This is a genomic window from Serratia sp. LS-1, assembly GCF_003719595.1.
Classification (GTDB): Bacteria; Pseudomonadota; Gammaproteobacteria; order Enterobacterales; family Enterobacteriaceae; genus Serratia; species Serratia ureilytica.
The window spans coordinates 454,288-511,958 of sequence record NZ_CP033504.1 but is presented as its reverse complement, the minus strand read 5'-3'; the positions used below and the strand labels follow the sequence as shown (position 1 = coordinate 511,958).

At 60.7% G+C, this 57,671-nt stretch carries 50 protein-coding genes, 1 tRNA gene, 1 pseudogene and 1 other annotated feature (2 of these 53 only partly in view); of the genes and pseudogenes, 26 read left to right on the top strand and 26 right to left on the bottom strand.

The features are described 5' to 3' along the window. Together EDY99_RS02480 and rfaQ are read right to left on the bottom strand one after the other, a co-directional pair. On the bottom strand, positions 1-1,192 hold the 5' portion of the coding sequence (locus tag EDY99_RS02480) for an O-antigen ligase (RefSeq protein ID WP_123061439.1). The gene continues 56 nt to the left of window position 1, outside the view; only the first 1,192 of its 1,248 coding nucleotides appear in the window; it begins with the start codon at positions 1,190-1,192; its stop codon lies off the left edge, out of view. A gap of 51 nt (positions 1,193-1,243) precedes the next feature. After that, positions 1,244-2,404: a putative lipopolysaccharide heptosyltransferase III gene (rfaQ, locus tag EDY99_RS02475; protein WP_123061438.1), complete on the bottom strand. Its 1,161-nt coding sequence runs from the start codon at positions 2,402-2,404 to the stop codon at positions 1,244-1,246. A gap of 636 nt (positions 2,405-3,040) precedes the next feature. Here rfaQ and EDY99_RS02470 point away from each other — a divergent pair. After that, positions 3,041-3,181: pseudogene (locus EDY99_RS02470) on the top strand (integrase); the annotation flags it as partial. 24 nt (positions 3,182-3,205) lie between these two features. Here the strand turns inward: EDY99_RS02470 and EDY99_RS02465 are convergent. From EDY99_RS02465 to EDY99_RS02455, 3 genes are all read right to left on the bottom strand, one after another. Then, positions 3,206-3,282: transfer RNA gene (locus tag EDY99_RS02465), tRNA-Arg, on the bottom strand. A 96-nt stretch (positions 3,283-3,378) separates the two neighbouring features. After that, positions 3,379-3,687, bottom strand: coding sequence for a hypothetical protein (locus EDY99_RS02460; protein WP_046688391.1), 309 nt, complete (start codon positions 3,685-3,687; stop codon positions 3,379-3,381). Then, positions 3,684-3,893: a hypothetical protein gene (locus tag EDY99_RS02455; RefSeq protein ID WP_042783825.1), complete on the bottom strand. Its 210-nt coding sequence runs from the start codon at positions 3,891-3,893 to the stop codon at positions 3,684-3,686. The genes EDY99_RS02460 and EDY99_RS02455 overlap by 4 nt, the downstream gene beginning before the upstream one ends. Before the next feature lie 205 nt (positions 3,894-4,098). On the opposite strand from EDY99_RS02455, the gene folD reads away from it, so the two are divergent. Both folD and ybcJ read left to right on the top strand, forming a co-directional pair. Continuing rightward, the gene (folD, locus tag EDY99_RS02450; RefSeq protein ID WP_004940177.1) at positions 4,099-4,965 is read left to right on the top strand and encodes a bifunctional methylenetetrahydrofolate dehydrogenase/methenyltetrahydrofolate cyclohydrolase FolD; all 867 of its coding nucleotides are present in this window, start codon (positions 4,099-4,101) and stop codon (positions 4,963-4,965) included. A gap of 10 nt (positions 4,966-4,975) precedes the next feature. After that, a complete protein-coding gene (ybcJ, locus tag EDY99_RS02445; RefSeq protein ID WP_033642141.1) occupies positions 4,976-5,188 on the top strand; it encodes a ribosome-associated protein YbcJ in 213 nt (70 codons plus the stop codon). A 58-nt stretch (positions 5,189-5,246) separates the two neighbouring features. On the opposite strand, the gene cysS is transcribed toward ybcJ, so the two are convergent. Continuing rightward, positions 5,247-6,632, bottom strand: a complete 1,386-nt coding sequence (gene cysS, locus EDY99_RS02440; RefSeq protein ID WP_033642140.1) for a cysteine--tRNA ligase — start codon at positions 6,630-6,632, stop codon at positions 5,247-5,249. A 309-nt stretch (positions 6,633-6,941) separates the two neighbouring features. Between cysS and ppiB the strand changes: the two genes are divergently transcribed. The 4 genes from ppiB to purK all read left to right on the top strand — a co-directional run bounded on the left by ppiB (position 6,942) and on the right by purK (position 9,907). Next, on the top strand, positions 6,942-7,436 hold the full coding sequence (gene ppiB, locus EDY99_RS02435) for a peptidylprolyl isomerase B (protein WP_016928800.1): 495 nt from the start codon (positions 6,942-6,944) through the stop codon (positions 7,434-7,436). 10 nt (positions 7,437-7,446) lie between these two features. Continuing rightward, positions 7,447-8,169: a UDP-2,3-diacylglucosamine diphosphatase gene (locus EDY99_RS02430; RefSeq protein ID WP_033642139.1), complete on the top strand. Its 723-nt coding sequence runs from the start codon at positions 7,447-7,449 to the stop codon at positions 8,167-8,169. Between the two features lie 149 nt (positions 8,170-8,318). Continuing rightward, positions 8,319-8,843 (top strand): 5-(carboxyamino)imidazole ribonucleotide mutase, encoded by a 525-nt coding sequence (purE, locus tag EDY99_RS02425; RefSeq protein ID WP_004940188.1) that lies wholly within the window; start codon positions 8,319-8,321, stop codon positions 8,841-8,843. After that, complete coding sequence (gene purK, locus EDY99_RS02420) at positions 8,840-9,907, top strand: 5-(carboxyamino)imidazole ribonucleotide synthase (RefSeq protein WP_069100256.1); 1,068 nt, start codon at positions 8,840-8,842, stop codon at positions 9,905-9,907. The genes purE and purK overlap by 4 nt, the downstream gene beginning before the upstream one ends. Positions 9,908-9,971: 64 nt before the next feature. On the opposite strand, the gene EDY99_RS02415 is transcribed toward purK, so the two are convergent. The 3 genes from EDY99_RS02415 to ybbA all read right to left on the bottom strand — a co-directional run bounded on the left by EDY99_RS02415 (position 9,972) and on the right by ybbA (position 14,851). Further along, positions 9,972-11,378 carry a sugar porter family MFS transporter gene (locus EDY99_RS02415; protein WP_123061437.1) on the bottom strand — a complete coding sequence of 469 codons (1,407 nt, stop codon included), beginning with the start codon at positions 11,376-11,378 and terminating at the stop codon, positions 9,972-9,974. Between the two features lie 357 nt (positions 11,379-11,735). Beyond that, entirely contained in the window at positions 11,736-14,168 is a 2,433-nt protein-coding gene (gene ybbP, locus EDY99_RS02410) for a putative ABC transporter permease subunit YbbP (RefSeq protein WP_123061436.1), read from the bottom strand. Next, complete coding sequence (ybbA, locus tag EDY99_RS02405; protein WP_004940192.1) at positions 14,165-14,851, bottom strand: putative ABC transporter ATP-binding protein YbbA; 687 nt, start codon at positions 14,849-14,851, stop codon at positions 14,165-14,167. Before ybbA ends, ybbP begins: the two co-directional genes overlap by 4 nt. Between ybbA and tesA the strand changes: the two genes are divergently transcribed. The 3 genes from tesA to EDY99_RS02390 all read left to right on the top strand — a co-directional run bounded on the left by tesA (position 14,822) and on the right by EDY99_RS02390 (position 17,195). Beyond that, positions 14,822-15,460 (top strand): multifunctional acyl-CoA thioesterase I/protease I/lysophospholipase L1, encoded by a 639-nt coding sequence (gene tesA, locus EDY99_RS02400; RefSeq protein WP_162472522.1) that lies wholly within the window; start codon positions 14,822-14,824, stop codon positions 15,458-15,460. The genes ybbA and tesA overlap by 30 nt on opposite strands. Positions 15,461-15,486: 26 nt before the next feature. Beyond that, positions 15,487-16,263: an SDR family oxidoreductase gene (locus EDY99_RS02395; RefSeq protein WP_004940195.1), complete on the top strand. Its 777-nt coding sequence runs from the start codon at positions 15,487-15,489 to the stop codon at positions 16,261-16,263. A gap of 77 nt (positions 16,264-16,340) precedes the next feature. Then, positions 16,341-17,195 carry a co-chaperone YbbN gene (locus tag EDY99_RS02390; protein ID WP_033642135.1) on the top strand — a complete coding sequence of 285 codons (855 nt, stop codon included), beginning with the start codon at positions 16,341-16,343 and terminating at the stop codon, positions 17,193-17,195. A 112-nt stretch (positions 17,196-17,307) separates the two neighbouring features. Here the strand turns inward: EDY99_RS02390 and cfa are convergent, their stop codons facing one another. Next, entirely contained in the window at positions 17,308-18,459 is a 1,152-nt protein-coding gene (gene cfa, locus EDY99_RS02385; protein WP_033642134.1) for a cyclopropane fatty acyl phospholipid synthase, read from the bottom strand. A 319-nt stretch (positions 18,460-18,778) separates the two neighbouring features. On the opposite strand from cfa, the gene EDY99_RS02380 reads away from it, so the two are divergent. Beyond that, positions 18,779-19,684, top strand: coding sequence for an SPFH domain-containing protein (locus EDY99_RS02380; RefSeq protein ID WP_004940203.1), 906 nt, complete (start codon positions 18,779-18,781; stop codon positions 19,682-19,684). 2 nt (positions 19,685-19,686) lie between these two features. Further along, the gene (locus EDY99_RS02375; RefSeq protein ID WP_072628249.1) at positions 19,687-20,148 is read left to right on the top strand and encodes an NfeD family protein; all 462 of its coding nucleotides are present in this window, start codon (positions 19,687-19,689) and stop codon (positions 20,146-20,148) included. Here EDY99_RS02375 and cueR read toward each other — a convergent pair. Further along, a complete protein-coding gene (cueR, locus tag EDY99_RS02370) occupies positions 20,145-20,546 on the bottom strand; it encodes a Cu(I)-responsive transcriptional regulator (RefSeq protein WP_033642132.1) in 402 nt (133 codons plus the stop codon). The genes EDY99_RS02375 and cueR overlap by 4 nt on opposite strands. A 107-nt stretch (positions 20,547-20,653) precedes the next feature. Here cueR and copA point away from each other — a divergent pair, with 107 nt between their 5' ends. The 3 genes from copA to ybaK all read left to right on the top strand — a co-directional run bounded on the left by copA (position 20,654) and on the right by ybaK (position 25,001). Then, positions 20,654-23,353, top strand: a complete 2,700-nt coding sequence (copA, locus tag EDY99_RS02365) for a copper-exporting P-type ATPase CopA (RefSeq protein WP_123061435.1) — start codon at positions 20,654-20,656, stop codon at positions 23,351-23,353. Positions 23,354-23,486: 133 nt separating this feature from the next. Then, positions 23,487-24,293, top strand: a complete 807-nt coding sequence (locus tag EDY99_RS02360; protein WP_033651122.1) for a TraB/GumN family protein — start codon at positions 23,487-23,489, stop codon at positions 24,291-24,293. A 228-nt stretch (positions 24,294-24,521) separates the two neighbouring features. Next, the gene (gene ybaK, locus EDY99_RS02355) at positions 24,522-25,001 is read left to right on the top strand and encodes a Cys-tRNA(Pro)/Cys-tRNA(Cys) deacylase YbaK (protein WP_004940240.1); all 480 of its coding nucleotides are present in this window, start codon (positions 24,522-24,524) and stop codon (positions 24,999-25,001) included. Between the two features lie 10 nt (positions 25,002-25,011). Here ybaK and dacB read toward each other — a convergent pair whose 3' ends face one another. Further along, on the bottom strand, positions 25,012-26,478 hold the full coding sequence (dacB, locus tag EDY99_RS02350; protein WP_123061434.1) for a D-alanyl-D-alanine carboxypeptidase/D-alanyl-D-alanine-endopeptidase: 1,467 nt from the start codon (positions 26,476-26,478) through the stop codon (positions 25,012-25,014). Positions 26,479-26,832: 354 nt separating this feature from the next. On the opposite strand from dacB, the gene EDY99_RS02345 reads away from it, so the two are divergent. From EDY99_RS02345 to EDY99_RS02320, 6 genes are all read left to right on the top strand, one after another. Next, positions 26,833-27,117, top strand: a complete 285-nt coding sequence (locus tag EDY99_RS02345; protein WP_071845084.1) for a 2Fe-2S iron-sulfur cluster binding domain-containing protein — start codon at positions 26,833-26,835, stop codon at positions 27,115-27,117. Between the two features lie 13 nt (positions 27,118-27,130). Continuing rightward, complete coding sequence (locus EDY99_RS02340) at positions 27,131-28,066, top strand: diiron oxygenase (RefSeq protein WP_123061433.1); 936 nt, start codon at positions 27,131-27,133, stop codon at positions 28,064-28,066. A 68-nt stretch (positions 28,067-28,134) separates the two neighbouring features. Then, positions 28,135-33,843 (top strand): non-ribosomal peptide synthetase, encoded by a 5,709-nt coding sequence (locus EDY99_RS02335; protein WP_123061432.1) that lies wholly within the window; start codon positions 28,135-28,137, stop codon positions 33,841-33,843. Continuing rightward, the gene (locus EDY99_RS02330) at positions 33,830-34,642 is read left to right on the top strand and encodes a cyclase family protein (RefSeq protein ID WP_123061431.1); all 813 of its coding nucleotides are present in this window, start codon (positions 33,830-33,832) and stop codon (positions 34,640-34,642) included. Before EDY99_RS02335 ends, EDY99_RS02330 begins: the two co-directional genes overlap by 14 nt. Beyond that, a complete protein-coding gene (locus EDY99_RS02325; RefSeq protein ID WP_123061430.1) occupies positions 34,639-35,376 on the top strand; it encodes a tryptophan 2,3-dioxygenase family protein in 738 nt (245 codons plus the stop codon). Before EDY99_RS02330 ends, EDY99_RS02325 begins: the two co-directional genes overlap by 4 nt. A 63-nt stretch (positions 35,377-35,439) precedes the next feature. After that, positions 35,440-36,207 (top strand): thioesterase II family protein, encoded by a 768-nt coding sequence (locus EDY99_RS02320; protein ID WP_162997215.1) that lies wholly within the window; start codon positions 35,440-35,442, stop codon positions 36,205-36,207. Positions 36,208-36,210: 3 nt separating this feature from the next. On the opposite strand, the gene EDY99_RS02315 is transcribed toward EDY99_RS02320, so the two are convergent. Beyond that, on the bottom strand, positions 36,211-37,374 hold the full coding sequence (locus tag EDY99_RS02315) for a multidrug effflux MFS transporter (RefSeq protein WP_123061429.1): 1,164 nt from the start codon (positions 37,372-37,374) through the stop codon (positions 36,211-36,213). 100 nt (positions 37,375-37,474) lie between these two features. On the opposite strand from EDY99_RS02315, the gene EDY99_RS02310 reads away from it, so the two are divergent. Beyond that, positions 37,475-38,242: a helix-turn-helix domain-containing protein gene (locus tag EDY99_RS02310; RefSeq protein WP_123061428.1), complete on the top strand. Its 768-nt coding sequence runs from the start codon at positions 37,475-37,477 to the stop codon at positions 38,240-38,242. 108 nt (positions 38,243-38,350) lie between these two features. Here the strand turns inward: EDY99_RS02310 and ushA are convergent, their stop codons facing one another. Further along, complete coding sequence (gene ushA / locus EDY99_RS02305) at positions 38,351-40,003, bottom strand: bifunctional UDP-sugar hydrolase/5'-nucleotidase UshA (protein WP_096241969.1); 1,653 nt, start codon at positions 40,001-40,003, stop codon at positions 38,351-38,353. A gap of 178 nt (positions 40,004-40,181) precedes the next feature. Between ushA and EDY99_RS02300 the strand changes: the two genes are divergently transcribed. Then, entirely contained in the window at positions 40,182-41,402 is a 1,221-nt protein-coding gene (locus tag EDY99_RS02300) for an MFS transporter (RefSeq protein WP_033651115.1), read from the top strand. A gap of 245 nt (positions 41,403-41,647) precedes the next feature. Next, positions 41,648-43,339, top strand: coding sequence for a YbaL family putative K(+) efflux transporter (gene ybaL, locus EDY99_RS02295; RefSeq protein WP_004940247.1), 1,692 nt, complete (start codon positions 41,648-41,650; stop codon positions 43,337-43,339). 54 nt (positions 43,340-43,393) lie between these two features. Here the strand turns inward: ybaL and EDY99_RS02290 are convergent, their stop codons facing one another. The 12 genes from EDY99_RS02290 to EDY99_RS02235 form a co-directional block, all read right to left on the bottom strand. Then, positions 43,394-44,698 carry an inosine/guanosine kinase gene (locus EDY99_RS02290; protein WP_033651114.1) on the bottom strand — a complete coding sequence of 435 codons (1,305 nt, stop codon included), beginning with the start codon at positions 44,696-44,698 and terminating at the stop codon, positions 43,394-43,396. A 90-nt stretch (positions 44,699-44,788) separates the two neighbouring features. Next, positions 44,789-45,751 (bottom strand): ferrochelatase, encoded by a 963-nt coding sequence (gene hemH / locus EDY99_RS02285; protein WP_123061427.1) that lies wholly within the window; start codon positions 45,749-45,751, stop codon positions 44,789-44,791. A 119-nt stretch (positions 45,752-45,870) separates the two neighbouring features. After that, on the bottom strand, positions 45,871-47,034 hold the full coding sequence (locus EDY99_RS02280) for a glycerate kinase (protein WP_096241967.1): 1,164 nt from the start codon (positions 47,032-47,034) through the stop codon (positions 45,871-45,873). Between the two features lie 9 nt (positions 47,035-47,043). Then, complete coding sequence (locus tag EDY99_RS02275) at positions 47,044-48,309, bottom strand: GntP family permease (protein ID WP_042783808.1); 1,266 nt, start codon at positions 48,307-48,309, stop codon at positions 47,044-47,046. Between the two features lie 119 nt (positions 48,310-48,428). Then, positions 48,429-49,562, bottom strand: coding sequence for a sugar diacid recognition domain-containing protein (locus EDY99_RS02270; RefSeq protein WP_033651111.1), 1,134 nt, complete (start codon positions 49,560-49,562; stop codon positions 48,429-48,431). Between the two features lie 165 nt (positions 49,563-49,727). Beyond that, entirely contained in the window at positions 49,728-50,372 is a 645-nt protein-coding gene (adk, locus tag EDY99_RS02265) for an adenylate kinase (protein WP_004940261.1), read from the bottom strand. 202 nt (positions 50,373-50,574) lie between these two features. Continuing rightward, positions 50,575-52,440, bottom strand: a complete 1,866-nt coding sequence (gene htpG / locus EDY99_RS02260; RefSeq protein WP_164489252.1) for a molecular chaperone HtpG — start codon at positions 52,438-52,440, stop codon at positions 50,575-50,577. A gap of 143 nt (positions 52,441-52,583) precedes the next feature. Then, a complete protein-coding gene (gene recR / locus EDY99_RS02255) occupies positions 52,584-53,189 on the bottom strand; it encodes a recombination mediator RecR (RefSeq protein WP_004940263.1) in 606 nt (201 codons plus the stop codon). Beyond that, a complete protein-coding gene (locus EDY99_RS02250) occupies positions 53,189-53,518 on the bottom strand; it encodes a YbaB/EbfC family nucleoid-associated protein (RefSeq protein ID WP_004940264.1) in 330 nt (109 codons plus the stop codon). Before EDY99_RS02250 ends, recR begins: the two co-directional genes overlap by 1 nt. A gap of 41 nt (positions 53,519-53,559) precedes the next feature. Beyond that, complete coding sequence (gene dnaX / locus EDY99_RS02245) at positions 53,560-55,518, bottom strand: DNA polymerase III subunit gamma/tau (RefSeq protein WP_033651109.1); 1,959 nt, start codon at positions 55,516-55,518, stop codon at positions 53,560-53,562. Then, positions 54,163-54,227, bottom strand: a sequence feature (DnaX frameshifting element). (Overlaps the previous gene by 65 nt.) A gap of 92 nt (positions 55,519-55,610) precedes the next feature. Next, positions 55,611-56,162, bottom strand: a complete 552-nt coding sequence (gene apt / locus EDY99_RS02240; RefSeq protein ID WP_019454166.1) for an adenine phosphoribosyltransferase — start codon at positions 56,160-56,162, stop codon at positions 55,611-55,613. Positions 56,163-56,430: 268 nt separating this feature from the next. Then, the gene (locus tag EDY99_RS02235) at positions 56,431-56,811 is read right to left on the bottom strand and encodes a DUF454 family protein (protein ID WP_016928835.1); all 381 of its coding nucleotides are present in this window, start codon (positions 56,809-56,811) and stop codon (positions 56,431-56,433) included. Between the two features lie 134 nt (positions 56,812-56,945). Between EDY99_RS02235 and priC the strand changes: the two genes are divergently transcribed. Further along, positions 56,946-57,482 (top strand): primosomal replication protein PriC, encoded by a 537-nt coding sequence (gene priC / locus EDY99_RS02230; RefSeq protein ID WP_033642112.1) that lies wholly within the window; start codon positions 56,946-56,948, stop codon positions 57,480-57,482. 108 nt (positions 57,483-57,590) lie between these two features. After that, positions 57,591-57,671: the 5' end (the start) of a pleiotropic regulatory protein RsmS gene (gene rsmS, locus EDY99_RS02225; protein WP_016928837.1), read on the top strand. 99 nt of this gene lie beyond the right edge of the window; only the first 81 of its 180 coding nucleotides appear in the window; the start codon lies at positions 57,591-57,593; its stop codon lies off the right edge, out of view.

Below are 57,671 nucleotides of genomic sequence, written 5' to 3'. Positions count from 1 at the left end.
AAAGCCCGGCCAGCAAGGCGGCGATAATGACAAACAGGTGCCCTTCGGACGAGTCCAGCAGGAATGAATTGAACAGATGGCAGGCCATGTAGCTGCTGAGCACCGCAACGAACAGATTTCGGCGCGCCGGCGGCAAGCGCCAAGCGACGCGGTAGCAACTCCACATCCAGGTGAGGAACACCATCAATCCCAGCAAACCGCTCTGCACCGTTTCCAACAGGTATTCATTGTGCGGGTTATGCACGCCATAGCCGGTGGATGGATTGCCGTACCAAAAGCTGCCGGCGCCGTTGCCCAGCAGCGGGGATTGCTTTATCAGTCGCAGGGCTCCGCGGGCGAAGGCGGTGCGTTGCCCCATGGAGTTGTCGCAGGCCGCATAAGCCGTTTGGGCCGGGGCGAAAACGCACCCCTGAATTTGCTGGACGCCCAGCGTCAGGCGCTCCATGGCGCGATTGGGGGTCATGACCAGCATCACGACAGCCAGTATGCCGCAGGCGAGCACGGCCACTTGCTGCTTGCGCCGGAGGGTAAGCAATAACCAGATACCCATGCCAACGGCCAATGCCACATACCCGGTACGCCCCTGCACCATCAGCAGAACATTAACCGTCGCCAACAACACCAGTCCCGCATACCCCCAGCGCCGTTTTCCGCTACAGGCAAAAGCACGCGACAACCAGACCAGCGCCGCCAGCGCCATAAACACGTTTTGGGTGATTTGCAGCTTAAACACCGTAGGGTTGTCGGGGTTCAGGCCGCCCAATGTGACATGGCCAAGCCCGCTCATGAAGCTGATGGCCAATATCGCGGCATTGGCCCACAAAAAGCCGCGGACAAATTGCGTCATCAGCCGCGAGTCGGCCAGAAAGAACAGCGCCAGCGGCAGGACATACAGCAATTTTTGGTATTTGCCGACCATTTTGGGGCCGTAGGCGTGAGCATGCGTCAGCAATGACAACGCCAGCAGCGCAAATATCAGGGCCGGCAACCAGACCAGGGGATGACAAACCAGTGCAGCCCACGGCCGGATATCGCGCAGCCAGAGCAGACAGACGACAACCAGCCCCAGTGAGATATTCATCAGGGGATTGGAGGTCGGGAGGGAGGCTCCCAGCAAAAAGGCGGTAAATGCAAACAACCGTTGCTGAAGGGGCGTTTGTATCGACGAGGAAACTGCTGAGTTGAATAGCATCGTGACGTACTCATTGATAAGAGAAAAAACACGGTGGAAGGCCGCGCAGGATTAACGCTGCGCAGACCCGACGAGGGATGCCAGTTGCCTGTTAACCGCCTGTATCACATCGCCGGCCGGGATGGCCGCGAGGTAACGCTCGCGGGTGTTGGTGTCAACGGCTTCCGGGGCGGGCAGCGGACGATAGTCTCCGGCCCACAGCAACGTGTGGGACGCCTGCCACGGGGACCATCGCGCGAGGTCGCTGGGTCCGAACAGCACCACCGAGGGCGTATTCAGCGCGGCGGCCATGTGCATCGGCACCGAATCGACCCCGATAAACAGCCGCGCCCGGTCAATCAGCACCGCGAGCTCCGGCAGCTCCAGACGCCCGGCCAGATTAATCACCCGCCGCGGTAACAGGCAGCGGGCCATAATGGCGCTTATCATCGCGGATTCATCTTGCGTGCGTCCGCCGGTGAGCACCACCGTTCTGCCCTGGGCGGTCAGGTGGTTAATCACGGCGCTGAATCCGTCCACCGTCCAGGTCTTGAAAGCCCAGCGTGCGGTCGGCTGTATCAGCACAAAATCGGTCAGGTGATGGCGTCGACTGAGCCGGTCAACGTCATCCACATCAGATTGCCGCCAGGCTTGCGTCACCTGCGTGATTGTCGTGGGCAAGGCCAGTGGCGCCAGAATGCTGAGATTATTCAGCACGGTGTGCTGCGCCGGGCCGGCAACGTCGACCAGTAGCGAATGGCAGGCCCGCCAGAGTCGATTGTCGCGTTTGGGGTAGCGAAACCCCAGACTGAAGGTCGGTTTGAGAAAACGGCAGTACAACGCTGCCCGCCACTGATCGGAGAGGTTGATCACCAGATCGTAATGGCCGGTCCGCAGGCTGTTCCATAACGCATATTCGCCGCGGTATTGCGCTTTCAGCCCTTGGCGCTTGAGCTCTCGAGCCACGGTAAAGGCCAGATAAACATCCTGATTGCCGGCCAGCATCGCCTCGGTGCCGTCATAGACCAGCACATCGATCAACGCATTGGGGTAGTTGACGCGCAATGTGCTGAGCACCGGCGTCATCAGCAGGACGTCGCCAAAGTGGCGCAGCTTGATGACGAGAATGCGTTGCACGCTATCCCGGTGCAAAAGCGCATTGGGCACCCGGCGATCGGGGAGTGTGGCCAGCGGGGATGCGGGGCGTTTGCCGGTGGTGCGATGGGCATTCATGGTTCGTCGCCTCAGAAAAATACAAAAGGCCGCTGCAGGGCCGAAAGAGTCCGTGAGGATAAAAATAGCGCTGCGCCACGGTTCGAAAACCCGAGAAGGCTGCAGGGAGAAAACGCCGTTCTCTCTGCCGTGCTCCCTGAACCGTCAATCTCGTTATCGCGGGAAAGCGGGCGATTAGCAGACGTTCTCGTCATGGCTGAGTACGGGGGTTTTATCCTGATAAATTGTCGAGCGCTACGTGGTATTCACCGGATGAATAAAGAGTTACCGCCGAATAATATCCTGCCCGATCTTAACGGCGACCGTGTAGCAAAGATAATTGGTTGTGCAGATCAATAAGATCTTACCGATCGTTGAAAACGATCAATCCTTTACAAATTGCAGGGTTACCGAGAAAACTCCTAACCTATTGAGGTTATTAATGTCTTTTATTGCTGCACCGTGCGGCGCGTGCTGAACTCACTCCCCGACCGGAGAGCCCGGTGCGGGAAGTGAACCATCGTTAGCGAATAAACGTGGGAGGGAGAAATAGGAGTTTTCACCGGTGGAACAGCGGCGCCGCGACCGGATACCTAATCACTCGCCAAGCGCAGAAATTGCACGACCGTCGAAAAGCTGAGCTTTGGAGAATAGACCGGCTGGGTGAGCATCGAAATGGTACAGCGATACGCTCACCTTGCACCGAACCATCTCACTGAGCATGCGAGGCAAATTGATGCGATTTTCGGAGGTTTAGTCCCAAATCTGTCCCATGATGAAATTGGAAAGACGGGGTGAAAGGCGTAACTCATTGATACTTAATGGCACGCCCTATAGGATTCGAACCTATGACCTACGGCTTAGAAGGCCGTTGCTCTATCCAACTGAGCTAAGGGCGCATTGAGATGCGGCAACCTGTGGTTGCGGGTTGCGATTATACGGTCAGAGGTTAGCGAGTCAATGCCTTTTCATGACGTTACGGCGGCGACGGTGCTTTATGGCGTTTTTTCCGCCAGCGCCCGTGCGGCGGCCCGCGCTATGCTGCGTTGCGCCAGGCCGACAGCGGTATCGCCTGGCGTGCGTTCGGCCCCTTGCCGCCCATCGCCCCGCCGCAGGCAAAGGCGCGCGGACTGAACGACCGCCGTAATGTCGCCCCAATCGGCATGCTCAACCACCTGCATGTTGCAGGTCGCCTCCCCTCTTTTCCCCAGAGCGGAGTCAGGGCGTGCGCTGTTTAAAGAAGCCTGGCTCCACGGCGCCCAAGCCAGCAATAGCGCGCACCCTATCCATGCGCTGCCGTTCATGCGCACAGCTTCCGCCACAGGGCGCTCAGGCGCGCCCGCCACGACGGCGTCGCCTGGTGCTGACAAAGCTGATGCAGCGCGGTGAGTTGCTCACTGTCCGCCGGATGCAGCGAAGAATCGAACACCGTCTCACCAACGTGCTTAGGCTGCGCCGGTTGCTGATCAGGCTGATGATGCAACGGATAAAGCCGGGTTATCGCTCTCATGATCCTGCCCTCTTTCGCCCCGTGTATGGCCCCAGCGTATGCAAATGCCGGTAAAAATGGCGTAGAGGTTCCTGAAGCCGGCATAAAAAAAGCGTAAATCGGCCTCGCCGACGGCGGCGAGGGTGATTCTGCGCCTGACAGCGCGCTCAGCTTCTGACAGAATAGCGGCATCCCCGCTTTTCTTAATTGATGGATTTCCACACTGATGTCAGCAAAGATTATTGATGGTAAAACGATTGCGCAGCAGGTTAGAAACGAAGTGGCTGAGCAAGTGAAACAACGTCTGGCGGCCGGTAAGCGCGCGCCAGGGCTGGCGGTTGTGCTGGTCGGCGAGAATCCGGCTTCGCAAATTTACGTCGCCAGCAAGCGCCGCGCCTGCGATGAAGTCGGCTTCCTCTCCCGCTCCTACGACCTGCCCGCTGCCACCAGTGAAGCCGAGCTGCTGGCGTTGATCGACCAGCTGAACGCCGATGAGGAAATCGACGGTATTCTGGTGCAGCTGCCGTTGCCGGCCGGCATCGATAACGTCAAGGTGCTGGAACGCATCCATCCGGACAAAGACGTCGACGGCTTCCACCCGTACAACGTCGGCCGCCTGTGCCAGCGCGCGCCCAAGCTGCGCCCATGCACGCCGCGCGGCATCGTCACCCTGCTGGAGCGTTATAACATCGATACCTACGGCCTGAACGCCGTGGTGGTCGGCGCGTCCAACATCGTCGGCCGCCCGATGAGCATGGAGCTGCTGCTGGCCGGCTGCACCACCACCGTCACCCACCGCTTCACCAAAAACCTGCGCCACCACGTCGAGAATGCCGATCTGCTGGTGGTGGCGGTCGGCAAACCGGGCTTCATTCCGGGCGACTGGATCAAACCGGGCGCCATCGTAGTGGACGTCGGCATCAACCGCCTGGAAAGCGGTAAAGTGGTGGGCGATGTCGATTTCGACGCCGCCAGCGAGCGCGCCGCTTACATCACCCCGGTGCCGGGTGGCGTTGGCCCGATGACCGTGGCTACACTGATCCAAAATACCTTGCAGGCCTGCGAGGAATATCACGACGTTCAACCTAAATAAGTAAGGCAGTATGGAAATTTTCAATCTGGACAATCATCCCCATGTCGAACTGTGCGATCTGCTGAAGTTCCAGGGCTGGTGTGAAAGCGGCGGCGCCGCCAAAGAAGTCATCGCCGAAGGGCAGGTGAAAGTCGACGGTAAGGTCGAAACCCGCAAGCGCTGCAAGATCGTCGCCGATCAGGTGGTGGAGTTCGGCGGCGGCAAGGTCATGGTTAAACCCTAACCCGCAGCCATAGAAAAAGGCGCTGAATTCAGCGCCTTTTTTATTTCCTTCTGCCGGATTACTTACGGCGCCAGGTGGTGCCCTGCGGGCCGTCTTCCAGCACGATGTTCATCTCGTTCAAGCGATCACGCGCGGCATCCGCCAGCGCCCAGTCCTTGGCGGCGCGCGCTTCGTTACGCTGTTTGATCAGCGCTTCGATCTCCGCCACTTCACCGTCGTCAACCTGTGCGCCTCCTTGCAGGAACTGCTCCGGCTCCTGCTGCAGCAGGCCAAGCACGTTCGCCAGCTTGCGCAGTTCCGCCGCCATGCCGCTGGCCGCCGCCATGTCTTCCCCCTTCAGGCGGTTAACCTCGCGCGCCAGATCGAACAACGCCGAGTAGGCTTCCGGGGTGTTGAAGTCGTCGTCCATCGCTTCGCGGAAGCGAGCTTCGAACGCTTCGCCGCCGGCCGGCGCGGCATTGGCGTCGGTGCCACGCAGCGCGGTATAGAGGCGCTCCAGCGCGGTGCGCGCCTGCTTGAGATTCTCTTCACTGTAGTTCAGCTGGCTGCGATAGTGGCCGGACATCAGGAAGTAACGCACCGTCTCCGCATCGTAATGGCCGAGCACGTCGCGAATGGTAAAGAAGTTATCCAGCGATTTGGACATCTTCTCTTTGTCGATCATCACCATGCCGGAGTGCATCCAATAATTGACGTACGGGCCGTCGTGGGCGCAGCTCGACTGCGCGATCTCGTTCTCGTGGTGCGGGAACATCAGATCGGAACCGCCGCCGTGGATGTCGAAGTGGGTGCCCAGCTGTTTGCAGTTCATGGCGGAGCATTCGATGTGCCAGCCCGGACGGCCCGGCCCCCACGGCGACTGCCAGCTCGGCTCGCCCGGCTTGGACATTTTCCACAGCACAAAGTCCATCGGGTTGCGCTTAACGTCGTCGATCTCTACGCGCGCGCCGGCCTGCAGCTGCTCCAGATCCTGGCGCGACAGCAGCCCGTACTGCGGATCGCTGTCGATGGAGAACATCACGTCGCCGTTGCTGGCCACATAGGCGTGATCGCGATCGATCAGGCGCTGGGTGATCTCAATGATCTCGGCGATGTGTTGGGTCGCGCGCGGTTCGCTGTCCGGGCGATCGATCAGCAACGCGTCGAAGTCGGCATGCATTTCCGCCAGCATGCGTTCGGTCAGCTGGTCGCAGGTCTCATGATTTTCCGCCGCGCGGCGGATGATTTTGTCGTCCACGTCGGTGACGTTGCGCACGTAGTTCAGCGAATAGCCGAGATAGCGCAGGTAACGCGCCACCACGTCGAAAGCGACAAAGGTACGACCGTGGCCGATGTGACACAGGTCATAGATGGTTACCCCGCACACGTACATGCCCACTTTCCCGGCATGAATGGGTTTGAATTCCTCTTTTTGACGACTCAGGGTATTAAAAATCTTTAGCATCGGGAGATTCCGTGGTGTGCGTGATAACAAAAAAGATAACCGGGCTTCAGGTTTAACGCCCGGTAGCGTATTGAAACCTGAAGCCTGATCTATTGCAAGGTTAAGGCCATGCTTTGCTGACTTCACGCGAAGAAAAAGCGCAAAATTCGCCGGCCGGCGCAAACGTTATAATATAACACAAATACAATTACCACAGACAGTGCGCGGTTGAGCCGCTGCTGACTCGCTGGGGCGGATATGTTATAAGGGCGGTCTGAATGTTCACTCGCTTTACGTGACGTCTCACTTCACCTTGTTAGGATTAAAACTATGGTTACTTTCCACACCAATCACGGCGATATCGTTATCAAGACCTTTGCTGACAAAGCGCCGGTTACCGTTGAAAACTTCCTGAACTACTGCCGCGCCGGTTTCTACGACAACACCATCTTCCACCGTGTGATCAACGGCTTCATGATCCAGGGCGGCGGTTTCGAGCCGGGCATGAACCAGAAAGCGACCAACGCAGCCATCAAGAACGAAGCCAACAACGGTTTGAAAAACACCATCGGCACCCTGGCAATGGCGCGCACCAACGATCCGCACTCCGCCACCGCACAGTTCTTCATCAACGTGGCTGACAACGACTTCCTGAACTTCCGCGGCGAAAACGTGCAGGGCTGGGGCTACTGCGTGTTTGCTGAAGTGGTTGAAGGCATGGACGTGGTCAACAAGATCAAAGGCGTGAAAACCGGCCGCAGCGGCATGCACCAGGACGTACCGGTAGAAGACGTGGTGATCAACAGCGTGACCGTCAGCGAGTAATCGCGGCTGCATGAGTACGCTGTTCATCGCAGATCTGCACTTGTGCGCACAGGAACCGGCAATCACTGCCGGTTTTCTGCGTTTTTTACGGCGCGAAGCGGTGCACGCCGACGCGCTGTACATCCTCGGCGACCTGTTTGAAGCCTGGATCGGCGACGACGATCCCGAGCCGCTGCACGCGGAGATCGCCGCGGCGCTGAAAGCGCTGCAACAGGCCGGCGTGCCCTGCTATTTCATCCACGGCAACCGCGATTTTCTGCTCGGCAAGCGCTTCGCCCGCGCCAGCGGCATGCAGCTGCTGCCGGAAGAAAAAGTGCTGGAGCTGTACGGCCGCAGGATCCTGATCCTGCACGGCGACACCCTGTGCACCGACGATCAAGCCTATCAGCAATTCCGCCGTAAAGTGCACAACCCGCTGATTCAAAAACTGTTCCTCGCGCTGCCGCTGCGCTGGCGACTGAAGATCGCCGCCAAGATGCGCGCCCGCAGCCAGCAATCCAACCAGTACAAGTCGGACGCCATCATGGACGTCAATCCGCAGGCGGTCGAGCAAACGATGCTGCGCCACGATGTGCACTGGATGATCCACGGCCATACCCATCGCCCGGCGGTGCATCGGCTGGCGTTGAGCAACGGCGAAGCCCATCGCGCGGTGCTGGGCGCCTGGCACGTCGAAGGATCGATGATCAAAGTCAGCGCCGACGCCGTCGAGCTGATCCAATTCCCGTTCTGAGTTCCGCACTGGCGCGCGGGTGAAAATTCGCGCTTTCGCCGGTGAAAACCGGCGACGCAACCGTTTTCCTCGCCGTGCGCTCATGGTATGCTCTACGCCCTCATTCGGCCCTCAGCCGACGCCAGACAAATCACAGGAGCCTTACACCCATGGGAGCCAACGCCGCTTCAGCCGCCAATGCCGGGGCTAAAATCGCAATTGTAATGGGATCGAAAAGTGACTGGGCCACCATGCAGTTCGCCGCCGAAGTCCTGACCCAGCTCGATGTCCCCTTCCATGTCGAAGTCGTTTCCGCTCACCGCACGCCGGACAAGCTGTTCAGCTTCGCCGAGCAGGCTGCCGCCAACGGCTTTGACGTGATCATCGCCGGCGCCGGCGGTGCCGCGCATCTGCCGGGCATGCTGGCGGCGAAAACGCTGGTGCCGGTGCTGGGTGTGCCGGTGCAAAGCGCCGCGCTGAGCGGCGTGGACAGCCTCTACTCCATCGTGCAGATGCCGCGCGGCATTCCGGTGGGGACGCTGGCGATCGGCAAAGCCGGCGCCGCCAACGCCGGGCTGCTGGCGATGCAGATCCTGGCGCTGCACGACGCCGCGCTGGCGCAGCGTTTGGCGGACTGGCGTCAGGCGCAGACTGAAGACGTTTTGAACCACCCCGATCCGCGGGAGGACGCATGAAGCCGGTTTGCGTACTGGGCAACGGCCAACTGGGGCGCATGCTGCGCCAGGCCGGCGAACCGCTGGGCATCGCCGTCTACCCTGTCGGCATCGATGCTGAACCCGAGGCGGTGCCGTATCAGAACAGCGTCATTACCGCCGAGATTGAACGCTGGCCGGAAACCGCGCTGACGCGCGAACTGGCGACTCACAGCGCCTTCGTCAACCGTGACATCTTCCCGCGTTTGGCGGATCGCCTGACGCAAAAGCAGCTGCTCGATCAACTCGGCCTGGCGACCGCGCCGTGGCAGCTGCTGGCGAGCGCCGCCGAATGGCCGCAGGTGTTCGCTGCGCTGGGCGAGCTGGCGATCGTCAAACGCCGGGTCGGCGGCTATGACGGCCGCGGCCAGTGGCGCTTGCGTCCGGGGCAGGAAGCCGAACTGCCGGCCGATGCCTATGGCGAGTGCATCGTCGAGCAAGGCATCAATTTCTCCGGCGAAGTGTCGCTGGTGGGCGCGCGCGGCCACGACGGCCGTTCGGTCTTCTACCCGCTGACCCACAACCTGCATGAAGACGGCATCCTGCGCGCCAGCGTGGCGCTGCCGCAGCCCAATCCGGCGCTGCAGCAACAGGCCGAGCAGATGCTGGCGGCGATCCTGAACGAGCTGAACTACGTCGGCGTGATGGCGATGGAATGCTTTATCGTCGGCGATCGACTGTTGATCAACGAACTGGCGCCGCGCGTGCACAACAGCGGCCACTGGACGCAAAACGGCGCATCCATCAGCCAGTTCGAGCTGCACCTGCGCGCCATCCTCGGCCTGCCGCTGCCGCAGCCGGTGGTGAGCACGCCGTCGGTGATGGTCAACCTGATCGGCACCGCCGTCAACGAACAGTGGCTGTCGCTGCCGCTGGTGCATCTGCACTGGTATGAGAAAGAAGTGCGCCCGGGCCGCAAGGTCGGCCACCTCAATCTGAACGACCCGAGCGCCGCCGATCTGCATCAGGCGCTGCAGGCGCTGGCGCCGCTGCTGCCGGGCGAATACCAAAGCGGGCTGGCCTGGGCACAGCAGAAGCTGGCTTAACGGTTTACACCGCCGAAAAGAAGAAGGTTCAGCCCAGGCTGAGCCTTTTTTATTGCCGCAAAGATCAACGCGAGCCGATATTACGCAACGGTTTGTCGGCCATCAGATTGCGCTCAATGTGTTCCAGTGAAATATTTTTGGTTTCCGGGATCAGCGCCAGCGTGATGAAAACAAACAGCACGTTAAGCCCCGCGTAAACCCAAAAGGTGTGAGCGCTGCCCAACGAATTCAGCATGGTCAGGAACGTCGCCCCCACGATCATATTGGCTATCCAGTTAGTGGCGGTGGAACAGGTGATGCCGAAATCGCGGCCTTTCAATGGCTGGATCTCTGAGCACAGCACCCAAATCAGCGGGCCGGCGCTCATGGCAAAGCCGACGATAAACATCAGCAGCATGACGATGGCGAAATATTGCTCCGCCGCCGAGTTCATGCCGATGTTCATCATGGTGCCCAGCGCCCCCATGCCGACGGCCATCACGATAAACCCAAGGATCAAAGTGGGCTTGCGGCCCCAGCGGTCAACCAGCCCAATAGCGATAAAGGTGGCCAGCACGTTGACCAGACCGACGATCACCGTGCCCCACATCTGCTGTTCCGTACTGGCGAAGCCCGCCAGACCGAAAATCTTCGGCGCGTAATACATGGTGACGTTCATCCCGGTAAACTGCTGCATCACCTGAAGAAGAATGCCAAGGAAAACCGCGCGGCGGAAATTTTTATTGCCTTTGAACAACGCCCAACCGCTTTGCTTCAGTTTGAGGCTTTCACGAATTTCATTCAGCTCATACTGCGCCTGGGCACTGCTGTCGCGCAGCTTCTCCAACACCTGACGCGCTTGCTCATGGCGATTACGCGAGGCCAACCACCGCGGGCTGTCAGGCAAAAAGAACACGCCGACCAACAACAGCCCGGCCGGGATGGTGATGACACCCAACATCCAGCGCCAGGCGCCGGTATAGCTGAATGCCGTATCAGACAGGTAAGCGGCCAGAATGCCGATGGTGATCATCAATTGATACATCGAGATCATGCTGCCGCGGATTTTCTCCGGCGCGATTTCAGAAAGATAAATCGGCGCGGTATAAGAAGCGATCCCCACCGCCAATCCCAGCAGAATACGTGAAACGATCAACACCTCCACGTTGGGAGCGAACGCAGAACACAGCGATCCCGCCACGAAGAGGATTGCGCCGATCATCAAACTGTATTTGCGCCCCAGCCGGAAGTTCATCCAGCCACTGCCGATGGCGCCGACGGCGGCGCCAAACATCATTGAGCTGACCACCCACTCCTGCTGAGAGCTGGTGATCTGAAAAGTATCGGTAATAAACGGCAGGGCGCCGGCGATCACGCCGATATCAAGACCGAACAGCAGGCCGGCCAAGGCGGCTAAAAAACAGACGAAAAAAGTCATGCCGACATGAGTCGGGCTTTTCTCCGCCGGTGTCACTTTGACGGTATCGCTCATACAGCCTCCAGGAGAAAACGGTCATCAGTGTGCGACATGATAGGAGGCAATGCGTCGAAGATAAGTGAGTGCGATCACATTAGTGAAAACGGTTACATTCCATTAAATCTTTTTAGGCCGTTTTTTATGGCGGATGAATTCACTTAATACATGCGTAACCCTCTAAATCAATGCGTAAAACAGGCGAAGTCAGCCAACTATCCGCTACACCGATGACCAATGGCAAACGTATCGATATGACATAAATGTAATCGATTTCACAATGAATGGGCATGAAGAGGAATTGCGCCAGTGACGCGCGAAAGAAAATCGGCAGGCCCGGCCACGCTTGGCGGCAACGGGCCTGCGATCGCCAGATCAGCCATCATAACTGCGGAACAGCGCCCGGCCGCGCAGCAAGCGCACGCCCAGCCAGCCGCCGCACAGCGACAGCAGCAGCGCGCTGGCCAGCGGCAGCGCCCACCACAGCACCGGCGTCGGCGTCCACGGGAAGTCGAACACCCGGCTTTGTAGCAGCCACAGCGCCGCCTCGGCCCCCACCGCCGCCGCGATGCCCGCCACCAGCCCCAGCAGGGCAAACTCGCACCACAGCGTGCGGCGCAGCAGCCGTTTACCGGCGCCCAGCGTGCGATAGACCACCAGCTCCTGCCGCCGCTGACGCATGCCGACCTGCACCTGCGCCAGCAGCAGCAGGCCGCCGCACAGCACCACCAGCACCACCATCACCTCCAGCGCGCGGCTGACCTGTTGCAGCACGCCGCCGACCTGTTTCAGGATCGCGCCGATGTCCAGCAGGCTGAGCGTTGGGAACTGGCGGTTGAGCTGGGTCAACATCCGGCCATCGCCGTCGTAGCGGAAGCTGGTGAGCCAGGTCTGCGGCTGGCCGTCCAGCGCGCCCGGCGGGAAGATAAAGTAAAAGTTCGGCTTCAGGCTTTCCCAATCCACCTGGCGCAGACTGGTGACCTTGGCGCTGAACGCCTGGGTATCGCCGCTGAAGGTCAGCGTGTCGCCCAGCTTGATCTTCAGCCGCCCGGCAATGCCTTCATCCATCGAGACTTCGCCGCTTTTCGGCGGCCAATTGCCCGCCACCAACGGATTGTGATCCGGCATTTCGGCCAGCCAGGTCAGGTTCAGCTCACGGTTCACCGCCTCGCCGCCCGGATCGTCCTCATGCACCCGTTCGGTCGCCACCTGCTGGTTTATCTCGGTCAGGCGCACCCGGACGATCGGGTAATAGGTTTCCGGTTTGATCTGGTGCTGCTGCAGGAAGGTTTTCACCTGCGGCACCTGCGCCTCGGTCATGTTGAGCAGGAAATAGTTCGGGCTGTCCGGCGGCAGCTGTTGCTGCCAGCGTTCGAGCAGATCGCCGCGCAGCACCAACAGCAGCGCCAACAGCATGAACGACAGCGAGAACGCCGCCAACTGGCTGATGGTCACCCACGGCTGATGCAGCAGGCGGTTGACCGCCAGCCGCAGCGCCAGACTCTTGAGCGTGATGCGGCGCAACAGCAGCAGGCTGCCCCACCCTATACCGCCCAGCAGCAGCGCCAGCACCGCCATGCCCGCCAGGATCGCCCACAGCAACGTGCTGGCTCCCATCAGCAACACCAACAACGCGACCACGATCGCGGCCGTCACCGGCAGGAAGTAGCGCAGCGGCCAGACGTTGGCCGCCACATCGCGACGCAGCACCCGCAGCGGCTGGGTGGCCAGCAACTGGCGATACGGCCGCAACCCGACCAGCAGCGAAATCAGCACCAGCGCACCGAGCGCCCACAGCCACGGCCAGACGCCGGCGGCGGGCAACGCGGCCGGCAACACCGGCTTCAGCAGGCGAATCAACAGCGCCTCGAACGCCAGCCCGATCGCCCCGCCGCACACCGCCGCCAGCGCCATCACCGCCAGCCACTGGCCGACGATCAATTTGCGCAGCGCACCGCGCCCGGCGCCAAGGGTTTTCAGCACCGCGATCAGATCGTAGCGGCTGCGGCAATAGTGGCTCATCGCCACCGCCACGGCGGCGATCGACAACAGCAGCGTCAGCAGGGCCGACAACAGCAGGAACTGTTGGGAGCGCTGCAGCGACTTGCCCAGCGCGCTGCCGGACTCCTGCAGCCCGAACCAGCGCTGATCCGGCGTCAACTGCGGCGTCAGCCGTTCTTCGTAACGCTGAATATCCGGCTCGGCGCCGGCGAACATGTAGCGGTAGGTCAGGCGGCTGCCCGGCTGCACCGCGCCGGTCTTATCGACGTCCGCCAGGTTGATCATGATGCGCGGCGCGGTCTGGAATGGATTGAAACCGGCGTCCGGCTCCTGAATGATTTCACCGGCGATGCGCAGCGTGGTGTCGCCCACCTCCAGCGAATCCCCCACTTTCACGTTCAGCAGCGCCAGCAAACGCGGCGCCACCAGCACGCTGCCCGGTTCGGGCTGGATGTTGGCCGGGCGCGTTTCCAGCTTGCCGTACAGCGGATAGGCCAAATCGGTGGCTTTCACGTCCGCCAGCTGCGGCCGATCGCCGGCATAGGTCATGGTGGTGAACGACAGCTGACGGCTCACCTTCAGCCCTTGTTGCTGCGCGTCCAGCAGCCAGCCTTCCGGCACCGAATGCGCGCTGCGCAGCACCCGATCGCCGGCGATAAAATCGCGGCTCTGCTGGCTGAGCCCTTTGTCCATGCGATCGCTGATGCTGCCCAGCGCCAGCACGCAGGCGACGGAGAGCGTCAGTGCCAGCCACACGATCAGCAGCGACGGCGAGCGCCATTCGCGCCAGAACCAGCGCCAGATCATGCTTCCTCCCACAGCTTGCCTTCGCGCAGCCGCAGCCGCCGCTGGCAGCGCGCCGCCAGGGTTTCGTCATGGGTAACCAGGATCAGGGTGGTGTCAAAATCGCGGTTGAGGGAAAACAGCAGGTCGGCGATGCGATCGCCGGTCTGACGATCGAGGTTGCCGGTCGGTTCATCGGCGAACAGCACCCGCGGTCGGCCGCTGAAGGCGCGCGCCAGCGCCACGCGCTGCTGCTCGCCGCCGGACAGCTGCGCCGGCAGGTGATCGAGCCGTTTCCCCAGCCCCAACTGCTCGAGCAGCTGCACCGCCTGCTCGCGGCTCTGTCTGTCGCTCTCGCCGCGCAACAGCGCCGGCAGTTGCACGTTCTCCAGCGCGTTCAGCGTCGGCACCAGCATGAACGACTGAAACACGAAGCCGACATTCCTGGCGCGCAGCGCGGCGCGCCCCTCTTCGTCCAGCGCGGTCAGCGACTCGCCGAGCAAGCGCACCTCGCCTTCGCTGCCGTCATCCAGCCCGGCCAAAATGCCCAGCAAGGTCGATTTCCCCGATCCGGATTCGCCGATCAGGGCGATCGTCTGCGCGGGTTTGACAAGCAGCTCGACTCCGGTAAGGATGGTGAGCTGATGCTCACCCTGACCAACGTGTTTACTAAGATGATGAACTTCAAGAACGTTTTCCGCTGGCATCTTCCCTTCCTTTTGCTGTTGGGATTATTCAGTTTACGCGCTGCCGCCGCCGATACCTTGTTGATTTTAGGCGACAGTTTAAGCGCCGGTTACCGCCTGCCGATCGAGCGGGCGTGGCCGACGCTGTTGGCCGAACAGTGGCAGAAAAAACCGGGTGCGCCGCAGCTGGTCAACGCCAGCATCAGCGGCGACACCGCCGCGCAGGGGCTGGCGCGTCTGCCCGCGCTGCTGAAACAGCATCAGCCGCGCTGGGTGCTGATCGAGCTGGGCGCCAACGACGGCCTGCGCGGCTTCCCGGCGCAGGACGTACAGCGCGATCTCGGCCAAATCATCACGTTGGTGCAGCAGGCCGGCGCGCAGCCGCTGCTGATGCAGATCCGCATCCCGCCGAACTACGGCCGCCGCTATACTGAAGCGTTCGGCGCCGTCTACCCGGCACTGGCCAAGCAGTTCAACATTCCGCTGCTGCCGTTCTATATGGAACAGGTGGTGGTGAAGCCGGAATGGATGCAGGATGACGGATTGCACCCCAATGGGGACGCCCAGCCGTTTATCGCCACCTGGATGGCGGAGCGCCTGGAGCCTCTAGTAAAGCATGAGTCTCACTAAATTAGGGTCGTACACTAGGTAAAGTTATGCAAAAAGCGGTATTGATAACCGGCTGTTCCAGCGGGATTGGCTTGATTGCGGCGCAGGATCTGCGCAACCGCGGCTACCGGGTGCTGGCCGCCTGCCGCAAGCCGCAGGACGTGGAAAACATGCGCCAGCTCGGGCTGGAAGGCATCGAGCTGGATCTGGACGACAGCGCCAGCGTCGAGCGCGCCGCCGCCGAGGTGATCGCGCTGACCGACGGCCGGCTGTACGGTCTGTTCAATAACGGCGGTTTCGGCGTTTACGGCCCGCTCAGCCGCATTTCGCGCAGCCAGCTGGAACGGCAGTTCGCCACCAACCTGTTCGGTACCCACCAACTGACCCAGCTGTTGTTGCCCGCGATGTTGCCGCACGGCGAAGGGCGCATTATTCAGACCAGCTCGGTGATGGGCCTGGTCTCCAGCGCCGGGCGCGGCGCCTACGCCGCCAGCAAGTTCGCGCTGGAAGCCTGGTCGGACGCGCTGCGCATGGAGCTGCACGGCAGCGGCATTCAGGTCAGCCTGATCGAACCGGGGCCGATCTCCACCCACTTTAGCCAGAACGTCAACCAGGCGCAGAGCGACAAACCGGTGCACAATCCCGGCATCGCCAAGCGCCTGACGCTGCCGCCGGAGGCCATTCTGCCCAAACTGCGCCACGCGCTGGAAAGCCCGCGCGCCAAACTGCGCTATCCGGTCACCCTGCTGGCGCACGCGATGAGCGTGCTGCGCCGCATTTTGCCGGGCCGCTGTCTGGATTGGCTGCTGCGCAGCAACGCTTAATTCGCCCGACGGGGTTGAAGAATGGCGGCGCGCCCCCATCTACACCCCATGGCTCCGCACGATCAGAGAGAAAAAAGATGCTAGCTCAAGCTGTTGTTGATATTAACGAAACTAACCTGCACCAGACGCTGGAACAATCGATGTCCACACCGGTGCTGTTCTACTTCTGGTCCGAGCGCAGCCAACACTGCCTGCAGCTCACGCCGGTGCTGGACAAGCTGGCGGCGGAATACGCCGGTCAGTTCATTCTGGCCAAGGTGGACTGCGACGCCGAACAGATGATCGCCTCGCAATTCGGGCTGCGTTCTATTCCGACGGTCTACCTGTTCAAAGACGGTCAGCCGGTCGACGGCTTCCAGGGCCCGCAGCCGGAAGAAGCGATCCGCGATTTGCTGCAGCGTTTCCTGCCGAAGGAAGAAGATCTGAAACTGGCACAGGCGCAGGAGCTGCTGGCCGCCGGCAACGCCGCCGAAGCGCTGCCGCTGCTGAAAGACGCCTGGCAGAGCAGCCAACAGCGCAGCGACATCGGCCTGACGCTGGCCGAAACTCAGATCGCGCTCAGCCGCAGCGAAGACGCTGAAGCGGTGCTGGCGACCATCCCGCTGCAGGATCGCGATACCCGCTATCAAGGTCTGGTGGCGCAGATTGAATTGTTGAAGCAGGCGGCGGACACGCCGGAAATCCAACAGCTGCAACAGCAGGTGCAGCAGCAGCCGGACAACGTCGAACTGGCGGTGCAGCTGGCGCTGCAACTGCATCAGGTCGGGCGTAACGAAGAAGCGCTGGAACTGCTGATGGGGCATCTGAAGAAAGATCTGGCCGCCGCCAACGGCAGCGCGCGCAAAACCCTGATGGACATTCTGGCCGCGCTCGGCACCGGAGACGCGCTGGCCGCTAAATATCGCCGCCAGCTGTACTCCCTGCTGTACTGATATCCGTCATACTTGAAGCTGCATCCAGGCGGCAAATGTGAGAAGCCCTGGGCGCTTAGATAACTAAGCGACCAGGGCTCGAACGTGCAGCCAGCTTGAAATATGACGGGGATTAGCGATAGACCCGCACCCCGCCCTCCACGCCCGCCGGGCTGAACAACACCTGCCACAGCTGAATGTTGCGCGAACGGAACGCGCCGGCGCAGGCGTTCAGGTAATAGGTGAACATGCGTTCGAAGCGCTCGGAATAACCGCCCATCAGATCCGGCCACGCCCGTTTGAAATTCTCCAGCCAGGCCATCAGCGTGCGATCGTAATCGGCGCCAAAGTTGTGCCAATCCTCCATCACGAAACGCCCTTCGCTGGCCTCGGCGATATGCCGCACCGAAGGCAGGCAGCCGTTGGGGAAGATGTATTTGTCTATCCAGGCGTCAACGTTGAGATCGGTCTGATTGGAACCGATGGTGTGCAGCAGGAACAGACCGTCGGGCTTCAGGTTGCGCGCCGCGACGCTAAAATAGGTCTCATAGTTTTTCGGCCCGACGTGCTCGAACATGCCGACCGACACGATGCGATCGAACTGGCGATCCAGATCGCGGTAATCCTGCAGCAAGATCTCGACGTCCAGCCCAGCGCAGCGTTCCTGCGCCAGCTTCTGCTGCTCGGCGGAAATGGTCACACCGTGCACCGAGACGCCGTAGTTTTGCGCCGCAAACTGCGCCAATCCGCCCCAGCCGCAGCCGATATCCAGCAGCGTCATGCCCGGTTTCAACTGCAGTTTTTCGCAGATCATCCTGAGCTTGGCCTGCTGCGCCTGCTCCAGCGTCTGCGCCTCTTTCCAGTAGCCGCAGGAGTATTGCATATAAGGATCGAGCATCGCCCGAAACAGGTCGTTGCCGATGTCGTAGTGCTCTTTGCCCACCTGCCAGGCGCGCTTGCGCGATTGGCGATTGAACAGCCGGGCATAGGCGATGCGCGCGATGTCGCTCAGGCTTTTCGGCAGCCGTTCATCGACGCCGGCCTGCAGAATGCGGGTGAACAGCATGTCCAGCCGTTCGCACTCCCACCAGCCGTCCATATAGCTTTCGCCGAAGCCGAGCGAGCCTTCCTGCAAAATGCGTTTGAACAGCGCCGGGTTATGCACCCGGATATCCCAGGCGCGCGGGCCGTTGATGGCGACGCCGGCTTCCGCCAACATCTCCTCCACAATGCGATACCAGCGATCGTTCTTCTGGGCGAGTTCATCAACACTGAGCGAATCCATAACAATCCTTGGCCGAAATGTCATTTCAAAAAGCATAGTCGCAAATGAAAATGACAAATTTTTGACGGTAAACACGGGGGTGTTTTTACTCTAGCCAAGGCGAGCAACATCATGAAATGAATAAAAATTATTGAAATCATGCCATTTAGGCATACTTATTTTTCAGCTGTGCCACACTTGTCGTGACAACACTCTGTTCCAGACGCGGGATCCACCGCTCGCGGGTTGCGTCAGCGCCCTGGATTAAGTCGCGGTATCAGTAGGCATTTTTCCGGCGCTGTCGTAATATCTGTTTACATATGTCTGACAGGAGGTTTGCATGCTTACTTTTATTCCCATCGTGATCGTCGTCGCGCTGATTGTGGTGTTCGCCGGCGTCAAAATTGTGCCGCAGGGGTTCCAATGGACGGTAGAACGCTTCGGCCGCTATACCAAGACGCTGATGCCGGGCCTGAACCTGGTGGTGCCGTTCATGGACCGCATCGGCCGCAAAATCAACATGATGGAGCAGGTGCTGGACATCCCTTCCCAAGAGGTGATTTCCCGCGATAACGCCAACGTCGCCATCGACGCGGTGTGCTTTATCCAGGTGGTCGATCCGGCGCGCGCCGCCTACGAGGTCAGCAACCTCGAACAGGCGATCGTCAACCTGACCATGACCAACTTCCGCACCGTGCTCGGCTCGATGGAGCTGGACGAAATGCTGTCGCAGCGCGACAGCATCAACAGCCGCCTGTTGCACATCGTCGATGAAGCGACCAACCCTTGGGGGGTGAAAATCACCCGTATCGAGATCCGCGACGTGCGGCCGCCGGCAGAACTGATCGCCTCGATGAACGCCCAGATGAAGGCCGAGCGCACCAAGCGCGCCGACATCCTGGAGGCGGAGGGGGTGCGTCAGGCGGCCATTCTGCGCGCCGAAGGGGAGAAGCAATCGCAGATCCTGAAGGCCGAGGGCGAACGTCAGTCGGCGTTCCTGCAGGCGGAAGCGCGTGAACGCGCCGCCGAGGCCGAGGCGCGCGCCACCCAGCTGGTGTCCGACGCCATCGCCAGCGGCAACATTCAGGCGGTGAACTACTTCGTGGCGCAGAAATACACCGACGCGCTGCAGAAGATCGGTTCCTCCAACAACAGCAAGGTGGTGATGATGCCGCTGGATGCCAGCAGCCTGCTCGGCTCGATCGGCGGCATTACCGAACTGCTGAAAGAAAGCAAAGGCAAATAATCATGCTCGAACTGATCGCGGCGAATCCGCTGTGGTTTTGGCTCTCCCTCGGGGGCGTGCTGCTGGCGGCGGAAATGCTCGGCGCCGGCGGCTACCTGCTGTGGAGCGGCGTGGCGGCGCTGTTGGTCGGCACCTTGATCTGGCTGCTGCCACCGCTTTCCTGGGAATGGCAAGGCGTGATCTTCGCCGTCCTGACCGTCGTCGTCGCCTATCTGTGGTGGTACTGGCTGCGTCGCCGCCCGGCGGCCGCATCCGGCGGTTCGCCGGTGCTCAACCAGCGCAACCGTCAGCTGATCGGCACCCGCGCCACGCTGACGGAGCCGATGCACAACGGCATGGGGCGCATCAATATCGGCGACAGCAGCTGGCGCGCGCAGGCGGCGGAAGATCTGCCCGCCGGCACCGAAGTGGAAGTGGTGGCGGTGGAAGGGGTCACGCTGGTGATCCGTGCCATCAGCCGTTAATTAGAACGACAACACCCCGCCAGGTTATTGATGATGGGGCACTCCGCCCCCTCGTCGCCCGGGCATTGTTCCGCCAGCGTCAACAGGCGCTGGCGCATGTTCCCCAGCTCGCTGATGTGCTTTTCGATCTCCGCCACCTTCTGCAGCGTGCGCGCCTTCACGTCGGCGCTGTGGCGGGCCGGATCGTTGAACAACGCTACCAGCTCGCGGCACTCGTCCAGGTTGAAGCCCACCTGCCGCGCCTGACGCAGCAGCGTCAGCTCGTCGACATGCTTGGCGGAATAGTGGCGGTAACCGTTGTCGCTGCGGATCGGGGCGGTAATCAACGCTTTCTCTTCGTAAAAACGAATCGTCTTGCTGGTTAAACCGGTTTTTTTCGCGACGTCGCTAATATTCATTTTCCCTCCTTGACCTTACCCTTGCTGGAAGGTTTAAGCTCCATTCTTAGTGAAAACAGGTCAGGCGGTCAACCTTTAAACACCGCCTCTACGCAAGGAGTTCAATCATGTCACACACCACTATGCTGGCATTGCAGGGGTTGTCCTGCATGAACTGCGCGCAGCGGGTGAAAAAAGCCCTGGAAAGCCGCAGCGATGTCGAACAGGCGGAGGTTAACGTCCATTACGCCAAAGTGACCGGCGAAGCGCCGGACAGCGCATTGATCGACAGCGTGATCGCCGCCGGCTATCAGGCAGAAGTCGCGCCGCGCGCCGACACCGAATTACAGCTGAGCGGCCTGAGCTGCATGCACTGCGTCGGCAGCACCCGCAAGGCGCTGGAAGCGGTGCCGGGGGTGTTCGCCGCCGACGTCGAGATCGACAACGCGAAAGTGTACGGCGATGCCGATCCGCAGGCGCTGATCGCCGCGGTGGAACATGCCGGTTATCACGCCAGCGTGGCGGGCGCCGTCGTCCCAAAAACTGAGCCGTTGACTGACGCAACACCTTCGTTGCCGGACGTTCAGCCAGCGGCGCAGCCTTCTCTTCCGGCAACCGACAGCGTACAGCTGCTGCTCAGCGGCATGACCTGCGCCAGCTGCGTCAATAAGGTGCAGCAGGCGCTGCAAAGCGTTCCCGGCGTGGAGCATGCGCGCGTCAACCTGGCGGAGCGCAGCGCGCTGGTGACCGGCGCCGCCGATGCGCAGGCGCTGGTGGCGGCGGTGGAAAAAGCCGGCTACGGCGCCGAGATGATTCAGGACGAAACCGAACGCCGCGAACGTCAGCAACAGACCGCACGCGCCAACATGAAGCGCTTTAGCTGGCAGGCGGCGCTGGGGCTGGCGTTGGGTATCCCACTGATGGCCTGGGGGCTGTTCGGCGGCAGCATGACGCTGACGCCGGAAACCCAGCGCCCCTGGCTGCTGGTCGGCGTCATTACCCTGGCGGTGATGGTGTTCGCCGGCGGGCACTTCTACCGCAACGCCTGGCGCGCATTGATGAACGGCAGCGCCACCATGGATACCCTGGTGGCGCTCGGCACCGGCGCCGCCTGGCTCTATTCGATCGCCGTCAACATTTGGCCCGATTTCTTCCCGATGGAGGCGCGTCACCTCTATTACGAGGCCAGCGCGATGATCATCGGTTTGATCAACCTCGGCCATGCGCTGGAACAGCGCGCCCGCCAGCGTTCTTCGCAGGCGCTGGAGCGGCTGCTCGATCTGACGCCGCCCACCGCGCGGCTGGTGACTGACGACGGCGAGCGCGATATTCCGCTGGCGGAGGTGCAGCTCGGCATGACGCTGCGGCTGACCACCGGCGATCGCGTGCCGGTCGACGGTGAAATCGTGCAGGGCGAAGTCTGGCTCGATGAAGCGATGCTGACCGGCGAAGCGGTGCCGCAGCAAAAAGGCCCCGGCGACACGGTGCATGCCGGGACGGTAGTCGACGACGGCAGCGTGCTGTTCCGCGCCGCCGCCATCGGCAGCCAAACCACGCTGGCGCGCATCATCAAACTGGTGCGTCAAGCGCAGAGCAGTAAGCCGGCGATTGGCCAGTTGGCCGACCGCGTCTCGGCGGTGTTCGTGCCGGCGGTGGTGGCGATCGCCCTGTTCAGCGCAGCGGTGTGGTACTTCTTTGGCCCGCAGCCGCAGCTGGTCTATACGCTGGTGATCGCCACCACGGTGCTGATCATCGCCTGCCCATGTGCGTTGGGATTGGCGACGCCGATGTCGATCATCTCCGGCGTGGGCCGCGCGGCGGAATTCGGCGTGCTGGTGCGCGACGCCGACGCCCTGCAGCAGGCCAGCCAGTTGGATACCCTGGTGTTCGATAAAACCGGCACCCTGACCGAAGGGAAACCGCAGGTGGTGGAGATCCTGACCTTCAATCAGGTCAGCGAACAGCAGGCGCTCGGCTGGGCCGCCGCGCTGGAACAAGGCTCCAACCACCCGCTGGCGCGCGCCATCATGGAACGCGCCGTCGGGCAAACGCTGCCGCAGGTGGCGCAGTTCCGCACCCTGCGCGGCGCCGGCGTCAGCGGGGAGATCGACGGCGTGCAGGTGCTGCTGGGCAACGCCGCGCTGCTGAAACAACATCAGGTCGCGGCCGACGAACTGGAGGCGCCGATGCGCTCCCAGGCCGAACGCGGCGTGACGCCGGTGCTGCTGGCTGTTGACGGTAAACCGGCTGCGCTGTTCGCCATTCGCGATCCGCTGCGCGAGGACAGCGTCGCGGCGCTGCAGCGCCTGCACCAGCAGGGATATCAGCTGGTGATGCTGACCGGCGACAACCCGGTGACCGCCAACGCCATCGCCAAAGAGGCCGGTATCGATCGGGTGATTGCCGGCGTGCTGCCGGACGGCAAAGCGGCGGCGATCAAACAGCTGCAGGCGCAGGGCCAACGCGTGGCAATGGTCGGCGACGGCATCAACGACGCCCCGGCGCTGGCGCAGGCCGACGTGGGCATCGCGATGGGCGGCGGCAGCGACATCGCCATCGAGACCGCCGCCATCACCCTGATGCGTCACAGCCTGCACGGGGTGGCGGATGCGGTGGAACTGTCGAAGGCCACGCTGCGCAACATGAAGCAGAACCTGTTCGGCGCCTTTATCTACAATACGCTGGGCATTCCGATCGCCGCCGGCGTGCTCTATCCGCTGACCGGCACGCTGCTCAGCCCGGTGGTGGCGGGCGCGGCGATGGCGCTGTCGTCCATTACCGTGGTCAGCAACGCCAACCGGCTGCTGCGTTTTAAACCCAGGAAGTAAGCTCCGGGGCGTCGTCAAGGCGCCCCGCTGTTTTCCGGGCTTCCCTGCGCGGCGGATAGCGTTTAGCATGAATGACGATTTTCCCTCGCCTTGCACGCGAAAACGCGCACCCGTTATTCAGGAGCCACGCCGTATGGGTCAACTGTTACGCCGCCTCGCCGCCTTTCTCGGCCTGATCTCGCCCAAAAGTTACGCTTATCCGGCGCTGGACATCACTCTGCCGGGCGAGCGTCGGCTCCATCTGGTGGGCAGCATCCATATGGGCACCGTCGATATGGCGCCGCTGCCGCCCCGGCTGGCCGCCCGGCTGCAACAGGCCGACGCGCTGATCGTCGAAGCCGATATCACCGGCACCGCCTCCCCTTTCGACCACGCAGAGCAACAGCCCGAACTGGAACAGCGCCTGTCCGCCGAAGAATATCAACAGCTGCTGGCGCTGTGCCACGAACTGGGCGCCGATCCGCACGCCTTCGCCACCCTGCCCGGCTGGCAGGTGGCGCTGATGATGCAGGCGCGGCAGGCCCAGCGTCTGGGTCTGCGCGCAGAGTACGGCGTAGATTATCAGCTGCTGCAGGCCGCCAGAGCGCAGGACAAACCGGTGATCGAACTCGAGGGGGCACAGCAGCAGTTGGCGATGCTGGAACAGCTGCCGGAAGGCGGCATCGCGCTGCTGCGCGATACGCTGGAGCATTGGCATACCAACGCGCGGCTGCTGCAAACCATGGTGAGCTGGTGGCTGGACGCCAAACCGCGCGGCACGCTGGACACGCTGCCGGCCACCTTCAGCGCCGGGCTTTACGACGTGCTGATGCATCAACGCAATCGCGACTGGCGGCGTCAGCTGGAGGCGCTGCCGGCCGGAGACTATGTGGTGGCGGTTGGCGCATTGCACCTGTATGGCGAGGATAACCTGCCGGCGATGCTGCAGCCGCAGGGGTAAAAAAGTGGCCAATATCGCTATTGGCCAGTCAAAGAGGAATTTCTTGTATTCTAGTTATACGCATAGCAACCGTGTTAACGGTTACAGTAAACAGGGTAGCAACCCGGTGAATATCTTGGCAACCCGCTTTATGTAACAGCCGCTCAGGTTGCCGGGCTGGTTGGATTTTTGTATTTTTAAGGCTGGTTATCACCCTTTCCCCGCCGTGGACATTTTGGACAACACATCATGACGCCCGCAGTCGTTCTGCTTGAGAAACAAAAGGTCGCCTTCACCCTCCATCCTTATCACCACGACAGCGACGAAACCAACTTCGGCGATGAGGCGGTGAGAAAGCTGGGGCTGGATGCCGATCGGGTTTACAAAACCTTGCTGGTGGCGCTGAACGGCGACGCCAAACACCTGGCGGTGGCGGTCACGCCGGTCGCAACCCAGTTGGATCTGAAAAAGGTTGCCCGCGCCCTCGGCGCCAAAAAGGCCGAGATGGCCGATCCGCAGCTGGCGCAGCGCGTCACCGGCTATCTGGTGGGCGGCATCAGCCCGCTGGGGCAGAAAAAACGGCTGCCGACGGTGATCGACAGCCCGGCGCAAGCGTTCGCCACCATCTACGTCTCCGGCGGCAAACGCGGGCTGGATATTGAGCTGGCCGCCGCCGATCTGTGCCGCCTGCTGGCCGGCAGCTTCGCCGACATCGCCAAACGCGACTGACGCCGCGTACTCAGCGGCACACCACCGTGGCGTCACAGGCCGCCAGCGTTTCCACCAGGCGGTCCTCCAGTGCCTTCACCTGCGCGCCGGGCACCAGATAGTTATTGCTGATGATGGCGAACGCCAGCGGCCGCCCGGTCGCCGAATCGACATAGCCGCTGAGCGACGATACGCCGGTCATGGAACCGCTCTTGGCGTGAGCGCGCCCCGCCGCCGCGCTTTTCACCATGCGGTTACGCAGCGTGCCGCCCACCAGCAACCCCGGCTCGCCCGCAACGGGCAAGGCGCGATACCAGTCGCCGAACCACGGCTGTTTTCTGGCCGCCAGCAGCAGCGTCGTCAGCTGTTGCGGCGTGATCTGGTTCATGCGCGACAGCCCTGAACCGTCCACCTGGCGATACGCGTCGGCCGCGATGCCCTGGCTTTGCACAAATCCGTTTATCGCCTGAAGGCCGGCGGCCCAATCCCCTTTGTCCTGCGTCTTGCGGCCCATCGCCTTGGTCAATATCTCGCCGTAGCCGTTATTGGACACTTTCAGGAAGGTAACGACCAGGCGGGAGAGCGGCGGCGAGGTTTTTTTCGCCAGCAGCTGTGCGCCGGCCGGCGTCACGCCCTCTTCAGCGTTGCCGCGCAGGGTGATGCCGTGCGCGCGCAGAGCATGTTGCAATAAAGCGCCGACGACGAGGGCCGGTTGATCGACGGTAATCAATCGCGAGCTGGCCTCCGGCTGTGCGGCGATGGTGCCGCTGACCACGATCCGGTTGCTGCCCGGCCGGCGCTCGTACGTCAGCGCGGTGTCACTGCCGGTGGTGGTGCGATTGACCAGCGTCACCGCGTCATTGGCGGGATAGAAGCTCGCCCGTCCCGGCGCGCCGGCGCGAGCGCCCGGCCGCACATCCACCTGCACCACGTTGATATCGCCGCCGGGGGTAAAGGCGTAGTTCAGCGCCGAGATCGGCGCAGCGAAGGCGAAGGGTTCATCGTCCCAGCTCCAGCCGGCGCCGAATGGCGTTTGATCGAAGGCGCCGGCGTCCAGCAACAACCGCCCCTGTATATGACGGATGCCGCGCTGCGCCAGCGCCGCGGCGAAGGTGTCGAGATCGTCCGGATGCAGCGTCGGATCGCCGCTGCCCTGCAGATAGAGATCTCCCCGCAACGTGTCGCCGCGCTGCTCGCCGGCGGTCAGCAGCCGGGTTTCAAACCGGTAATCCGCCCCCAGCACGCCGAACGCCGCCAAAGAAGTGAAGATCTTCATGTTGGAAGCCGGCGCCAAACGCTGCTCCGCGTGCGCCTGATACAGCACTTTGCCGCTGTCGGCATCGCGCACCATCACGCCGTTCGACGCCCCGACCAACGCCTTGTCTTGGCCGAGGGCCGCCAGCGCCTGGCTGAGGGTTTGTCCATGACGTTCGCCGGATGACGAACACCCCGCCAGCGCCACGATGGCGGGCAGCAGCCAGCCTGCGGTTTTCAACATGTCATCTTCCTGTTTGCGTTATCAAAACCAAATTGTCGCTCAGGCTATCATTGGAAGGCGGCGACGTCCTGTTTTCCATTCACTGAACAACGATTTTTGCCTATTGATATTATAAAACAAGCAATAATAAGAATTGCTAAACAATCCAGGCAATAAAGTTTGAATATGAACTATATTATGTGAAACAACCTTTAATATAATGTTAATGTTTTTAATGTGTCGTGTTGACAATAAACAAAGCCAAAGCTATCGTTACTCCCCATTAAAACTCACAACCTATTATTAATAACAATTTACTTATATGAATTTTAAAATGTGATCTCACTCACTGACTTCCATAGGGAATAACACGCCATGTCTGCAAATACAGGGCCCGATGGTCATCAAGTTATTTTTGATGGCGCGGGCATCGGTGACTTTTGTCCTGAAACGTCGCTGCTTGAAAACTTTGAAAGATTAAATATCGACATTCCCAACCTATGCCGAAAGGGGAGGTGCGGCTGTTGCAAATTACTTCTAATCAGCGGAAATATACGCCATGAAAAACAGAGTGCCTTATGCGAAGAGGAGTTGGAAGAGAATATTATTCTGGCCTGCTGCGCCTATTCACAATCGGATATTGAAATAGAACTCTATTAATAAGGATTAACCGATGAGCCTCATTGAAACCACGTTGAAAAAATGGGATCGCGCCGCGATTGTCCGCTCTCGCCCGCGTCGCCTTCTCAACGAACAGGACAGCCAATCAACCCTTTTCTTCCCCCTCGAACGTCTGCCGCTGTGCCTCCATCCGCGCGTTGCCGCGCTCGGTGAACAAGCCTTGCGCTATATTCAGGTACAAACCCTCTACCATTACCTGAATGGCATCGCCAACATCGAGTTGGATATCATCAATGATTCCAGTTACAAGCTCTACAAAAACGCGGTCGGCGTAGACTTTCCGCTTGAAATGCGCTTAGACGCGCTGACCGTGGTCGTGGATGAGTCCTATCACGCCCTGGTGGCGCTGGATCTGATCAATCAGGTAGAGCAGATGACGTCCATTGCGCCGCTGCCGATGCCAAAAGATACCGAGGCCTCCTATGCCCTGGCGCAATCGTTGGCAATGGGCGACGAACGGCTGCGCGAGCTGCTGCGACTGGTTTGCGTGTCCCTGTCGGAGCAGGCGCTGACGACCGATCTGATCGATGTGATCAACAACGAAGATATCTTCCCGACTTTCTATCTGGTGATGAAAGATCACGTTGCGGATGAAGGCCGCCATGCCCGCTTCTCACAGCAGGTGCTGAGCCATATCTGGCGCCACAGCGACGCGGTCACCAAGCAAGCGTTGCAACAACCGATTTTGGCTTTCCTGGAAGGCTACGCAACCGACGCTATCGCCAAAGATTTCAGCGCCTGCATGTTGCGCCAACTCGGACTGACAGAAGCGGAAATTATCGACATCATCGCAGACACTTATCCAGCAACGCATGTTAAACCGTGGGAAACCAATAATATCGTCACGGAGCAAATGTTGGTGGCGCTGAATAAATCGGGCATTCTGGCTGATTTGCCTATCGCCGATGCGCTGTATGCAAAAATCTAATTAACCGGTATAAAAATCCAGCACCTTTGATATTCCGCAAGGGAAACCATTATTCTCAGGAAGCAAAAATGGAATTACTTCATATTGGCTATTTCGGCGACAGCGCCTGCGGTAAATTATTAACCGACGAAATCCAGGAATACGGCCATCAGGTTAGCTTTATCAGTCTCGAACACCGCCCAACCGAAAAGCTCGACCTTATTATCACCACTGAAAATAACGCTGAAACAATACGACGACTGCAACAGCAGGGAAAAAATCTGCTGACGCTCGCAACCAATAAAAAAAATATTAACGACATTGACACCCTGCAAAACCAAGAACACTTCTCTCTGTACTTTAGCTCCGCCGGCCAGGCCGCTTATCTGTGCGATGCGCTGTCGGATATGGCCGCTGACGCCCAACTTCCCCTGCTGCAGGAAAGGCTTGTCGACATTGTGGTCGAGCTGTCGCGTGGCGGTATACCGCCGGTACAAGAACTTCCCTACCGCTTGGCGCGTAAATACTATGCCGAATCACCGACGCGCATGCGCGAATTGACCGCATTGCTGATGGAACGTCTTGGCGATCAGATGCAGGGACGTTGCGGCAGCGATCTCTGCCATCTCACCTGGCAACCCGGCGCCGACTTCCATACGGTGCCGGTAGCGGACATCACGTCCCCCGCACAACTGCAACATTTCTTCTTTAATGAAACCGGCGCGCTCAAACAGGGACGCTATGCCCAGCCACGAGTGATGGTCGACGTAGCGGCTTGCGGTGACGGCACTCAGCTTACCCTGTATGGCGACGACATGCGTTTCAACGCGTTCACCGACTATCTTGACGCGCTATTGGCAGATCCGGCCGATCCCATCGCCGCGCCCATTGTTACTCAACCTCACACGTTACATCGCCTGAGCCAATTCAACGCAACCGACGATGCCGAGCTCCTGGCGCACGACGTCATCGCTTTGTTCCGCCACGCCGCCGCCGCTCATCCGCAACAGGCCGCGCTGCATGCCGATGGCCAGACATACAGCTATGGCGAAATCGATCGCGCCTCGGATCAGTTTGCCTGTTGGCTGCTTGAACACAGCGGCGCCGCCAGTTCGGTCGTCGCCGTCTCGATGGACAAGTCAGCGACGCTGCTGATCGTGCTGTTGGGGATACTGAAAAGCAATAAAACCTATGTACTGCTCGACCCGCAGGCGCCAGCGGCACGCAATCAAAGCATTCTTGACGACGTACAGCCCGCGCTGATTTTGGCCGACTCGCCGTTGCACTCCGGCGACGCGCCATGCATTGCGCCATCAAGCATTGATTACCGTTCGCTGAACATCCATGCGGAGCAACTCCCTCAATCGCGAGACGCTCTGGCCTACGTCTGCTATACCTCCGGGACGACAGGCAAGCCCAAAGGCGTCATGATCGGGCGTGAAGGCCTGAGCAACGTGGCGCAAAACCACCGCGATTTCATAGGACTGGCGCAAGGCAGCCGCGTGCTGGCCATCGCCTCGCTGGGTTTCGACGCCTTCGGCTGGGACGTCTATGGCGCGTTAGTCAGCGGCGCGACGCTTTATCTTGCGCCCTCGGAGCTGCATACCGATGTCGGCGCGCTGCACGACTATCTGACTCAACACGATATCGGCCATATCACTATTACGCCGGCAATTCTGGAATTGTTGCCCCGCGAAATGTGGCCGGGACTGCGGACGATGATCGTCATGGGAGATGCCCCGCCTGCGGACGTCGTCGCCTGGTGGGCCGAGCGCACCCGATTGTGCAACGGTTACGGGCCGACCGAGGCTTCCATTGCCACTTCGCTGTGCGAGTATCGTCCCGGCGTTCCCTGGAACTGCATTGGCAAACCGCTGAAAAACTACCGTTGCCACATCCTTGATCTCCACCATAATCCACTGCCGGTCGGTTTTGAGGGCGAACTGTGCATCGCCGGCAGCGGCCTGGCGCACGGTTACCTGCATCAAGAGGCGCTGAGCGCAGAGAAGTTCATTATCTGTCGGCTGCCGTATATGGCGGCCGAAGAGCGTCTTTATCGAACCGGCGACATCGCCAAATGGGACGAACAGGGCAACATTATTTTCGTCGGCCGCCGTGATCACCAGGTGAAGATACGCGGAGTGCGCATCGAGATGGGAGAAGTGGAAAGCGCCGTCCGCAGTCATCCACTGGTTGAAAGCGCCTGCGTGGTCGCTCGCAGCCAGCCCTCGGGCAAAATTCTCGCCGCCTTCGTGCAACCCGCTTCGCCTGAGCTGACGATCGACGCGCTGCGCCACGCGTTGGTCACACTGCTCCACCCCGCCGCGATCCCCAGCGTCTTTATTTTCTTGCCGGCGCTGCCGCTGACCATCAATGGCAAGATCGCCCGCCAACAGTTGGAAAACTGGCCACTGGATGAGCGGAATGAGCGCCTTACACCGCCGGAAACCGAAACGGAGGCTATTCTCGAGCGCATCGTGGCCAACGCCATCGGCTGTCCGCAAGCCGACGTCACACAGGAGTTCATCAACCTGGGTGCGCACTCGCTGACTATGAGCAAAATCGTCGCGCTTGTCGCACGCGATCTTTGCTGCCACCTGAGCATCGCCGATCTGTTCCGCCACAATACGGTGCGCAAATTGGCCGAATATATCGAGAATAAGGCCGTTGCCGCGGAGCGCGCCATCGCGATCTGCGACGAACGCCGCGCGCCGCTCAGCCCGCAGCAGAACCTGCTCTGGTACCTGAGCGCATTGAATCCTGACGACTGCAGTTACAACCTGCCGCTGGCGGTAGACATCCAGGGCCCGCTTGATCTGGGGCGCTTTGAGCAGGCGATCAATTTTATTTATGAAAAACATGAAAGCCTGCGCACTCGTTTCACCGAAACCGACGGTGTCGCCTATCAGTTGGCAGAACCACATACCCCGATTCGCCTTGCCGATCACTGGGTGGAAGGCCAAACGCTGTCGGCAGAAAAGTGGGTGCGCCAACTGTGTGCCACGCCTTTCGACATCACCGCTCGCCCGCCGCTGGTGCTTCGGCTGGTCCAGTATCATCAGCAGCACCATGTTTTGATTTGGGTAAAACACAACATTATTACCGATGCCTGGAGCGAACAACTGATCCTTAACGATCTGTGGCAGCGCTATAACGAGCTCGACAATCACAACGGCTTCGACGCACCGCAACCGCAGATTCAAACTATCGACATCGTCAATAGCGGCATCGCGTCACCCGCGCCGGCGGATGTTGCTTATTGGCAACAGCAACTGCAAGACTGCCGCGAACTGGACTTCCCGCTGGATAAACCGCGCCCGCTAATGCCGACGCACGCCGGAGAGCGCATCCATTATCAGCTGCAGCCCGACGTCGCCGATCTGCTGGCGTCACGGGGCAAAGCGCTGGGCGCCACGCCTTTCGCCTTGCTCTGCACGGCATTAAGTTTGCTGCTCAGCCGTTATACTCAGCAGCAGGATATCGTCATCGGCACCGCCATCGCAGCGCGGGACAACCTGGATCAGGCGCAAGTCAGCGGCTTCCATGTCAATACCGTTCCGCTGCGTATCCAACTGGGCGAACAGGACACCCTCGCCGGGCTGATCGGTAACATGATGGAAACCTGCATCGGCGCCTATCAGCATCAGCAGCTCTCGTTCGACCGGATCTTGCACCAGATCGAATACGAGCGGATGTCGAACAAAAATCCGTTATTCCAAATCATGGCGATCCTGCAGAACGCCGGCGACGTATGCCAACAAAACCTGCGCGATTGCACGCTGCATCGCTTGCCGCTTTCATCGGGCTTCTCGATGTTCGATATGACCTGGAACTTCAGCGTGGAACAAGGCGCCGTCGCCATCGAACTCGATTACGCCAGCGAACTGTTTTATCCCGCCAGCATGCAGATGCTGTTGGACAACTATCAGCAAACGCTGCAACAACTGCTCACCCTGCCGGCCAATACGGCGCAGCATGCCCTTAACCCGCTATGCGAACGGGAACAAGATTGGCTGCAACAGTTGGCCGTCAACGCGGACGCAGGCTCACGTGACTCGCTGCTGGTGCAAATTGGCCGGTTGGCACATACCCAGCCTGACAGCCTCGCCGTCAGCTGCGAACGGCATCAGTACAGCTACCGTCAGCTGTGGGCGCAGTCTGAACGCGTCGCGCATGCCTTGCTGCGCATCGACAGCCGGCCTTTCTCGGTCGGCGTCATGATGGAGAAAAGTTGCCACGTCGCCGTGCTCCTGCTCGGCGTGCTGAGAGCCGGCAAACACTACGTGCCGATTGACGTACACTACCCGGCCGACCGCGTGAGCTACATGATCGAGAACGCGCAAGCCCGGTTGCTGGTGACCGATGGTGAGCCAGAGCAAGGTTGGGCCAGTCCCGCCGTCGGTTTCGACTCGCTGGTTTCTCATCCTGCAGCGGCCGACGCGTTGCCGATCCCAGCCGACGATACGCTGGCCTATATCATGTACACCTCAGGCTCAACCGGTAACCCCAAAGGGGTGATGATCACGCATGGCAACCTGAACAATTTCACCAACGACTTCGTCGGGCGGCTGGCGCTGAGCGCGCGCGATAAGGTGCTCAGCCTGACCAGCATCAGTTTCGATATTTTTGGGTTGGAACTGTTCTGCTCGCTGGCCGGCGGCGCGCACGTCACGCTGTGTCCACGAGAAACCGCCATGGATCCGGTCAAGCTGTATCACTTTATCGAGCGACAGCAGCCCAGCGTGATTCAAGCGACACCTACCGTCTGGAGTACCATCGTCCACCACCTGCCGGCGGCGAGCCAACGCCCCCTGACCGTGCTATGCGGCGGCGAGAAAATGCCGGCGGCCCTGTTGACGCAATTGCGACGCATCGCGACACGGGTGCTGCAGGTGTATGGCCCGACGGAAACCACCATCTGGTCGACCTGCGCCGATCTGACTCACGAAGGCGCAAGCGACTGTATCGGCACGCCGATCCAGGCGACTGAGGTTCTGGTCATGGATCAGGCCGGCAACCCGCTGCCAAGCGGCGCATTTGGTGAGCTGTGGCTGGGCGGCGCAGGGGTATCGCCGGGGTATTGGCGCAACCCGACGCTGAGCGATAAGGTCTTTCTACGGCGTCAGGCGTTCGGCGCCGAGCGCTATATGTACCGCACCGGCGACATTGTGCGTTTTAATCGACAGGGGCAGCTGGAGTATCTCGGCCGGAACGATCACCAGGTCAAAATTCGCGGTCACCGCATCGAGTTGAGCGAAATCGATCTCAGTTTATCGTCTCTCGACAATATCGAGCGATCGCTCAGTTTAATTGTCGGTGAAGACCAGCAAGCCCGCATCGTCAGCTACCTGCAGTTAACGCCGGGAGCAGAGCTGAATGAAAAAGCGGTGCGCGCGGCGCTGAAAGCCCGTTTGCCGAATATCATGATCCCGTCCGGTTTTGTGGTGCTGTCGGCCTTCCCGCTCACCAACAACAACAAAATCGACATTCGTCGGTTACCGGCACCGGAAATCCGCTATTCGGCTTCGGAAGCGGACTACACGCCTGCGGCCAACGAGGCGGAAAGCGCCATGCAGCATATCTGGCAACAAGTCTTGTCACAGACGCAGATCAGCGTCTGCGACAGCTTCTTCAGCCTGGGTGGAAATTCACTGCAGATCCCGCAGCTGCTGCACGCCATTCGTCAACAGATGGGCGTCTCGCTGACTATCCGCGAATTCATCATGCACAGTCAGATCCGCGAACTCACCGCGCTGGCCTTGAGCAAAACTGCCGAGGCCGCCGATGAAACGCATTGAGGTGTACCACCAAGGGCGTTGTCATCACCTTGACCACCGAGAGCCGCTGCGGCTCTCGGCCAGGCTGGACTTCGCCGATAACCCAACCAACCTTTATGGCGTGGCTCCCGCCGACTCGGCGCCGCTGAGTTACGGCGATACCGTCGCCAGCGTGCGTCATGGCGGGGTCTGCAACGCCGAGCGCATCAGCCTGGTGCCGCACTGCCACGGCACACACACCGAATGCATCGGCCATATTCTTCCTGAAACGCACAACGTGGCGGATTTGCCGCTTGAACCGTTCATCGCCGCCACCCTGATTCGCGTCAGGCCGCAGCGAGCGGACGCAACTGCAGAGAGCTATAACGCCAGCGCTGCCTGTGAAGATTGGCTGATTACCCGGGCGGCACTCGATGACGCGTTGGCGCCGTTGTCGGGCGACTACCTGCAGGCTTTGGTGATAGCAACCGAGGCGCCGAGCGATTTCCGCGCCGCGGCCTGCGCCCCCTACTTCAGCCATCAAGCCCTGGCGCGCATCGTCGAACTCGGTGTCCAGCATCTGTTGGTGGATATTCCATCAATCGACCGGCTATACGACGGCGGACGCATGGACAACCATCGCCGTTTTTGGGGGCTTGAGGCCCCCGACAGGCCGCAAACAGGGCGCAAATACGCCTCCGTGACCGAGCTGATTCAGGTTCCCGCGCAGGCCGCGACGGGACACTATTTTCTGACCCTTCAACTGCCGGATCTGAGCGGGGATGCCCTTCCCAGCCGGCCCATCTTATTTTCGTTTTCTACAGGGAAAGTGACATCATGAATTACGCCAGCTATCTGCAGCTAAACCAGCTGCTGTCGCTGCAACAGCCAGCCTCGCCGTCTGCGGAACACCGCAATGAAAATTTGTTTATCATCACTCATCAAACCTACGAGCTCTGGTTCAAGCAGCTGATCGATGAGCTTCATCTGGCGATCGCGCAGATCGAAGAAGGAGATATACCGGCGGCGATCGAAACGATGACGCGTGTCAATGCCATTACTCAAACCGTGGTGAATCAGATCGCCGTGATTTGCACGCTGAAGTTTCACGAATTCCAGCGTTTTCGCAGCTATCTCGGCACCGCCAGCGGTTTTCAATCCTACCAGTTCGCCGGTATAGAAGCGCTACTCGGCAAGGAAAATCCGAAGAAACTACAGCAGTATCAAGGTGATGAAGAGGTACAACGCCGACTGGCGGCTATCATCCAACCGGTTTCCCTATGGCAGGCAATACGCGGCCATCTGATGCGTCTCAATGACCAGCCCAATCAGGTGGCACAAGGCTTCGACGACATCATCAGGCAATCGCTGACACGTTCGAGCTGCGAGTCGCTGCTGCTCAATCAATTGCTGGATTTGGATTCACTGCTGCAGGAGTGGCGTTACCGCCATGTGAAACTGGTGGAACGTACTATCGGGCAGCGGAAAGGTACCGGCGGTTCATCGGGTTCGGATTATCTGAAATCTACGCTGTTCACGCCGATCTTCGATGAATTGTGGAACGCCATCAACTGAATGCGTTCCTTAACGCCAAGGAGGCTCAGGCTTCCTTGGCCCCCTGAAAATACGGATTTCGCCATGCATTGCACCCACTTCCCCAACGCCCCACGCAGCTTGAAACCGCTGACGCCGGGACGCCAGGGCAGCCTGCGGCTGATCGCTTTTCCCCACGCCGGCGCCGGCGCCACTGCCTTTCAGGGGTGGAGCCCCTCGTTGCATCAGGACATCGAACTCTATGCCGTGCAATACCCCGGTCGAGAGGAGCGGGCGAACGAAGCGCCGCTCTGCCACCCCCAATCACTCATCAATCAACTGATCCCAGCACTGCAGCCACTGCAGGATAAACCGCTGATCTTTTTCGGCCACAGTCTTGGCGGACGGGTTGCGCTGGCGTTAGCGACGGCGCTGCCTCAGCCGCCGCTGCAGTTGATCATTTCCGCCAGTTCATCGCCCTTCCTGGCGCGCCACAGTTCGTTGCTGAGAATGCCGCGTGCCGCTTTGTTGAACGCGCTATGTGCCGGTGAGGGTCTGGATGCGTCGCTCATCGGCGACAGCGCGCTGCTCGATTACTATCTGCCGCTGATCCGTGCCGATCTGATGCTGTCCAGCCAATTGCTTTTCCCTGCGCAACCGGGTTACCGCGCCCCGCTGGCGATGTTTTATGGTGAAAACGACGAGTTGATCGATCGGCAGGATTTGCTCGATTGGCGCCGGATCGCGCAAGGCGATTTTCAGCAGCGCACTTTTGCCGGCGGACATATGTATATCACCACTCAGCGCGACGCCGTGATAGCCGGCATTCACCAGTTGCTGGCAGGCCACCTGAGTGAACCGGCCAGCCGGTAGCACTTAGGCGTTTTCACTCTCAGGCAACGCCAAACGACGCTCGTTATACACCACCCGCCACGCCAACAGCAGCACGCACAGGCTGCAGAGCGACAGCACGGCGCCCAGGTGCTGCGACAGCCCCGCCAGCACCAAGCCACCGCCGAGCATCAGGTAATACATCAGACCCAGGATGGCGCCGGCGGTGCCCATGCAGTCTTTATAATGGCGCAGCGCGCGCGCCAGAATATTGGGAATGGCGATGCCGTACGCCATCACCACCAGCATCATCGGCAGAACGAACCACAAGGTCCCTTCCAGCAGCAATACCAGCAGTCCGCCGGCCAGCGACAGCGTGCAGGCCAGCATCAACAGCGCGGGGAACAGCCAGTGCTTGCCGATCAAAAACTTGTTGATCGCCGCGCCGATGCCCACCCCGGCCGCCAACACCAAACCGGTATAACCGAACCACTGTGCCGGCAGCGCCAACGCCGAGAAGTGGAATGGCGCCAGCTGGTAATAGCTGAACATGCAAATATTGAACAACGCCACCAACAGCGCGCTGAGCCAAATATCCCCGTCCTTGACCATCCGTCCCAGCGTGCCGAAAAATGAATTCTTCACCACCTGTTGCGGACGCGTCTCCGGCAGTTGCCAACCGGCATAGCCCAGCAACAGCGCCGCCAACAGCGCCAAACCGCCGAACACCCCCTGATAGCCCCAATAGTGAGTCAGCACTGCGCCGCTCAACACGCCAACCGCCGGGCTGATCGCCATGGCGATCCCCATCACCGAGAACACCCGCGCCAATTCATAACCGTCGAAGCGATCGCGAATCGCCGTTTGCGTCCCGACCGAACCGACCGCCGCGCCAAAGGCGGCCAGCACCCGCGCGGCCAGCAGTACGCTGAAGCTGCCGCTGAACAGCGCAACGAGAGAAGCCAGCAGATAGAGCGTCAGCCCTGCCAAAATGGTGGGACGGCGTCCGATGACGTCGCACATCCGTCCCCATACCACCACGCCCAGCGCAAAGGCGAAAAAGTAACAAGAGAGCGTTTGCGCCGCCATTTCCGCACTGACCCGGAAACCGTGCGCAATATGCGTCAATGCAGGGCTGTAGATGGTCTCCACCACCTGGGGAAACATCATCATCGACGTCGCCAACGTCAGCGTCAGTTTACGTTGCATAACAGATCCTGTAGCCAAGAATAAGCTGCACAAGGTAGCATCTGCTCCCCGGTACCGATTACAATATAAAAGACAATAAATTTACAAAATCGGACATACTATGGCGTGGCTTCAGGCGCAGGACAGTTTTAATCCGGATACGCTCGACAACGGCGTGCTCGGGATCGCCGCCGAACTGGCGCAGCACGACTCGGGCACGCATTGGCATGACAGGGGGCAGTTGCTGTTCTGTCAGCAAGGCAGCATGCGTATCACGCTCGACCAAAGCATCTGTATGCTACCGCCGGGCAGAGTGGCCTGGATCCCGCCGCAGGTGGCTCACCGCGTTCAGGTCAACGGCGTCGTCGGTTACCGTTCGCTTTATCTCGACGCCGATCGCTATGCCTGTCTGCCTGCGCAGCTTGCCGTCCTGACGGCCTCACCGCTGCTGCGCGAGGTGTTGGAACGCATCGCTTTCGCCGCCTTCGACACCGACTGGCAGCATGGGCCTCACGCCAATATTCTGGCGGTCTGCCTGGACGAGATCGCCGCCGCGCCGCGCGAACTGACGTTGTTGCCGCTGCCCAGCGACCGCCGCCTGCGCCATCTGGCCAATCTGGACATGCTTCCGCCGCTGCACGAACTATCGCGCTATAGCGGCGCTTCCGAGAAAACCATCAGCCGGATTTTCCGCCGTGAAACCGGGCTCGGTTATCAACAGTGGCGTCAGCAATGGCGCCTGATCAAAGCGATAGAGATGCTGGCCGCAGGGCTGAGCCAATCCGACGTCGCCGGTCGGCTGGCGTTTTCCAGCGACAGCGCCTTCGCCACTTTTTTCAAGAATATGGCGGGCAGCCCGCCGAGAGCGTATATGGAGAGACGAAAGTAAAACGCCGTCTAAAACGGCAACGTCGACAGAAGGCGTTGATGGAGGGGAGAAAAGCGACGGCGGGAACGGCGCCCCCGCAACAAACGAGAGCGCCGTTTCGCTACGCCTCTAGCGATAGACGATCTCGCCCTTTGGCTCGTAGGCCGCCGCATCCAGCGGCGAGTGTTTCTCGATATACTGCTTCAGCACCTCGGCATCGATAAAGCCGGTGTTGACGTAGCTTGGCAGCCCATCCAGCTTCGGATAGCCGTCGCCGCCCAGTGCATTGAAGTTCAACGTCGCCATGCGGTAGGTTTTATCCGCCTGCAGCGGCTGGCCGTTGATCTTCACCTCGCTGACGCCCTTGCCGTCCGCCACCAGGCTGACGTTGTCGAACTGGGCGTAGGCGCCGGAATCCGGCTTCATATTGGCCACTACCGCCAGGTATTGCTCAATCTCACTGCCTTTCATATCGACATGCACCAGGGTATTGCCGAACGGCTGGACCTTGAGCACGTTCTTATAGGTGATATCGCCGCTTTCAATCGAATCGCGCACCCCGCCGCCGCTCATCACGGCGAAGTCGGCATCGGCGCGCTCCCTCTGCGCGGCCAGCATCACCCGCGCCAGGTTGGTCTGCACGAAGCGTACCTTGCTGCGATCGCCCTCCAGCTTGCCGTTAACGCTGCCGATCTTCACGCCCAGCTGCGCCTTGCCCTTATCCTGGAACGGCGTCAGCAGCTTCATCATGGTCGGATCTTCCGCAATCTGCTGGGTGTAGTACACCCGCTCGCTGGTGCCGTCGGCTTTCTCCACCTTCTTCTTCAGGTTCACCGGGATCAGCTGATAATGCACCAGCTTCAGCTCGCCGTTGCGGAATTCGAAATCGGCGCGCCCGACGTATTTGCCCCACTCGTGCGCCTGCACGATCCAGGTGCCGTTCTGACGATCCGGCGAGCATGGCGTGCCCGGTACGTAATCCGCCTGTTTGCGGTTGTCACCGGCCATGCACACCGGATCCTGCGAGTGGCCGCCGACGATCATGTCGAGATATCCCGCCGGCAGGCTGCGCGCCATCTCCACGTCGCCCGGCGCGTTAGAGCCATGCTCGCCGTTGTCGTAGTGCCCCATATGGGTGGCGGCGATGATCACGTCCGGCTTCTCGTCCTTGCGCAGTTGCTCCACCACCTGCTTCGCTTCCTGCGCCGGCACGCGGAACTCCATGTCGGTGAAGTACTCCGGATTGCCTATCTTGGCGGTGTCGTCGGTCGTCAGGCCGATCACGGCAATCTTGATACCCTGTTTGTCGAACAAGGCGTAAGGCTTGAACAGGCGCTGGCCTGTGCTTTTCTGGTAGATGTTGGCGGACAAGAGCGGGAAGGTCGCCCACTTCTCCTGCTGGCGCAGCACGCTCAGCGGGTTGTCGAATTCGTGGTTGCCGATCGCCATCGCGTCGTAACCCACCAGGTTCATGCCGCGGAAGTCCGGCTCGGCGTCCTGCAGATCCGATTCCGGCACGCCGGTGTTGATATCGCCGCCGGACAGCAACAGCACGCTGCCGCCCTGCGCCGCCACTTCGCGGCGAATGCCGTCCACCAGGGTTTTCTGCGCGCCCAGACCGTATTCACCGTGATCGTTCTGCCAGAAGTGACCGTGATGATCGTTGGTATGCAGAATGGTGATGGCGTAGGTCTTATCCTTTTCCCAGGCACTGGCGGCCCCCGACAGCAGCGTCAGGGATACGGCCAACGCGCATGCGGTGGTTTTCAGCGAAAAACGCATGGCGGATCTCCGTGTATTAAATGGCTTTTATGATGAGGGCGAAATTGTAGCGCGAATTAATGACAGCTGATTTCAATTTTTTGCGATGTGAGTCTGATTATTTCAGATATGGTAAAAATTGAACGCCCTGCCTAAGATGTCATCTCTGTGCTCAACAACTTATCAGGCTAATAATAATATGACCGACAGTAGCCAAAGCGCGATGCCGCCCGCCAAGGGCAGTACGGTAAAGAGGACCGCTTTCTCCATCCTTGGCGCCATCAGCGTGTCTCACCTGCTCAACGATATGATCCAGTCGCTGATCCTGGCGATTTATCCGATCCTGCAAGCCGATTTCCACCTCAGCTTCGTGCAGATCGGTATGATCACCCTGACCTATCAGCTAACGGCTTCCCTGCTGCAACCGCTGATCGGCTATTACACCGATAAACACCCGCAGCCTTACTCGCTGCCTATCGGCATGGGCTTTACCCTGTCCGGTCTGCTGCTGCTGTCGGTGGCGAACACCTTCCCGCTGGTGCTGCTGGCGGCGGCGCTGGTGGGCACCGGCTCATCGGTATTCCACCCGGAATCCTCGCGCGTGGCGCGCATGGCCTCCGGCGGACGACACGGCCTAGCGCAGTCGCTGTTCCAGGTCGGCGGCAACTTCGGCAGCTCGCTCGGCCCGCTGCTGGCCGCGCTGATCATCGCGCCTTACGGCAAAGGCAACGTCGCCTGGTTCACGCTGGCGGCGCTGCTGGCGATCGTGGTATTGCTGCAGGTCAGCAAGTGGTACCAACATCAGCATCGGGCGGCGAAAGGGCAGCCGAAAAGCCCCGCAATGCTGAAACCGCTGCCAAAACGTACCGTCGCCTACTCGCTGGGCATTCTGCTGGTGCTGATTTTCTCTAAATACTTCTATCTGGCCAGTATCAGCAGCTATTACACCTTTTATCTGATACATAAGTTCGGCGTTTCGGTGCAGAATGCGCAAATTCACCTGTTCGCCTTCCTGTTTGCGGTGGCCGCTGGAACCATCATCGGCGGGCCCCTTGGCGACAAGATAGGGAGAAAATACGTTATTTGGGGCTCAATCCTTGGTGCAGCGCCATTTACGCTTATTTTACCCCATGCATCCCTGTACTGGACCGGCATTTTGACGGTGATCATCGGGGTTATTCTCGCCTCAGCGTTCTCCGCCATCCTGGTCTACGCACAGGAGCTGATCCCCGGTAAAGTCGGCATGGTTTCCGGTTTATTCTTCGGTTTTGCTTTCGGTATGGGCGGGTTAGGCGCGGCAGTTCTTGGTTATGTCGCGGATTTGACCAGTATCGAGCTGGTCTACCAAATCTGTGCTTTCCTGCCGCTGATCGGCATTATTACCGCGCTACTGCCCAATATGGAGCATAAACCGCAATAACCCCGCGAACTGCCCGGATGAAAGTATTTATTCATCCGGGTTATCCTACGGATAAATCAATGTTATTTGGTTTATCTGGCACAAAACCCCCTCATTGACGCGCCTTAAGCGAAATCCTCTGCTTTTTTACAAAAAAGACCAAATTAGCCAAGCAAGCCGCGAACAAATGCAATAAACTAAATGTATCTTTTCGTAACTTTGTTGCGTTTCTCCCGTGCCGCGATGCATAGCCAGAAGGAGTATGGATGCATAATTCAACACCGCTCATCACCACCATCGTCGGAGGGTTAGTACTCGCCTTCCTCCTCGGTATGCTGGCGAACCGCCTGCGCATCTCACCCCTGGTGGGATATCTGGCCGCAGGGGTGCTCGCCGGCCCGTTCACCCCCGGTTTCGTCGCCGATACCTCACTGGCGCCGGAACTGGCGGAAATCGGCGTTATCCTGTTGATGTTCGGTGTTGGCCTGCACTTCTCTTTGAAAGACCTCCTCGCAGTAAAATCTATCGCCATACCCGGCGCCGTGGCGCAGATAGCCGTCGCTACCCTGCTCGGCATGGGGCTGTCCAAGCTGCTCGGCTGGGATCTGATCTCCGGCCTGGTGTTCGGCCTCTGTCTCTCCACCGCAAGCACCGTGGTGCTGTTGCGCGCGCTGGAGGAGAGGCAATTGATCGACAGCCAGCGCGGGCAAATCGCCATCGGCTGGCTGATCGTCGAAGATTTGGCGATGGTGCTGACGCTGGTATTACTGCCGGCCTTCGGCAACATGCTGGGCAACGACAACGCCAGCAGCAGCCAGCTGCTGATGGAGCTGGCGCTGACCATCGGTAAGGTCATCGCCTTCATTGCGTTGATGATCGTGGTCGGCCGCCGCCTGGTGCCGTGGATCCTGTCGAAAACCGCCAGCACCGGCTCGCGCGAGCTGTTCACCCTGGCGGTATTGGCGCTGGCGCTTGGCATCGCCTACGGCGCGGTGAAGCTGTTCGACGTCTCCTTCGCGCTGGGCGCCTTCTTCGCCGGCATGGTGCTGAACGAGTCCGAGCTGAGCCACCGCGCGGCGCACGACACCCTGCCGCTGCGCGACGCGTTCGCGGTGCTGTTCTTCGTCTCGGTTGGCATGCTGTTCGATCCGATGATCGTGATTAACGAACCGCTGGCGGTGCTGGCGACGCTGGCGATCATCGTGTTCGGCAAATCCGCCGCCGCGTTCCTGCTGGTGAAAATGTTCGGCCACTCCAAGCGCACCGCGCTGACTATCTCCGCCAGCCTGGCGCAGATCGGCGAGTTCGCCTTTATTCTGGCGGGCCTCGGCATCGCGCTGGGCATGATGTCGGAACACGGGCGCAATCTGGTGCTGGCCGGCGCCATTCTGTCCATCATGCTCAACCCGCTGCTGTTCACCCTGCTGGAGCGCTATCTGGCCAAAACCGAAACCATCGAAGAGCAAATCCTCGAAGAGGCGGTGGAAGAAGAGAAGCAGATCCCGGTGGACATGTGCAACCATGCGCTGGTGGTCGGCTACGGCCGCGTCGGCAGCCTGCTGGGCGGCAAACTGGCCGAGGCGGGCATTCCGCTGGTGGTGATCGAGAACTCCCGCCCGCGGGTGGAAGCGCTGCGCGAACAGGGCATCAAGACGGTGCTGGGCAACGCCGCCAATCCGGAAGTGATGGATCTGGCGCGGCTCGACTGCGCGCGCTGGCTGCTGCTGACCATCCCCAACGGCTATGAGGCCGGCGAGATCGTCGCCTCGGCGCGCGCCAAGCGGCCGAACATCGAGATCATCGCCCGCGCCCACTACGACGACGAAGTGGCCTACATCACCGATCGCGGCGCCAATCAGGTGGTGATGGGCGAACGGGAGATCGCCAACAGCATGCTGAACATCCTGCAGTTGGATACCCTGAGCGAAGAAGAAAAAATGGGGGGCTGCCCGATCTGAGGCACCGCGCATTAAAAAAGGTCCGGCATGCCGGACCTTTTCTTTTTCAGCGGATTAACGCTCCCAATAGGACTCTTCCAGGCTGTCTTCGCGCTCCGGCAGGCCACGAGTGAGACGCGGCGAATGCTGGTTCAACACCTGGTAGCTGACGCGGTTGGCGTATTTGCACACCTGCGCCAACGAAGAGTATGTCAGGTAACTGCGCACGTGCTTGCTCGAGTTCGGCACGTTGTGGCGGTGATAACCGTTGGCGGCGATATCGTGCAGCAACGCCGACAGCGCGCCGTCGCCGGCGCCGTTGGTGTTCATGATCTTCTCCGGCCCGCCCATATACGGCGCGATGTGCGAGTAAACGCGCAGCGGATGCTCACAGTGTTCGCGACGCATGGCGCGGCTGAACTCGTAGCGGTTGAACTCGGCGATATGCCCCGGCAACAGCGGGTGCTGGGTCTGACGCTTGTTGGCCTCTTCGGTGTAGCCCGCCATATACAGGCCGTTCGGCCCGGCGGTGCACAGCACCAGATCCACCCACTCCAGCGCCATGTCCGAGGCGGTCAACGGATCGCTCAGCCCGGTCAGCTCCAGCGCTTCGTCTTCGTTCATCGCCAGAATGGTCACATTTTCCTTCAGGAAGTCGCGCCACCACTGCGGGTTGTCGGCGATCACGTACTTGGTGCCCAGGGTTAGCACCACCGGCACATCGTGCTTTTTGGCGTATTCGATCGCTTGCAGGGTAGCCTCCTTTATCGGCTCCCCTTCCTTGCAGCGCACCAGATAAGAGCTCAGCACCAGCGCCGACGCGCCGGCGATCACCTCTTCAGGGATGCTTTCCGGGCGCAGCTGGTTCATCTGGCCGGGGTTGATGGCGAAGGTGCGCTCGCCGCTTTCGCCGATCAGCGTGAAACAGCGGCCGATGGCGCCGTCAACGCCCTGCAGATAGTTAAGATCGGTGCGGCTGGAGGTATTGCACAGATAACGGTAGGCGTAGCTGCCGATTTTCACGTTGCTGCACATCACGCCGAGCAGCACCGAGCGATCGTCCGCCAGCACCGAATAGTTGTGCATGGTGTTGCCGATGGTGCCGCCGGCGAACTGATGGGTGACCAGGTTGTTTTCATTCAATTCCTGATACAGCGCCTCGGCGACGTCATCTTCGATCACCAGAGAGTGGCCCAGGCTCAGGCCGTAGCGCTGGACAAAAGCGTCGTCCACTTTCGCCTCGATATCCACCAGCGTCTGGTCGATGCCGACGATATACGAGGTGCTGATTTCACTTTCGGGCTGGGCCTGCTGCAGAAGCGGATCGCGGGCGCTCACCGGGAAATAGTGTTTGGACTTGCGTTTACCAGGAAATTTCATGTGATTGGTGGTGGTGGCGGTTTAACAAGCGGAGAATGTTAACACATCCCCGCCCGATCACGATGCATCTAATAGACAGATTATGGATGATTACAGACGCTGCGCCACCAGTTGCTGCATCATGTCAATATGCGCCGGCTCGTCGTTCAACGCTGAGATGTATTCAAACTTCTCGCCGCCGGCCTTAAGGAAGATCTCGCGGTTCTGCTCTTTAATCTCTTCCAGCGTTTCCAGGCAGTCCGCCGAGAAACCGGGGCAGATCAGCTGAATGTGCTTCACGCCCTGCGCCGGCATCCCCTTCAGGGTTTCATCGGTGTACGGCGTCAGCCAAGGCTCGCGGCCGAAGCGCGATTGGTACGTCATCATCACCCGCTCCGGCGCCAGCGGCAGCGTGGCGCTCAGCGCTCGCAGCGTATCCTCGCAGCGCTGCGGGTAGTCGTCGCCCAGCCGCGCATAGCGCTTGGGGATGCCGTGGAACGACAGCACCAGCCGATCCGGCTGGCCGTGTTCGGCGAACGAACGCGCCACGCTTTGCTGCAGCGCGGCGATATAGGCTGGGTGTTCGGCGTAATCGCGAATGAAGGCCACCGACGGCAAGCGGCGATAGCCTTTCAGCACCCGGGCTACGCCATCCCATACCGCCGCGCTGGTGGAACAGGAATATTGCGGATAGAGCGGCAGCACCACCAGGTTGGTCACGCCCTGCGCCAGCAGCTTGTCGATGGCTTCCGCCAGGCTCGGCGAACCGTAGCTCATGCCCAACTCCACCGGCGTATTCGGCATGCGCGCCGCCAGTGCCCGCTGTTGGCGGCGGCTGTACACCAGCAGCGGCGAACCCTCTTCCATCCACACCGACTGATAGAGTTTCGCCACGCGCGGCGAGCGGATCGGCAGGATCGCGCCGTTGAGGATCGGCCACCAGATCAGCGGCGCCGTGTCGACCACGCGATCGTCACTGAGGAATTCCTTCAGATAGCGTTTGACCGCCGACGAGGTCGGCGCATCTGGCGTGCCCAGGTTCACCAGCAATACGCCGTGTTTCTCTTGCTTCATCTCAGTTCCCCTCATTTCCTTTCCGGCCGGCATTCCGTTCTGGGTCGGGATGTCAGCAGCCATTAATGCCGGCTATTGTAACGGAAAAGTCCTGCGTCGAAACCGATAACAGCAACAGGCTATGCCTGTGGGCTTCTTCCTTGCGCCAGCTGCCATACCGCCGCCACGTTGCGCGCCGTCACCTGCAGATTGCGATCGGCGTCCGCCAGCGCGTCTTCCAGCGTCACGATGCGATCGAGCACCGAAAACGCCGCATCGATGCCGTGTTGATGCACCACCGAATAATCCGGCGTCAGGCTGCCGGCGATGGCGATCACCGGCACGCCGTGACGCTTGGCCACCCGCGCCACGCCGATCGGCGTTTTGCCGTGAATCGACTGGCTGTCCAGCCGCCCTTCGCCGGTGATCACCAGATCGGCATCGCGCACCGCCTCATCCAGGCGCAGGGTTTCAGTGACAATCTCGATGCCCGGCCGCAAACGCGCGTTGAGCATGCCGAGCAGCGCCGCCCCCATGCCGCCCGCCGCGCCCGACCCTGGCTGGGCCAGCACGGCGCGGCCGGTTTCCCGTTCCAGCAGTTCGCCATAGTGGTGCAACGCCGCATCGAGCTGCGCCACCATCTCCGGCGTCGCCCCTTTCTGCGGCCCGAATACCGCCGACGCGCCCTTTGCGCCGCACAGCGGGTTATCCACGTCGCAGGCGGCGGTTACGCTCACCCGCTGCCAACGCGCGTCCAGCCCGGCGAGATCGAGGTGCGCCAGCTGCGCCAGCGCTGCGCCGCCCATTGGCAGCGGGCGACGATCCTTATCCAGCAATTTAACGCCCAGCGCCTGCATCATTCCGGCGCCGCCGTCGTTGGTGGCGCTGCCGCCGATGCCGAGAACGATCGCCTTCACGCCGCGATCCAGCGCCGCCAACATCAGTTCGCCAGTGCCATAACTGGTGGTGATGCGCGGATCGCGCCGGTTGGGCGGCGCCAGATGCAGCCCGGAGGCGGCGGCCATTTCAATCACCGCGGTTTCGCCGTCGCCCAACAAGCCATAGAACCCCTGCACCGGCTCACCCAGCGGGCCGGTGACCGTCACCTGAACGATTTCGCCGCCGGTGGCCGCCACCATCGACTCCACCGTGCCTTCACCGCCGTCCGCCATCGGCAGCTTCACGTAGTGCGCCTGCGGGTAAATCTGACGGAATCCCCGCTCGATGGCGTCGGCGACGCCGAGCGCGCTCAGGCTCTCTTTGAAAGAATCCGGGGCAATAACCACTTTTTTCAGCGTTTTCATCACTGTTCCTTATCCCGCCAGGTTAAATACGCCAAACATCAGCGCCGAGATTGCCGCGATGGTGAACCCCACCAGCGTTTCATACGGCAACAGTTTGAGCCGCTCGTGCACCGCCATATTGACGCTGCCGCCGGTGGCGTGGAAGAAGCTGCCGTGCGGCAGGTGATCCAGCACCGTGGCGCCCGCATGGATCATCGCCGCGCCGGCCAATCCGCTCACCCCCAGCTCAAGCAGCGTGGAGCTGAACACCCCGGAGGCGACGGCGGTGCCGGCAGTGGTCGAGGCGGTCGCCATCGACATCAGCGCGCCGGACAGCGGCGCCAGCAGCCAGGCCGGCAGCCCGGTGTGCGTCAAACCGGTAATCAAGACATCCTTCAGCGCCGAGTTGGCGATAATGCCCGCCAGCGTGCCGGTGCCGAGCAGCATGATCGCCACCGGCGCCATGCGCGACAGGCCGGAGACCATAAACTGATTGCACTGACGAATGCGCCCCATCAGCAGCGCGCCCGCCAAACCGCCGGCCGGCAGCGCGATCAGCGGATCAACGGCGATACCGGCGATCGGCCGCAGCGACAGCAGCAGGATCGCCACCAGCGGCGCGCTGATCGCCGCAGCGAAGCCCGGCCGCGCCCCTTCGGCATGCTGAGTCAGCTCTTCAGCCATCACCCTGCTACCTTTATCGCTCAGGCGACGCGCCAGCAGATAGGCCACCACCAGGCCGCACAGCCCCGGCACGATGCCGGCCATCATCACCGAGGTGAGCGGCACGTGGAAGTTGTCCGCCGCCGCGATGGTGTTCGGGTTGGGCGACATCACGTTGCCGGCCTTGCCGCCGCCGATCATCGCCAGCAGGATCGCCGCACGAGAAATGCCGGCCTTTTGGGCGATCGACAGCGCGATCGGCGCGACGGTGATCACCGCCACGTCGATAAACACCCCCACCGCCGTCAGGATCAGTGTAGCCACCGCCAGCGCCAGCAGCGCGCGGGTTTCCCCCACCTTGCGTACGATAGTTTCGGCGATGGTGTGCGCCGCGCCGGATTCGATCAGCACCCCGGCCAATACCCCCGCCGCCAGAATGCGCATCACGGCGTTGGTGATGCCCTGCGCCCCGCCGATCATCAGCGTCACGGTCTGCACCAGATCGGCGCCGCCGCACAGCCCGCCCGCCAGCGCGCCGGCAATCATGCCGTAAGCCGGTGGAACCTTGCGTAGAATCAGGACGATGGCGACGGCTAACGCCACCAGCGCCCCCAGAGTGGATACGGTTGTCATTGTTGTTTTCTCCGTGGTTGATGTGCAGGCCAACATATCCCGCGCGCCCGGCGTTGGCCTGAGGGGAAACAACAAAAAATCGCCGAAGGAACGGCGCGGAATTTGTGGGTTGGCACAACTCAGTCGTGCATCAGCATGCCGATATACAACCGCAGAGAGTCAGTTAATTGATTGATTTTCATACCGGTTATGGCTTCGATGCGCTGCAGGCGATAGCGCAGGGTATTGACGTGAATATGCAGCTGCGCGGCGGCCTGCGTCTGATCACAATTCTGCGAAAAATAGTGGCGCAGCGTGGCGCGCAGCACGCCTTTTTCATCCTGTTCCTCCAGCGTCCGCCAGGGGCGCCCCAGCTCTTGCGCTCGCCAGTCCTCCCCGAGATCGCACAGCAGCGACGGCAGCGGATAGTCGTGGTAGAACAGCGTGGCGTGGCGCAATTTCAGGCGCTGCGCCATCGCCTGGGTGGCGCGCGCGGTCAGGCTGGAGCGGTAGGCGCTTTGCGGATCGTCGTAGAAACCGCCGACGATCAGCCGCACCCGAAAGCGGTGCTTGAGCTGGTTTTGCAGACGCTGCGCCTGTTGGCGCTCCAGCTTCAGGCTCCACTCGCCTTGCGCCATGCTGGCCGGGCGCAGCAGGGTCATTTCATTGAAGCCGGTAATGGCGATCAACGCATCGCGCTGGGTGGCCTCCAGCTCAGCCAGCAGTTCGCGCAGCAGGTGCGGCTGCGCCTCTTGCAGCTCGACGATCCAGACGATGCGCGCCTGGCGCAGATCCAATCCCAGATACGCCGCCATCGCTTCCAGCGACGCCGTGTTCGGCTGCGGCTGCAACAGCTGGTTCGCCAGCTCTTCCCGGTAGCGTTTTTCCCACTGGTGCTGATCCAGCAGCGCCGCCTGCTCCACCATCATCTCCGCCGCCATTTTGACCAACTCGGCGTAGGCGCGCACCTCGGCCGGCTCGCCGGAAATGCCGATCACTCCCACCCGCTGATTGCGAAAGCTGAACGGCAGGTTGATGCCGGGCCGCACGCCCTTCAGGTGTTCGGCGGTGGCGCGGTCGATTTCCACCACCCGATTCTCCGCCAGCGCCAGCACCGCGCCTTCATGACGCTGGAACAGACGCTGTGGGTTGCCGGAAGCGATGATCACGCCGTTGCTGTCCATCACGTTGACGGAATGGCTGATGATGCCCATCGCCCGCTGGACGATCTGGCGCGCGGTGGCTTCCGCCAGAAGTTTGGTCTGTCTGAGCATGCCCGGCTCCCTGCTGAGGATGAAAACGCAGGCTTGTTATACGCCATTTGGCGCGGGCGATTAACGGGCATGGCCGCAACAAGCCGCCGCGATCACAATTTAACGGGAAAACGGCAAAAAAAACGCCGGGCCACAGGCCCGGCGTCATGCACAGCCAGCTTGCTATCAACCGAGGATAGTCGCCAGCTCTGCGCTCACTTCGGCCACCTTGCGGGTGCCGTCGATTTTGCGGTATTGGGTGTTGCCCGCTGCCGCTTCTTTGCTGTAGTAAGAGATCAGCGGCGCGGTCATCTGATGGTATTCCACCAGGCGCTTGCGCACGGTCTCTTCCTGATCGTCCTTGCGCGTGGTCAGCTCTTCGCCGGTCACGTCGTCTTTGCCTTCCACCTGCGGCGGATTGAACTTCACGTGGTATACGCGGCCGGACGGCGCGTGCACGCGGCGGCCAACGATGCGGTCAACGATCAGCTCGTCCGGCACGTCGAACTCCAGCACGAAGTCAACGTTGATGCCGGCTTCTTTCATCGCGTCAGCCTGCGGAATGGTGCGCGGGAAGCCGTCCAACAGGAAGCCCTTGCGGCAATCTTCCTGAGCGATGCGCTCTTTGACCAGCGCGATCACCAGCTCATCGGTCACCAGCTTGCCGGCGTCCATGATCTCTTTCGCCTGCTTGCCCAGTTCACTGCCGGCCTTCACGGCTGCGCGCAACATATCACCGGTGGAGATTTGCGGAATGCCGTATTTCTCCATGATGAATTGAGCCTGAGTACCTTTACCAGCGCCCGGAGCGCCCAGCAGAATGATACGCATTGCGTAAATCCCCTTGCTATGTAGTTTTTATAAAATTGCGAAAACGCTCAACGATACCATTTCAGGGGGGGCAGGCTCAAGGCGCGCGAAGGAAATCGATTGCGGAACATGCAAAAATTCAAGCGAACAAAAGAGGGGAAAATGCGGGGAAAAACCGGAAATGCGCCCCTAACGGTGCCGTTAAGGGCGCATATAATCAACTTCAGGCGGACAGCAACTTGTTCATGCGGCGGATGAACAGGTTCGGATCCTCCAGCGTGCCGCGTTCAGCCAACAGCGCCTGATCCAAAAGCAGGTCGATCCACTCGGCGAAATGTTCGTTATCGCCCACGTCGGATGCGCGTTTGACCAACGCATGCTCAGGATTAAGCTCGAAAATGTACTTCACTTCCGGCGCCTGCTGGCCCGCAGCGGCGAACAGCTTGGCCATCTGGGTGCTCATCTCGTCGGCGTCGGTCACCACGATCGCCGGCGTATCGGTCAGGCGGTGCGTCAGACGCACATCCTTCACGCGGTCGCCCAGCAGGGTTTTCACGCGTTCGATGAACGGTTCCAGCTGCTTCTCGGCCGCCTTCTGCTCTTCGGTTTCATCCGCCAGTTTATCCAGCGTTTCATCCGCCTTGCTGACCGACTGGAACGGCTTGCCGTCGAACTCGGTCAGGTAGCTCATCATCCACTCGTCAATGCGATCGGACAACAGCAGCACTTCGATGCCTTTCTTGCGGAACAGCTCCAGATGCGGGCTGCTCTTGGCGGCGGCGTAGCTGTCGGCGGTGATGTAGTAAATCTTTTCCTGCCCTTCCGCCATGCGGCCGACGTACTCTTCCAGCGACACGGTCTGCACCGAGCTGTCGCCGTGGGTGGTCGCGAAGCGCAGCAGTTTGGCGATCGCTTCCTGGTTGCCGTTATCTTCCGCCGGGCCTTCTTTCAGCACCAGACCGAACTGCTGCCAGAATTTCTGGTAGCCTTCGGCGTCGTCTTTGGCCAGCTTATCCAGCATCTGCAGCACGCGCTTGGTCAGCGCGCCGCGCAGGTTCTGCGTCACGCGGCTGTCTTGCAGGATCTCGCGCGATACGTTCAGCGGCAGATCGTTGGAATCGATCAGGCCGCGCACGAAGCGCAGGTAGTTCGGCATGAACTGCTCGGCGTCGTCCATGATGAACACGCGCTGCACGTACAGCTTCAGGCCGTGCTTGTGATCGCGGTTCCACATGTCCCACGGCGCCTGCGCCGGGATATACAGCAGGCTGGTATATTCCTGCTTGCCTTCCACTCGATTGTGGCTCCAGCTCAGCGGATCGGTGAAATCGTGGGCGATGTGCTTGTAGAACTCTTTGTACTCTTCGTCGGTCACGTCAGCCTTGCTGCGGGTCCACAGGGCCTGCGCCTTGTTGATCTTCTCCCAGGTGACGGTGCCGTCTTCTTCGTTCTTGCTTTCGATCTCTACCGGCAAGGCGATGTGATCGGAATATTTGCCGATCACCGAGCGCAGGCGCCAGGCGTCGAGGTACTCATCTTCGCCTTCGCGCAGATGCAGGGTGATTTCGGTGCCGCGGGTCTCTTTGGTGATGTCGGCGATGGTGTAGTCGCCTTCACCGGCGGACTCCCAGAACACGCCCTCGTCATCGGCGGCGCCGGCCGCGCGGGTGCGCACGGTCACTTTGTCCGCCACGATGAACGCCGAGTAGAAACCAACGCCGAATTGGCCGATCAGTTGGCTGTCTTTCGCCTGGTCGGAACCGATGGATTCCAGGAACGCTTTGGTGCCCGATTTGGCGATGGTGCCGAGGTTTTCGATCACTTCTTCGCGGCGCATACCGATGCCGTTGTCGGCAATGGTCAGGGTGCGCTGCTCTTTATCGAAGGACAAACGCACGCGCAGCTCGCCATCGCCGGCATACAGCTCCGGCGCGGACAAAGCGCGGAAGCGCAGCTTGTCGGCGGCGTCAGAGGCGTTGGAGATCAGCTCGCGCAGAAAAATTTCTTTGTTGGAGTACAGCGAATGGATCATCAAATGAAGCAGCTGTTTTACTTCAGACTGGAACCCGCGGGTTTCTTGACCTTTCATACTCATTGATTACCTCAAAAGACAATGGCTACCAAAATCGAACAATGAGGATCAGATGAGGGTCAGGGTCTTGTTTTTCAAGCGGACGGCGGGAAATTTTTGGCAAAAAACAATGGGGCCGGGCGGCCCCATCCGGGAAAACATCAGAACTTGATGGCGTGGCGCCCCGCCAGCGAATGCGACAGCGTGGTGCCGTCGACCATCTCCAGCTCGCCGCCCACCGGCACGCCGTGGGCGATGCGGCTGGCGAGCACGCCATACTGGCCACACATCTCGGCGATGTAGTTGGCGGTCGCCTCCCCTTCCACCGTCGGGTTGGTGGCGAGGATCACTTCGGTGATGCTTTCCTTTTCCAGCCGTTGCTCCAGGCGATCCAGACCGATATCGCCCGGCCCGATGCCGTCCAGCGGCGACAGATGCCCCATCAGCACAAAGTAGCGCCCGGCGAACTGGCCGGTCTGCTCGATGGCGTGGATATCCGCCGGGCTTTCCACCACGCAAATCTGGCCGTTTTGCTGGCGGCGCGGATTGGCGCAGATGGTGCAGACGTCCTGCTCGGTGAAGGTGCGGCAATCGGCGCAGTGGCCGATCTCCGACATCGCGCGCGTCAACGCCTGCGCCAGACGCATGCCGCCGCTGCGATCGCGCTGCAGCAGCTGAAACGCCATGCGCTGCGCCGATTTCGGGCCGACGCCCGGCAGGCAGCGCAGCGCCTCCATCAGGGATTCAAGGAGCGGGCTGGTTTGCATCAGAACGGCATCTTGAAGCCAGGCGGCAACTGCATGCCGCTGGAGACGGAGGCCATTTTCTCTTTCTGGGTCTCTTCGATGCGGCGCGCGGCGTCGTTAAACGCAGCGGCGATCAGATCTTCCAGCATCTCTTTGTCGTCTTCCATCAGGCTTGGATCGATTTCCACGCGGCGGCAGTTGTGCGCGCCATTGATGGTGACTTTCACCAGGCCGGCGCCAGATTCGCCGGTCACTTCCAATTTGGCGACTTCTTCCTGCATCTGCTGCATTTTTTCTTGCATTTGCTGGGCTTGCTTCATCAGGTTGCCCAGACCGCCTTTACCAAACATAGTCGTCTCTCGTCGCTAGGGCCGCGCACATCGCGCAGCGTTTAAAGGGGGCGAATACTCTCTTCATCCAGATCCGCGTCGAAGAATCGGCGCAGCGTCTGAATGTTGGTATCCGCTTCGATGGACTGGCGCGCCTGCGCCAGCTTTTCCTCATAGATGGCTTGTCGCCATTCCAGCGGGGTGCGCTCCGCCGGATTATCGTCCTCCACCACGGTCAGCTCGATCGGACCGCCGTACAGCTCACCGAGCGCGTCGGCCAGCGTCTTCTGCGCCGAAGGCGAATTCAGATGGCGCTGCGAAGACCGCAGATGGAGGCTAATCTTGCCCGGCTCCGGCTGCTGCTTGAAGGCGTTCAACGCCAGCTGCTGCACCAGTTTCGGGATCTTAAGCTTATCGATTTCCGCCGCCCAGGCATCGCGCTCCAGCGACTCCACCACCAGCTTGGCGGCCAGCTCCGGCGTTTTCTCGTGTTCCAACGCCGTGCGCAGCGCTTTCGGCGTTGCCAGCGGTTCCGGCGCCGCCTCGGGCTCGGTCTGCGCGCGCCAACGATAGGCTTCCGGTTTCGCCGGTTTTTCCGGCACCTTCTTCTCCGCCAGGCGCTGCTGGCTGCGCTCGGTCACGGAAGCCAAACGCCCCAGCGCCGAGTTTGCCGGCCGCGCTATTCCTGGCGCCGCCGGCTCATTCTTTTTTGGTGTGGATGCTCCCTGCTGCCGTTGCAGCTGGGACCGCGCTTTCAACAGCTGGGCGGTGGCATCCGGTAAAGGAGTCGATGATTGTCGCTGCGGCGCGGCCGGCTGCCCTAGCGGCGGCGGCGCGTCCTGAAACTGCGGCGGCTGTGGCGATGCGGCCTGCTGCGGCTGCGCCATCGGCGCCGGCGCGGTCTGCACCAACGCCACCGGCTCCGGGATCACCGCTTTCGGGTGAAACGCCAGCGCGCGCAGCAGGGTCATCTCAACCCCCATGCGGCGATCCGGCGCATAGGCCAGCTCTTTGCGGCCCACCAACAGCGTCTGGTAATAGAGTTGCACATCGGCCGGCGGCAGGGTGCGCGCCAGCTCACGCAGCCGTTGTTCCACGGCGGCGTAGTGGTTGTCGAGCATCGAAGGCAGCAGTTGCACCATCGCAATGCGGTGCAGCAACGCCAGCGTCTCCACCAGCAGGTTTTCCCAATCCACGCCGCGCGAAGCGGCCTGCGCGACCTGCGCCATCACCTTTTCACCGTCGGCGCTGACCAGCGCTTCGAGGATCGCCAGCGGCTGCTCGTCATCGAGCGTGCCGAGCATCTGGCTGACGGTGGCGGCGGTCACCTGCCCCTGCCCCATGGCGATCGCCTGATCGGTCAGGCTCAGCGCATCGCGCATGCTGCCGTCGGCGGCGCGCGCCAGCAGCTGCAGCGCGCGGGCGTCGCTGGTGATCTGCTCCGCCGTCAGCACCGTTTCCAACTGCTGGCGGATCTGATCGACGTCCAGCGCTTTGAGGTGAAACTGCAGGCAGCGGGAAAGAATGGTCACCGGCAATTTTTGCGGATCGGTGGTGGCCAACAGGAATTTGACGTGCGGCGGCGGCTCTTCCAGCGTCTTCAGCAACGCGTTGAAGCTGTGGCGCGAGAGCATGTGCACTTCATCGATCAGGTAGACCTTGAAGCGGCCGCGCGCCGGCGCGTACTGGACGTTGTCCAGCAGATCGCGGGTATCTTCCACCTTGGTTCGGGAAGCGGCGTCGATCTCGATCAGATCGACGAAGCGCCCCTGCTCGATCTCGCGGCAGTTGTCGCATTGGCCGCACGGCGTGGCGGTGATGCCGGTTTCACAGTTCAGGCCTTTGGCCAGCAAGCGGGCGATGGTGGTTTTCCCCACGCCGCGCGTGCCCGAGAACAGATAGGCGTGATGGATCCGCCCCAGCGAGAGGCCGTTGGCCAGCGCGGTCAGGACATGTTCCTGGCCGACCACGTCTGCGAACGTTTGAGGGCGCCACTTACGGGCGAGAACCTGATAGCTCATTAATACCGGAGAAGTCGAGTAATCTGGAGGGTCATGCTAACACAGCCCCGCGGCAATCCGCGAGGCCGTTGTGCCCAAGGGGCGATGCCGCATCAATGACCGGCGAAGTCCACCAGGCAGTAGCAGTCGATGCCCAGCTTGTTCAGACGCGCTTCTCCGCCCAGATCCGGCAGGTTGATGATGAACGCGGCGTCTTTCACTTCACCGCCCAGACGGCGGATCAGTTTGGTGGTCGCTTCAATGGTGCCGCCGGTCGCCAGCAGATCGTCCACCACCAGCACTTTGTCGCCCGCGGTGATGGCGTCGGTGTGGATCTCCAGCTTGTCGGTGCCGTACTCCAGCTCATAGCTTTCGCTGAGCGTGGCGCGCGGCAGTTTGCCCGGTTTGCGCACCGGCACGAAACCGACGCCCAACGCTAACGCGACGGGCGCGCCGAACAGGAAACCACGCGCTTCGGTACCCACCACCTTGGTCACGCCCGCTTCGCGATAGCGCTCAACCAGCAGCTCGATGCTGGCGGCGTAGGCCAACGGGTTTTCCAGCAGGCTGGTCACGTCGCGGAACAGGATGCCCGGCTTCGGATAATCCGGGATGGTTTTGATACTGTCTTTAATAAACTGAAGCTGCTGCGCAGTAGCGGTCATAATTGTTGCCTGATAAAACTGCCTGAAAACCGGCGCGCCGCTCACCCGCCGCCCCCGGGTGAAACACACCGGAGAAAAAATGGCAGGCGATCCGCGCACGAAAACGCCCAAATCTATGCAAACTGGCGGACAAATGCAACTCTCCCCTGCATCTTTCAACCCGCAGCGTTGTTGACCGCACGCATTACTTACCTAAGTAAGCTCCCGGGGATGCCTGCGTTTGTCGCCTGGCTGCGGCTTGAAAGCTATTGAGGAGTTTAAGGTACAATCAGCGCTGTTTTTGTTGCGGCAGATCAATAACCGGCAGGCGCAGCATAAAGGTCAGCAAAATGGCCAACATCAGCAGCAACAGCCCGCGCACCCACCAGATTTTCACCAGCCACAGCGAACAGGCGAAGGTCAGCACGATCACCAGCACCGCTTTCCACTTCGCCCCCGGCGGCAGCGCGCGATGCTGCTGCCAATGGCGCAGATAAGGGCCAAACCAGGAACGGTACAGCAGCCAGTGATGAAAGCGCGGCGAAGAGCGGGCGAAGCACCAGGCGGCCAACAGCAGGAACGGCGTGGTCGGCAACAGCGGCAACACCACGCCCAACGTCGCCAGCACCACCGCCAACCAGCCCAAAATGATCAATAACCCACGCGTCATGCGATTCTTCGCTCCTCAATCGGTTGCGGCTTACTGTAGCATCGGCGCCGCGCCGGCGGAATATGCATGCGACGCTTGTTTCAGGACGGCATCGCGGGCAAGCTTACGCCTGTTGAAATCAAGAGGGAGCTTATGTGAGCACTCAGCGTCTATTACAGGTGTTGGCACAGCAGATCGCGGCGCTGGCGGCCGAAGTCAGCCCGCGCGGCGACGCCCCGATCCCGCAGGCGCGGTTCGACGCCGCCCTGTTCGCCAACCGCGGCACGCGGCTGCGCGACTACCTGGCCGAAGTGGAGAAAAACTTCGCCCAGCTGCAAAACGCCGCTAACGACAGCCGCGCCAGCCAGGTGGCTTTTCTGGCCGAAAAACTGGTGGCTCAGATCGCCGCCCTGCAGCGCGAGCTGGCGACCCAGGCGCTGCGGCGCAAGAATCAGCCGAAGGAAGCCCCCGAGGTCGATCTCTACCACAAGCTGGCCGAGCATCAGGATTACGAACGCCGGCTGATTGCCATGATTCAGGATCGGGAAAGCCTGCTGGGGCGCCAGACCACGCTGGCGGCGCAGCAAAAGCTGCAGCACGAGCTGGCGGCGCTGGAGGGGCGGCTGATGCGCTGTCGTCAGGCGTTGGCGCGCATCGAGCGCAATATCGAGCGCAAAGAAAACGGTTTTTGAAGATTTATCACAATATTTTAATGATTATTCCCCGGTTGCGCGCCGGGTTCACTATACTCTGCCGATACCCGAGTTATTCATCCCATTAATTAAATAAGCGCAGGTGCTATGTCTCTGGAAAACGCCTCACCCGAACTGCAGCTGGCGGTAGACTTGATTTACCTGCTGGAATGCAACGAGATCGATCCG

Coding starts and splice junctions, on each gene's coding strand:
- rfaQ (WP_123061438.1), bottom strand. CDS start 2,404: ATGAATGCCCATCGCACCACCGGCAAACGCCCCGCATCCCCGCTGGCC.
- EDY99_RS02460 (WP_046688391.1), bottom strand. CDS start 3,687: ATGAACGGCAGCGCATGGATAGGGTGCGCGCTATTGCTGGCTTGGGCG.
- EDY99_RS02455 (WP_042783825.1), bottom strand. CDS start 3,893: ATGAGAGCGATAACCCGGCTTTATCCGTTGCATCATCAGCCTGATCAG.
- folD (WP_004940177.1), top strand. CDS start 4,099: ATGTCAGCAAAGATTATTGATGGTAAAACGATTGCGCAGCAGGTTAGA.
- ybcJ (WP_033642141.1), top strand. CDS start 4,976: ATGGAAATTTTCAATCTGGACAATCATCCCCATGTCGAACTGTGCGAT.
- cysS (WP_033642140.1), bottom strand. CDS start 6,632: ATGCTAAAGATTTTTAATACCCTGAGTCGTCAAAAAGAGGAATTCAAA.
- ppiB (WP_016928800.1), top strand. CDS start 6,942: ATGGTTACTTTCCACACCAATCACGGCGATATCGTTATCAAGACCTTT.
- EDY99_RS02430 (WP_033642139.1), top strand. CDS start 7,447: ATGAGTACGCTGTTCATCGCAGATCTGCACTTGTGCGCACAGGAACCG.
- purE (WP_004940188.1), top strand. CDS start 8,319: ATGGGAGCCAACGCCGCTTCAGCCGCCAATGCCGGGGCTAAAATCGCA.
- purK (WP_069100256.1), top strand. CDS start 8,840: ATGAAGCCGGTTTGCGTACTGGGCAACGGCCAACTGGGGCGCATGCTG.
- EDY99_RS02415 (WP_123061437.1), bottom strand. CDS start 11,378: ATGAGCGATACCGTCAAAGTGACACCGGCGGAGAAAAGCCCGACTCAT.
- ybbP (WP_123061436.1), bottom strand. CDS start 14,168: ATGATCTGGCGCTGGTTCTGGCGCGAATGGCGCTCGCCGTCGCTGCTG.
- tesA (WP_162472522.1), top strand. CDS start 14,822: ATGAACTTCAAGAACGTTTTCCGCTGGCATCTTCCCTTCCTTTTGCTG.
- ybbA (WP_004940192.1), bottom strand. CDS start 14,851: ATGCCAGCGGAAAACGTTCTTGAAGTTCATCATCTTAGTAAACACGTT.
- EDY99_RS02395 (WP_004940195.1), top strand. CDS start 15,487: ATGCAAAAAGCGGTATTGATAACCGGCTGTTCCAGCGGGATTGGCTTG.
- EDY99_RS02390 (WP_033642135.1), top strand. CDS start 16,341: ATGCTAGCTCAAGCTGTTGTTGATATTAACGAAACTAACCTGCACCAG.
- cfa (WP_033642134.1), bottom strand. CDS start 18,459: ATGGATTCGCTCAGTGTTGATGAACTCGCCCAGAAGAACGATCGCTGG.
- EDY99_RS02380 (WP_004940203.1), top strand. CDS start 18,779: ATGCTTACTTTTATTCCCATCGTGATCGTCGTCGCGCTGATTGTGGTG.
- EDY99_RS02375 (WP_072628249.1), top strand. CDS start 19,687: ATGCTCGAACTGATCGCGGCGAATCCGCTGTGGTTTTGGCTCTCCCTC.
- cueR (WP_033642132.1), bottom strand. CDS start 20,546: ATGAATATTAGCGACGTCGCGAAAAAAACCGGTTTAACCAGCAAGACG.
- copA (WP_123061435.1), top strand. CDS start 20,654: ATGTCACACACCACTATGCTGGCATTGCAGGGGTTGTCCTGCATGAAC.
- EDY99_RS02360 (WP_033651122.1), top strand. CDS start 23,487: ATGGGTCAACTGTTACGCCGCCTCGCCGCCTTTCTCGGCCTGATCTCG.
- ybaK (WP_004940240.1), top strand. CDS start 24,522: ATGACGCCCGCAGTCGTTCTGCTTGAGAAACAAAAGGTCGCCTTCACC.
- dacB (WP_123061434.1), bottom strand. CDS start 26,478: ATGTTGAAAACCGCAGGCTGGCTGCTGCCCGCCATCGTGGCGCTGGCG.
- EDY99_RS02345 (WP_071845084.1), top strand. CDS start 26,833: ATGTCTGCAAATACAGGGCCCGATGGTCATCAAGTTATTTTTGATGGC.
- EDY99_RS02340 (WP_123061433.1), top strand. CDS start 27,131: ATGAGCCTCATTGAAACCACGTTGAAAAAATGGGATCGCGCCGCGATT.
- EDY99_RS02335 (WP_123061432.1), top strand. CDS start 28,135: ATGGAATTACTTCATATTGGCTATTTCGGCGACAGCGCCTGCGGTAAA.
- EDY99_RS02330 (WP_123061431.1), top strand. CDS start 33,830: ATGAAACGCATTGAGGTGTACCACCAAGGGCGTTGTCATCACCTTGAC.
- EDY99_RS02325 (WP_123061430.1), top strand. CDS start 34,639: ATGAATTACGCCAGCTATCTGCAGCTAAACCAGCTGCTGTCGCTGCAA.
- EDY99_RS02320 (WP_162997215.1), top strand. CDS start 35,440: ATGCATTGCACCCACTTCCCCAACGCCCCACGCAGCTTGAAACCGCTG.
- EDY99_RS02315 (WP_123061429.1), bottom strand. CDS start 37,374: ATGCAACGTAAACTGACGCTGACGTTGGCGACGTCGATGATGATGTTT.
- EDY99_RS02310 (WP_123061428.1), top strand. CDS start 37,475: ATGGCGTGGCTTCAGGCGCAGGACAGTTTTAATCCGGATACGCTCGAC.
- ushA (WP_096241969.1), bottom strand. CDS start 40,003: ATGCGTTTTTCGCTGAAAACCACCGCATGCGCGTTGGCCGTATCCCTG.
- EDY99_RS02300 (WP_033651115.1), top strand. CDS start 40,182: ATGACCGACAGTAGCCAAAGCGCGATGCCGCCCGCCAAGGGCAGTACG.
- ybaL (WP_004940247.1), top strand. CDS start 41,648: ATGCATAATTCAACACCGCTCATCACCACCATCGTCGGAGGGTTAGTA.
- EDY99_RS02290 (WP_033651114.1), bottom strand. CDS start 44,698: ATGAAATTTCCTGGTAAACGCAAGTCCAAACACTATTTCCCGGTGAGC.
- hemH (WP_123061427.1), bottom strand. CDS start 45,751: ATGAAGCAAGAGAAACACGGCGTATTGCTGGTGAACCTGGGCACGCCA.
- EDY99_RS02280 (WP_096241967.1), bottom strand. CDS start 47,034: ATGAAAACGCTGAAAAAAGTGGTTATTGCCCCGGATTCTTTCAAAGAG.
- EDY99_RS02275 (WP_042783808.1), bottom strand. CDS start 48,309: ATGACAACCGTATCCACTCTGGGGGCGCTGGTGGCGTTAGCCGTCGCC.
- EDY99_RS02270 (WP_033651111.1), bottom strand. CDS start 49,562: ATGCTCAGACAGACCAAACTTCTGGCGGAAGCCACCGCGCGCCAGATC.
- adk (WP_004940261.1), bottom strand. CDS start 50,372: ATGCGTATCATTCTGCTGGGCGCTCCGGGCGCTGGTAAAGGTACTCAG.
- htpG (WP_164489252.1), bottom strand. CDS start 52,440: ATGAAAGGTCAAGAAACCCGCGGGTTCCAGTCTGAAGTAAAACAGCTG.
- recR (WP_004940263.1), bottom strand. CDS start 53,189: ATGCAAACCAGCCCGCTCCTTGAATCCCTGATGGAGGCGCTGCGCTGC.
- EDY99_RS02250 (WP_004940264.1), bottom strand. CDS start 53,518: ATGTTTGGTAAAGGCGGTCTGGGCAACCTGATGAAGCAAGCCCAGCAA.
- dnaX (WP_033651109.1), bottom strand. CDS start 55,518: ATGAGCTATCAGGTTCTCGCCCGTAAGTGGCGCCCTCAAACGTTCGCA.
- apt (WP_019454166.1), bottom strand. CDS start 56,162: ATGACCGCTACTGCGCAGCAGCTTCAGTTTATTAAAGACAGTATCAAA.
- EDY99_RS02235 (WP_016928835.1), bottom strand. CDS start 56,811: ATGACGCGTGGGTTATTGATCATTTTGGGCTGGTTGGCGGTGGTGCTG.